Annotated in this window: 57 protein-coding genes, 1 tRNA gene and 5 pseudogenes (1 of these 63 only partly in view); 28 read left to right on the forward strand and 35 right to left on the reverse strand. The window is 71.6% G+C overall.

Annotated elements, in window-relative coordinates; genetic code table 11:
* A protein-coding gene (locus LJ657_RS39660) for a hypothetical protein (RefSeq protein ID WP_232654537.1) crosses the window boundary here: on the reverse strand, positions 1-257 show its 5' portion. Its footprint begins 433 nt before the window's first position; 257 of the gene's 690 nt are visible here — the first part of the coding sequence; it begins with the start codon at positions 255-257; the stop codon falls past the left edge of the window.
* 384 nt (positions 258-641) lie between these two features.
* Here LJ657_RS39660 and LJ657_RS39665 point away from each other — a divergent pair.
* Positions 642-961: pseudogene (locus tag LJ657_RS39665) on the forward strand (site-specific integrase); the annotation flags it as partial.
* A 98-nt stretch (positions 962-1,059) separates the two neighbouring features.
* Here LJ657_RS39665 and LJ657_RS39670 read toward each other — a convergent pair.
* Positions 1,060-1,133, reverse strand: a tRNA-Pro gene (locus tag LJ657_RS39670).
* 99 nt (positions 1,134-1,232) lie between these two features.
* Between LJ657_RS39670 and LJ657_RS39675 the strand changes: the two genes are divergently transcribed.
* Both LJ657_RS39675 and cobF read left to right on the forward strand, forming a co-directional pair.
* On the forward strand, positions 1,233-1,775 hold the full coding sequence (locus tag LJ657_RS39675) for a DUF309 domain-containing protein (RefSeq protein WP_232654538.1): 543 nt from the start codon (positions 1,233-1,235) through the stop codon (positions 1,773-1,775).
* 105 nt (positions 1,776-1,880) lie between these two features.
* Positions 1,881-2,654: a precorrin-6A synthase (deacetylating) gene (cobF, locus tag LJ657_RS39680; RefSeq protein ID WP_232654539.1), complete on the forward strand. Its 774-nt coding sequence runs from the start codon at positions 1,881-1,883 to the stop codon at positions 2,652-2,654.
* A gap of 63 nt (positions 2,655-2,717) precedes the next feature.
* Here the strand turns inward: cobF and LJ657_RS49185 are convergent, their stop codons facing one another.
* From LJ657_RS49185 to rpmG, 5 genes are all read right to left on the reverse strand, one after another.
* Entirely contained in the window at positions 2,718-3,086 is a 369-nt protein-coding gene (locus LJ657_RS49185) for a hypothetical protein (RefSeq protein ID WP_372488035.1), read from the reverse strand.
* Positions 3,083-3,829, reverse strand: a complete 747-nt coding sequence (locus tag LJ657_RS39690) for a cobalt-precorrin-6A reductase (protein WP_232654540.1) — start codon at positions 3,827-3,829, stop codon at positions 3,083-3,085. The genes LJ657_RS49185 and LJ657_RS39690 overlap by 4 nt, the downstream gene beginning before the upstream one ends.
* Before the next feature lie 100 nt (positions 3,830-3,929).
* Complete coding sequence (gene ykgO / locus LJ657_RS39695; protein WP_232654541.1) at positions 3,930-4,052, reverse strand: type B 50S ribosomal protein L36; 123 nt, start codon at positions 4,050-4,052, stop codon at positions 3,930-3,932.
* Between the two features lie 35 nt (positions 4,053-4,087).
* Positions 4,088-4,348, reverse strand: a complete 261-nt coding sequence (locus LJ657_RS39700; RefSeq protein ID WP_232654542.1) for a type B 50S ribosomal protein L31 — start codon at positions 4,346-4,348, stop codon at positions 4,088-4,090.
* Between the two features lie 72 nt (positions 4,349-4,420).
* Complete coding sequence (gene rpmG, locus LJ657_RS39705) at positions 4,421-4,585, reverse strand: 50S ribosomal protein L33 (RefSeq protein ID WP_232654543.1); 165 nt, start codon at positions 4,583-4,585, stop codon at positions 4,421-4,423.
* 152 nt (positions 4,586-4,737) lie between these two features.
* On the opposite strand from rpmG, the gene LJ657_RS39710 reads away from it, so the two are divergent.
* Positions 4,738-5,562 (forward strand): HAD-IIA family hydrolase, encoded by an 825-nt coding sequence (locus LJ657_RS39710; RefSeq protein WP_232654544.1) that lies wholly within the window; start codon positions 4,738-4,740, stop codon positions 5,560-5,562.
* Between the two features lie 4 nt (positions 5,563-5,566).
* Here the strand turns inward: LJ657_RS39710 and LJ657_RS39715 are convergent, their stop codons facing one another.
* Together LJ657_RS39715 and LJ657_RS39720 are read right to left on the reverse strand one after the other, a co-directional pair.
* Positions 5,567-6,340: a sulfite exporter TauE/SafE family protein gene (locus tag LJ657_RS39715; RefSeq protein ID WP_232654545.1), complete on the reverse strand. Its 774-nt coding sequence runs from the start codon at positions 6,338-6,340 to the stop codon at positions 5,567-5,569.
* A 323-nt stretch (positions 6,341-6,663) separates the two neighbouring features.
* Positions 6,664-7,851, reverse strand: coding sequence for a thiolase family protein (locus tag LJ657_RS39720; protein WP_232654546.1), 1,188 nt, complete (start codon positions 7,849-7,851; stop codon positions 6,664-6,666).
* A gap of 123 nt (positions 7,852-7,974) precedes the next feature.
* On the opposite strand from LJ657_RS39720, the gene LJ657_RS39725 reads away from it, so the two are divergent.
* The 5 genes from LJ657_RS39725 to LJ657_RS39745 all read left to right on the forward strand — a co-directional run bounded on the left by LJ657_RS39725 (position 7,975) and on the right by LJ657_RS39745 (position 11,271).
* Positions 7,975-8,784, forward strand: coding sequence for an alpha/beta hydrolase (locus LJ657_RS39725; protein ID WP_232654547.1), 810 nt, complete (start codon positions 7,975-7,977; stop codon positions 8,782-8,784).
* A gap of 100 nt (positions 8,785-8,884) precedes the next feature.
* Positions 8,885-9,367 (forward strand): Dps family protein, encoded by a 483-nt coding sequence (locus LJ657_RS39730; protein ID WP_232654548.1) that lies wholly within the window; start codon positions 8,885-8,887, stop codon positions 9,365-9,367.
* Between the two features lie 56 nt (positions 9,368-9,423).
* A complete protein-coding gene (locus LJ657_RS39735; RefSeq protein ID WP_232654549.1) occupies positions 9,424-9,756 on the forward strand; it encodes a DUF3140 domain-containing protein in 333 nt (110 codons plus the stop codon).
* Positions 9,753-10,400, forward strand: a complete 648-nt coding sequence (locus LJ657_RS39740) for an HhH-GDP family DNA glycosylase (RefSeq protein ID WP_232654550.1) — start codon at positions 9,753-9,755, stop codon at positions 10,398-10,400. Before LJ657_RS39735 ends, LJ657_RS39740 begins: the two co-directional genes overlap by 4 nt.
* 58 nt (positions 10,401-10,458) lie before the next feature.
* The gene (locus LJ657_RS39745) at positions 10,459-11,271 is read left to right on the forward strand and encodes an SAM-dependent methyltransferase (protein WP_232654551.1); all 813 of its coding nucleotides are present in this window, start codon (positions 10,459-10,461) and stop codon (positions 11,269-11,271) included.
* Between the two features lies 1 nt (position 11,272).
* On the opposite strand, the gene LJ657_RS39750 is transcribed toward LJ657_RS39745, so the two are convergent.
* The 9 genes from LJ657_RS39750 to LJ657_RS39790 form a co-directional block, all read right to left on the reverse strand.
* Positions 11,273-12,169: an NAD(P)-dependent oxidoreductase gene (locus LJ657_RS39750; protein WP_232654552.1), complete on the reverse strand. Its 897-nt coding sequence runs from the start codon at positions 12,167-12,169 to the stop codon at positions 11,273-11,275.
* Positions 12,166-12,855, reverse strand: coding sequence for an SDR family NAD(P)-dependent oxidoreductase (locus LJ657_RS39755; RefSeq protein WP_232654553.1), 690 nt, complete (start codon positions 12,853-12,855; stop codon positions 12,166-12,168). The genes LJ657_RS39750 and LJ657_RS39755 overlap by 4 nt, the downstream gene beginning before the upstream one ends.
* Positions 12,852-13,727 (reverse strand): cupin domain-containing protein, encoded by an 876-nt coding sequence (locus LJ657_RS39760; RefSeq protein ID WP_232654554.1) that lies wholly within the window; start codon positions 13,725-13,727, stop codon positions 12,852-12,854. Before LJ657_RS39760 ends, LJ657_RS39755 begins: the two co-directional genes overlap by 4 nt.
* Entirely contained in the window at positions 13,724-15,106 is a 1,383-nt protein-coding gene (locus LJ657_RS39765; protein ID WP_232654555.1) for an amidohydrolase family protein, read from the reverse strand. Before LJ657_RS39765 ends, LJ657_RS39760 begins: the two co-directional genes overlap by 4 nt.
* A 22-nt stretch (positions 15,107-15,128) precedes the next feature.
* Positions 15,129-16,127 carry an alpha-ketoacid dehydrogenase subunit beta gene (locus tag LJ657_RS39770; RefSeq protein WP_232654556.1) on the reverse strand — a complete coding sequence of 333 codons (999 nt, stop codon included), beginning with the start codon at positions 16,125-16,127 and terminating at the stop codon, positions 15,129-15,131.
* Positions 16,115-17,095, reverse strand: a complete 981-nt coding sequence (locus LJ657_RS39775) for a thiamine pyrophosphate-dependent dehydrogenase E1 component subunit alpha (protein ID WP_232654557.1) — start codon at positions 17,093-17,095, stop codon at positions 16,115-16,117. Before LJ657_RS39775 ends, LJ657_RS39770 begins: the two co-directional genes overlap by 13 nt.
* Positions 17,095-18,429, reverse strand: a complete 1,335-nt coding sequence (locus LJ657_RS39780) for a M24 family metallopeptidase (protein ID WP_232654558.1) — start codon at positions 18,427-18,429, stop codon at positions 17,095-17,097. The genes LJ657_RS39775 and LJ657_RS39780 overlap by 1 nt, the downstream gene beginning before the upstream one ends.
* Before the next feature lie 52 nt (positions 18,430-18,481).
* Positions 18,482-19,138, reverse strand: a complete 657-nt coding sequence (locus LJ657_RS39785; RefSeq protein ID WP_232654559.1) for a helix-turn-helix domain-containing protein — start codon at positions 19,136-19,138, stop codon at positions 18,482-18,484.
* Positions 19,139-19,232: 94 nt separating this feature from the next.
* Entirely contained in the window at positions 19,233-20,402 is a 1,170-nt protein-coding gene (locus tag LJ657_RS39790; RefSeq protein ID WP_232654560.1) for a sensor histidine kinase, read from the reverse strand.
* Positions 20,403-20,596: 194 nt separating this feature from the next.
* Here LJ657_RS39790 and LJ657_RS39795 point away from each other — a divergent pair, with 194 nt between their 5' ends.
* From LJ657_RS39795 to LJ657_RS39810, 4 genes are all read left to right on the forward strand, one after another.
* Complete coding sequence (locus tag LJ657_RS39795; RefSeq protein WP_232654561.1) at positions 20,597-20,968, forward strand: DUF4333 domain-containing protein; 372 nt, start codon at positions 20,597-20,599, stop codon at positions 20,966-20,968.
* Positions 20,969-20,996: 28 nt separating this feature from the next.
* Positions 20,997-21,680 (forward strand): ABC transporter ATP-binding protein, encoded by a 684-nt coding sequence (locus LJ657_RS39800; protein ID WP_232654562.1) that lies wholly within the window; start codon positions 20,997-20,999, stop codon positions 21,678-21,680.
* Between the two features lie 32 nt (positions 21,681-21,712).
* Positions 21,713-23,719: an FtsX-like permease family protein gene (locus tag LJ657_RS39805; protein WP_232654563.1), complete on the forward strand. Its 2,007-nt coding sequence runs from the start codon at positions 21,713-21,715 to the stop codon at positions 23,717-23,719.
* A gap of 68 nt (positions 23,720-23,787) precedes the next feature.
* Complete coding sequence (locus LJ657_RS39810; protein ID WP_232654564.1) at positions 23,788-24,492, forward strand: response regulator; 705 nt, start codon at positions 23,788-23,790, stop codon at positions 24,490-24,492.
* On the opposite strand, the gene LJ657_RS39815 is transcribed toward LJ657_RS39810, so the two are convergent.
* The 3 genes and pseudogenes from LJ657_RS39815 to LJ657_RS39825 all read right to left on the reverse strand — a co-directional run bounded on the left by LJ657_RS39815 (position 24,489) and on the right by LJ657_RS39825 (position 27,610).
* A complete protein-coding gene (locus LJ657_RS39815; protein WP_232654565.1) occupies positions 24,489-25,379 on the reverse strand; it encodes a Cof-type HAD-IIB family hydrolase in 891 nt (296 codons plus the stop codon). The two genes, LJ657_RS39810 and LJ657_RS39815, sit on opposite strands and share 4 nt — an antisense overlap.
* 79 nt (positions 25,380-25,458) lie before the next feature.
* Positions 25,459-26,874 carry a cytochrome P450 gene (locus tag LJ657_RS39820; protein WP_232654566.1) on the reverse strand — a complete coding sequence of 472 codons (1,416 nt, stop codon included), beginning with the start codon at positions 26,872-26,874 and terminating at the stop codon, positions 25,459-25,461.
* 268 nt (positions 26,875-27,142) lie between these two features.
* Positions 27,143-27,610 (reverse strand): annotated as a pseudogene (locus tag LJ657_RS39825) (potassium channel family protein).
* Positions 27,611-27,753: 143 nt separating this feature from the next.
* Between LJ657_RS39825 and LJ657_RS39830 the strand changes: the two are divergent.
* From LJ657_RS39830 to LJ657_RS39855, 6 genes and pseudogenes are all read left to right on the forward strand, one after another.
* A complete protein-coding gene (locus tag LJ657_RS39830; RefSeq protein WP_232654567.1) occupies positions 27,754-27,996 on the forward strand; it encodes a hypothetical protein in 243 nt (80 codons plus the stop codon).
* Between the two features lie 97 nt (positions 27,997-28,093).
* Positions 28,094-28,923, forward strand: a pseudogene (locus tag LJ657_RS39835) (hypothetical protein).
* A gap of 112 nt (positions 28,924-29,035) precedes the next feature.
* Positions 29,036-29,845, forward strand: coding sequence for an SAM-dependent methyltransferase (locus LJ657_RS39840; RefSeq protein WP_232654568.1), 810 nt, complete (start codon positions 29,036-29,038; stop codon positions 29,843-29,845).
* Between the two features lie 39 nt (positions 29,846-29,884).
* Positions 29,885-31,288, forward strand: coding sequence for a glutamine synthetase family protein (locus LJ657_RS39845; RefSeq protein ID WP_232654569.1), 1,404 nt, complete (start codon positions 29,885-29,887; stop codon positions 31,286-31,288).
* 2 nt (positions 31,289-31,290) lie between these two features.
* The gene (locus tag LJ657_RS39850) at positions 31,291-32,421 is read left to right on the forward strand and encodes an amidohydrolase family protein (protein WP_232654570.1); all 1,131 of its coding nucleotides are present in this window, start codon (positions 31,291-31,293) and stop codon (positions 32,419-32,421) included.
* Between the two features lie 15 nt (positions 32,422-32,436).
* Positions 32,437-32,973, forward strand: coding sequence for an NUDIX hydrolase family protein (locus LJ657_RS39855; protein ID WP_115910498.1), 537 nt, complete (start codon positions 32,437-32,439; stop codon positions 32,971-32,973).
* Here LJ657_RS39855 and LJ657_RS39860 read toward each other — a convergent pair.
* Positions 32,936-33,766, reverse strand: a complete 831-nt coding sequence (locus LJ657_RS39860; RefSeq protein ID WP_232654571.1) for a DUF427 domain-containing protein — start codon at positions 33,764-33,766, stop codon at positions 32,936-32,938. The two genes, LJ657_RS39855 and LJ657_RS39860, sit on opposite strands and share 38 nt — an antisense overlap.
* Before the next feature lie 34 nt (positions 33,767-33,800).
* Between LJ657_RS39860 and LJ657_RS39865 the strand changes: the two genes are divergently transcribed.
* The 3 genes from LJ657_RS39865 (at position 33,801) to LJ657_RS39875 (ending at position 35,669) form a co-directional block, all read left to right on the forward strand.
* Complete coding sequence (locus LJ657_RS39865; protein WP_232654572.1) at positions 33,801-34,739, forward strand: RNA polymerase subunit sigma-70; 939 nt, start codon at positions 33,801-33,803, stop codon at positions 34,737-34,739.
* Between the two features lie 64 nt (positions 34,740-34,803).
* The gene (locus tag LJ657_RS39870) at positions 34,804-35,361 is read left to right on the forward strand and encodes a dihydrofolate reductase family protein (protein WP_232654573.1); all 558 of its coding nucleotides are present in this window, start codon (positions 34,804-34,806) and stop codon (positions 35,359-35,361) included.
* A complete protein-coding gene (locus LJ657_RS39875) occupies positions 35,358-35,669 on the forward strand; it encodes an EthD family reductase (RefSeq protein ID WP_232654574.1) in 312 nt (103 codons plus the stop codon). The genes LJ657_RS39870 and LJ657_RS39875 overlap by 4 nt, the downstream gene beginning before the upstream one ends.
* Before the next feature lie 21 nt (positions 35,670-35,690).
* Here LJ657_RS39875 and LJ657_RS39880 read toward each other — a convergent pair whose 3' ends face one another.
* Together LJ657_RS39880 and LJ657_RS39885 are read right to left on the reverse strand one after the other, a co-directional pair.
* Positions 35,691-36,023 (reverse strand): DUF2218 domain-containing protein, encoded by a 333-nt coding sequence (locus LJ657_RS39880; RefSeq protein ID WP_232654575.1) that lies wholly within the window; start codon positions 36,021-36,023, stop codon positions 35,691-35,693.
* 49 nt (positions 36,024-36,072) lie between these two features.
* On the reverse strand, positions 36,073-36,804 hold the full coding sequence (locus tag LJ657_RS39885) for a flavodoxin family protein (RefSeq protein WP_232654576.1): 732 nt from the start codon (positions 36,802-36,804) through the stop codon (positions 36,073-36,075).
* 261 nt (positions 36,805-37,065) lie between these two features.
* Between LJ657_RS39885 and LJ657_RS39890 the strand changes: the two genes are divergently transcribed.
* Both LJ657_RS39890 and LJ657_RS39895 read left to right on the forward strand, forming a co-directional pair.
* Complete coding sequence (locus tag LJ657_RS39890; protein WP_372488037.1) at positions 37,066-37,473, forward strand: SRPBCC family protein; 408 nt, start codon at positions 37,066-37,068, stop codon at positions 37,471-37,473.
* A 7-nt stretch (positions 37,474-37,480) separates the two neighbouring features.
* Positions 37,481-37,810, forward strand: a complete 330-nt coding sequence (locus tag LJ657_RS39895) for a TfoX/Sxy family protein (protein ID WP_232654577.1) — start codon at positions 37,481-37,483, stop codon at positions 37,808-37,810.
* 12 nt (positions 37,811-37,822) lie between these two features.
* Here the strand turns inward: LJ657_RS39895 and LJ657_RS39900 are convergent, their stop codons facing one another.
* The 4 genes from LJ657_RS39900 to LJ657_RS39915 form a co-directional block, all read right to left on the reverse strand.
* Positions 37,823-38,806 carry an aldo/keto reductase gene (locus tag LJ657_RS39900; RefSeq protein WP_232654578.1) on the reverse strand — a complete coding sequence of 328 codons (984 nt, stop codon included), beginning with the start codon at positions 38,804-38,806 and terminating at the stop codon, positions 37,823-37,825.
* 90 nt (positions 38,807-38,896) lie between these two features.
* A complete protein-coding gene (locus LJ657_RS39905; RefSeq protein ID WP_232654579.1) occupies positions 38,897-39,559 on the reverse strand; it encodes an NUDIX domain-containing protein in 663 nt (220 codons plus the stop codon).
* 57 nt (positions 39,560-39,616) lie between these two features.
* Positions 39,617-41,065: an alpha-amylase family protein gene (locus tag LJ657_RS39910; protein WP_232654580.1), complete on the reverse strand. Its 1,449-nt coding sequence runs from the start codon at positions 41,063-41,065 to the stop codon at positions 39,617-39,619.
* Positions 41,062-43,842 (reverse strand): MGH1-like glycoside hydrolase domain-containing protein, encoded by a 2,781-nt coding sequence (locus LJ657_RS39915; RefSeq protein WP_232654581.1) that lies wholly within the window; start codon positions 43,840-43,842, stop codon positions 41,062-41,064. The genes LJ657_RS39910 and LJ657_RS39915 overlap by 4 nt, the downstream gene beginning before the upstream one ends.
* 511 nt (positions 43,843-44,353) lie before the next feature.
* Here LJ657_RS39915 and LJ657_RS39920 point away from each other — a divergent pair.
* Positions 44,354-45,094 carry a class I SAM-dependent methyltransferase gene (locus LJ657_RS39920; RefSeq protein WP_232654582.1) on the forward strand — a complete coding sequence of 247 codons (741 nt, stop codon included), beginning with the start codon at positions 44,354-44,356 and terminating at the stop codon, positions 45,092-45,094.
* Between the two features lie 23 nt (positions 45,095-45,117).
* Here the strand turns inward: LJ657_RS39920 and LJ657_RS39925 are convergent.
* Positions 45,118-45,482 (reverse strand): annotated as a pseudogene (locus LJ657_RS39925) (transposase family protein); the annotation flags it as partial.
* A gap of 58 nt (positions 45,483-45,540) precedes the next feature.
* Complete coding sequence (gene solA / locus LJ657_RS39930) at positions 45,541-46,680, reverse strand: N-methyl-L-tryptophan oxidase (protein WP_232654583.1); 1,140 nt, start codon at positions 46,678-46,680, stop codon at positions 45,541-45,543.
* A gap of 147 nt (positions 46,681-46,827) precedes the next feature.
* On the opposite strand from solA, the pseudogene LJ657_RS39935 reads away from it, so the two are divergent.
* Positions 46,828-46,983: pseudogene (locus LJ657_RS39935) on the forward strand (GntR family transcriptional regulator); the annotation flags it as partial.
* Positions 46,984-47,002: 19 nt separating this feature from the next.
* On the opposite strand, the gene LJ657_RS39940 reads toward LJ657_RS39935, so the two are convergent.
* Complete coding sequence (locus LJ657_RS39940; protein WP_232654585.1) at positions 47,003-47,497, reverse strand: PaaI family thioesterase; 495 nt, start codon at positions 47,495-47,497, stop codon at positions 47,003-47,005.
* Between the two features lie 100 nt (positions 47,498-47,597).
* Here LJ657_RS39940 and LJ657_RS39945 point away from each other — a divergent pair, with 100 nt between their 5' ends.
* A complete protein-coding gene (locus LJ657_RS39945; RefSeq protein ID WP_232654586.1) occupies positions 47,598-48,065 on the forward strand; it encodes a winged helix-turn-helix transcriptional regulator in 468 nt (155 codons plus the stop codon).
* A gap of 47 nt (positions 48,066-48,112) precedes the next feature.
* Here the strand turns inward: LJ657_RS39945 and LJ657_RS39950 are convergent, their stop codons facing one another.
* Both LJ657_RS39950 and LJ657_RS39955 read right to left on the reverse strand, forming a co-directional pair.
* Positions 48,113-48,661: a DUF1062 domain-containing protein gene (locus LJ657_RS39950; protein WP_232654587.1), complete on the reverse strand. Its 549-nt coding sequence runs from the start codon at positions 48,659-48,661 to the stop codon at positions 48,113-48,115.
* A 225-nt stretch (positions 48,662-48,886) separates the two neighbouring features.
* Positions 48,887-50,866, reverse strand: coding sequence for a heavy metal translocating P-type ATPase (locus LJ657_RS39955; RefSeq protein WP_269787473.1), 1,980 nt, complete (start codon positions 50,864-50,866; stop codon positions 48,887-48,889).
* 120 nt (positions 50,867-50,986) lie between these two features.
* Here LJ657_RS39955 and LJ657_RS39960 point away from each other — a divergent pair, with 120 nt between their 5' ends.
* On the forward strand, positions 50,987-51,349 hold the full coding sequence (locus LJ657_RS39960) for an ArsR/SmtB family transcription factor (protein ID WP_232654588.1): 363 nt from the start codon (positions 50,987-50,989) through the stop codon (positions 51,347-51,349).
* Here LJ657_RS39960 and LJ657_RS39965 read toward each other — a convergent pair.
* Positions 51,346-52,515, reverse strand: coding sequence for an acyltransferase family protein (locus tag LJ657_RS39965; RefSeq protein ID WP_232654589.1), 1,170 nt, complete (start codon positions 52,513-52,515; stop codon positions 51,346-51,348). The two genes, LJ657_RS39960 and LJ657_RS39965, sit on opposite strands and share 4 nt — an antisense overlap.
* A 134-nt stretch (positions 52,516-52,649) precedes the next feature.
* Complete coding sequence (locus LJ657_RS39970) at positions 52,650-53,567, reverse strand: SGNH/GDSL hydrolase family protein (RefSeq protein ID WP_232654590.1); 918 nt, start codon at positions 53,565-53,567, stop codon at positions 52,650-52,652.
* Positions 53,568-53,706 lie beyond the last annotated feature (139 nt).

Below are 53,706 nucleotides of genomic sequence, written 5' to 3' on the forward strand. Positions count from 1 at the left end.
CTGACGTAGATGCCGGCGCTCTTGTCCTGGAGGCCGAACCCCTTGTCGCCGAAGCTGGATTCGAAGGCTCCGGAGGGAGTCGTCACCGCGCCCTTCACGGTGACCACGGTCCCCACCGGCAGGCTGCGGGCCTGGGCGATCGAGACCGTCTTCGTCTGCGGCACGGCAAACGCCGAACCGGCCCCCAGCGCGGGCGCCGCCATCAGGGCGAGCAGGGGTGCGAAGAGCAGCGTGAGAAGCCGACGAGTCAGGCCCATGAACGCACGGTCCTTTCCGAAAACTGACAACAGCCGTCGAACGATCCTACGAGTCCTGAGAGACAGGCGAGGCGCCCGTGGCCCATCCCAGGTCACTCCACACCGGACGGCAAGGTCACGTTCCCGCCGAACGCACCACGGTTGTCGGCCCGTACCTCCTGACTCACCGTGATGTCCCCGCCTTCGAAGGGCACAAGGAAGGTGAACGCGTACCGGTGTACCGGCGTACCGCGACCCGGTACTCCTGCGCCCCGCCGACCAGATCCCATGTCTCGCTGAAGCTCTTGAGCGCGATCCGACCGTCGGTCGCCGTCACCCCAGCCTTGCGCAACTGAGCCAGCGTGGGCATCCGGACGCGCTGACGTGAAGTACTGGTAGCGCAGTACGGCAGTCGGCGGCGGACGCATCTCAACCGCCGTCCTGCGCGATGCCGCACACTGGGACGACGTGGTCACCAAGCTCGGCTACGGGCACCCGCGCCGCCACGACCTCCGGCACACCGGACTGACGTGGTCCGCCGACACGGGCGTGCAGGTACACGTCCTGCGCAGGATCGCCGACCACGGCTCCCTGACCACCACCACAGCGCTAACCTGCACCCCGACGTAGGCAAGATCACGACCGCCGGGGCGGCGCTCTCCGCACACCTCAGCGTGCTGCGCGCACCTCGCTCACTGCCGAGCCCGATCGCCGTGACCCGCTGACCTGGGTCAAGGACGCCGGTCCCCAACTGGTCCCCAAGAATGATCAAGGGCCGGTTTCGGATGCTCCGAAACCGGCCCTGACCCGCGACCGTCTCCAGTCGGGACGACAGGATTTGAACCTGCGACCCCTTGACCCCCAGTCAAGTGCGCTACCAAGCTGCGCCACGTCCCGGTGCGCTTCCCGCGGTGAACCGCGTGATCGCGCGGACAGCACTTTACCCCACGTGCGGGGTGGCACCGAAGCGGGCGGGGGCGCGCGACAATCGGGCGTATGGGCAGTACGGAACGCAGGGGCAGCGCGTCGTCGGGCCAGGTGGCCGGGGCGCGGGACCGGGACGGTGAAGGTCGGGCACGCAACGCGCGGCCGCGGGACGGGCTCGGACGGCCGCTGCCGTACGACGCGGACGGGGTGGCCCGGCAGCCCGAGGGCGTGGTGCGTGCCCCGGAGCAGAGTGTCGCCGAGGCGCAGGAGCTGCTGGACGCCGGTAAGCCCTTCCATGCGCATGAGGTGTTCGAGGATGCGTGGAAGTCGGGGCCGGAGGAGGAGCGGGAGCTGTGGCGGGGTCTGGCCCAGGTCGCCGTGGGGCTCACCCATGCCGCCCGGGGGAACGTCACCGGCGGCGCCCGGCTGCTGCGGCGGGGCGCCGGGGCCATGGAGCAGTGGGCGACGGAATCGGGGCGGCAGCGGCCGTACGGGATGGATCTGGTGGGCTTGATCGGCTGGGGGCGTGAGCTGGCGGACGACGTGGAGGGCGGGGGCGGGGCCGTCGATGCCGGGGCCCGGGCGCCGCGGCTGCGCGGGCGGACGCCGTAGACCTGGTGTTGCACGGGCGGGCCGCCGTCGGGCATGCGGCCGCCCGTACCCGCTCGGTAGGGACGCGGTGTACGGACTGTCAGTGGTGTGCGGCAGACTCGGGGTGTGCGAAAGATTCATGTCATCGGTATCGGCGCGGGCGACCCCGACCAGCTCACCCTGCAGGCGGTCAGGGCGCTGCGGAGTACGGACGTGTTCTTCATTCTCGAGAAGGGCGAGGTGAAGGACGACCTCACCCGCCTGCGCCGGGACATGCTCGACGCACACATACCGGCCGGGGCGTCGTACCGGGTGGTCGAGGCGCGGGACCCGGAGCGGGACCGTAAGGCGGGTGGTGCGGCCTACTCCCCCGCCGTCGGTGACTGGCGCACGGCCCGCGCCGACATCTACGAGCGGCTGATCGCCGAGGAACTGGGCGAGGACGAGAGCGGCGCGTTCCTGGTGTGGGGAGACCCGGCGTTGTACGACAGCACGATCGGGATTCTGGAGGAGGTGCGGGATCGGGGTGCCGTCGAGTTCGAGTACGACGTGGTGCCCGGCATCAGCAGTGTCTCCGCGCTCGTCGCCCGGCATCGTACGGGGCTGAACCGGGTGGCCCGGCCGGTCCAGATCACCACCGGGCGGCGGCTCGCCGAGGGCTTCCCGGAGGGCGTGGACGACGTGGTCGTGATGCTGGACGCCCACCAGACCTTCCGCCAATACGCCGACGAGGACATCGACATCTACTGGGGCGCGTACATCGGTACCCCGGACGAGATCCTCGCCTCCGGGCCGATCGGTGAGGCCGCGCCGCGGATCGAGCGGCTGCGGGCCGAGGCCCGGGAGCGCAAGGGGTGGATCATGGATACGTACCTGCTGCGCCGCAACCCCGGGGAGTGACCGGCGGGAGCCGTGGCAACTGCGCCACCGGGCCGGACCGGTGCCACATGCGGCGGTAGCCACTCAGAGCAGCGCCCGGCCCGGACGGCGGGCGCCCGGGGCCGGACCTACCCGGAACGGCGTCTGGTCTGCCGCTCCTGCGGCCGCATCGGCATCGGCCCGCGCGATGCGGCGGTCCGGCCAGAGATGCTGCCGGCCGACCACGGCCCTGTGGCTGCGGGTGGAGACCAGGCACGGTGAGCTGTGGGCGTACAACCTCGAACACCTCGACCTGATCAGGCGGTTCGTCGCCACCGAGCTGCGGGAGCGGGCGCCCTGGTACGACATCGGGCAGAGGATGACGCTCGTCGCGAGGCTGCCCGCCTGGATCGAGAGCGCCGAGAACCGCGGCGAGGTACCGCGCGCGATCGACCGGCTGCGAGCGTCGGTCACGACGGGCCGAACCCCAGCCGGGCGAGGGCCTGCGGCACGTCGGGGACGGCGGTCACGCCCTCCGGCAACGATGGCCTTCGTACGACCACGACCGGCAGCCGGAGCCCTCGGGCGGCCGTGAGCTTGGCGGCTGTCGCCGCTCCCCCGCTGTCCTTCGTCACCAGCACGTCGACCAGGTACTCGCGCAGCAGCGCCGTCTCGTCGTCCACCGTGAACGGCCCGCGCGCCAGCAGCACTTCGGTGTGCGCCGGCATCGGTGGTTCGGGAGGTTCCACGGACCGTACGACGAAGTGGCGGTCCGTCAGGTGGGCGAAGGCGGCCAGGCCAATGCGTCCCGTGGTCAGGAAGACACGGGGGCCGAAGCGCGGCAGCAGGTCCGCCGCCGCGGCGAGGGACGGGACCAGGTGCCAACGGTCCTCGGGGCCGGGCTGCCAGCCGGGCCGGCGCATGACGACCGCCGGGACGCCGGTCGCCGACGCGGCCTGCGCCGCGTTCGCCGTGATCGCCTCGGCGAAGGGGTGAGTCGCGTCGACGAGGGCGTCCACGCGCTGCTCGCGCAGCCATGCGGCCAGCCCTGCCGCGCCGCCGAAGCCTCCGACGCGTACGTCGCCCGACAGCGCGCCCGGCCGTGTCACCCGCCCCGCGAGCGAGGTCGTGACGCGTACGCCGGGGAGCGCCGCGAGCGCGGCGGCCAGTTCGCGGCCCTCGGTGGTGCCGCCGAGGATCAGGACGTGGGGGGACATGGGTGCGAGCGTACGAGGTCGTCGACGGACGTGAGTTTGGGGGATGCGGGACGGCCGCCCGGCGCCGGCACCGGGCGGCCGTCCTGTGTACGTGCCGTCGTCAGCCCTGGCGGGCCTTGAAGCGGGGGGCTTTCTTGTTGATCACGTACACCACGCCCCGTCGGCGGACCACCTGGGCGCCGGGCTTGGACTTCAGTGAGCGCAGGGACTTGCGTACCTTCATGGTTCTGCTCTCCTCGGGCAGGGCGCGGGACCGCGTCAGTGACGGGTCGCCGTGGAGCGGCCGTAGCGGCGCTCGAAGCGCTCCACCCGGCCTGCCGTGTCCAGGACCCGCGACCTGCCCGTGTAGAAGGGGTGGGACGCCGAGGAGATCTCGACATCGATCACGGGGTAGGTGTTGCCGTCCTCCCACTCGACCGTCTTCGACGAGTCGGCGGTGGAGCGGGTCAGGAACGTGACGTCCGCGGTGCGGTCGCGGAAGACCACGAACCGGGAGTCGGGATGAATGCGGGGCTTCATGGGGTTTCCTTTCCGGGGCCGCGGCCCGGAGGTTGGTTCCTCGGGGCCTCGGCCTGGTCGTCGCGTGCTGCTTCAGCGCTCCTCGCGGAACTCGACGTGCGCGCCGGCCACCGGGTCGTACTTGCGCAGGACGAGTCGGTCGGGGTCGTTGAGGCGGTTCTTGCGGGTCACGTAGGTGACGCCGGTTCCGGCCGTCGACGTCAGTTTGACGACGGGGCGCGCGGTGCTGCGTGCCATGAGGTTCTCCCTTCGCCCACGCCACGGATCCTTGATCCGAGCATGTCAATCACAGCTCGTCAAACAACGCCTTCGGCCGTCGCATTCCCGGGTGGCGCATCACGGGATGGCGCACCATGGGATGGCGTCGCGTGCGCGGTTATCGTCCAGGCATGGCGTCAGTACCTGAGTCCGTGCATGAGTCCGTGCGTGCTGTCCTGATCGACATCGACGGGGTGCTCACCGTGTCGTGGAAGCCGTTGCCGGGGGCGGTGGAGGCGTTGCGGGAGATCCGGGAGGCGGGGTTCGGGGTCGCGCTGGTCACCAACACGACGTCGCGGACCCGGGCGTCGATCGCCGGGACCCTGCGGGAGGCGGGGTTCGCGGTCGACGCGGAGGACATCCTCACCGCGCCCGTCGCCACCGCCGCGTATCTCGCCGAACACTGTCCGGGGGCACGGTGTGTGCTGCTGAACAGCGGGGACATCCGGGAGGACCTCGACGGGGTCGCGCTGCTCGACCCCGATGATGCGGAGAGCGTGCCGGATGTCGTGATCGTCGGGGGCGCGGGGCCCGAGTTCGACTACGCGGCGCTCAACGGGGCCTTCGGGTATCTGCAGCGCGGGGCCCGGCTGATCGCCGTACACCGGAATCTGTACTGGCGTACCGACGCCGGGCTGCAGCTCGACTCCGGGGCGTTTCTCGTCGGGCTGGAGCTGGCGGCCCGGACGGAGGCCGAGGTGACCGGAAAGCCGTCGGCGGCGTTCTTCGAGGCGGCGCTGGCCCGGCTCGGGGTCGCGGCGGGTGAGGCGCTGATGGTCGGGGACGACATCGAGTCCGATGTGCTGGCGGCACAGCGCGCCGGGATCACCGGAGTGCTGGTGAAGACCGGGAAGTATCTGCCCGAGACTCATCGGGAGGCGAGCCATGCGCCTGATCACGTCATCGAGTCGTTCGCGGATCTGCCGGGGCTGCTGCGGGGCTCTGCGGAGCAGTGATCGGCTAGCGCAACAGCAGCTGCAAGCCGCCCACGATCGTCGCGGCGATCACGAGTTGTTCGAAGAGGCGCTGGTTGATTCGGTTCACAGCCCATTTGCCGAACAACGCACCGGGCACGACGAACGCCGCGAGTGCGGCGTCAAGGAACAGCGAGCGGCCGTCGATCAGGCCGAGGCCGGCGCTGAAGGGCACCTTCGACACGTTCACGATCAGGAAGAAGAACGCCGAGGTGCCCAGGAAGCCGAGCTTCCGGAAACCCGCCGACAGCAGGTACATCGACATCACCGGGCCGCCCGCGTTGGCGACCATCGTGGTGAAACCACCGAGCACGCCGTACGAGCGCGCCTTGGCCCTGCCGGACCTCGTGGCCACCGAGTCCGGTTCCTCGTCGGCCTCCGCCGTGCGCCGCCGCCACACCGCCACGGCCGCCATCAGCAGCAGGATCGCGCCGATCGACGTCCGTACGATCCCGTCGTCGGCCCACATCAGGAACACGGTCCCGACGACCACTCCTGCCGCGACCGCGGGGAACAGCCGCCACAGCGTGGGCCAGTGGGCGTGCCGCCGGTACGTGAGGACGGCGAGGACGTCGCCCACGATCAGGATGGGCAGGAGTACGCCGGTGGAGGCGCGGGCGGGCAGTACCGCCGCGAAGATGGCGAGGCTCACCGTGTTGGCCCCGCTCACGGCGGTCTTGGAGAAGCCGACGAGGAGGGCGGCGAAGGCGAGGGCGGCGAACTCCCAGCCGGTTATGTGCCAGAGCGTCATCGTGTTCATGCGGGAACCGATGCTATGTGCAGCCAACGGGGCGTGTAAGTACCGTCTCGCTGGTTGGCCCCGGGGTTGGTGCGGCCGCCGCTGGGGGGCTGCCGCCCCCAGACCCCCGCTTCGGCCCTCAAGGGGCCTCGTCCTCGAACGCCGGACGGGCTGAAGTGCACGGGCCGGCGTCCGGAGGTGCCGCCCAGCGGGCCTCGCGAAATCCCCTGCGGTTCCGCCAGGTCCCTTCAGGGGCGCGGGGCTGTGACATCAGCGGCTCCGCCGCGGGGCGCGACCAGCCACAACGATGCCGCAGACAAAAGTCAGCACATATGGCAGGCGGCTCAATGCCGTTCCACCAGCACCGCACTCCCCTGTCCCACCCCCACGCACATCGTCGCCAGCCCTCGCTCCGCCCCCGTCCGCCGCATCCGATGCAGCAGCGTCGTGAGGATCCGGGCTCCCGAGCACCCCAGCGGATGCCCCAGGGCGATCGCGCCGCCGCTCGGGTTGACCAGGTCGGGGTCGATGCCGAGTTGGTCGACGCAGGCGAGGGCCTGGGCCGCGAAAGCCTCGTTGAACTCGGCCTCCTGGATGTCGGCGATCGTCCAGTCGGCGCGGGTGAGGGCCTTGCGGGTGGCGGGGACCGGGCCGATGCCCATCACGTCGGGGTGGACGCCCGCCGAGGCGCCGGCGACGTAGCGGCCCAGGGATTCCAGGCCCAGGTCGTTGAGGGCTTCCTCGCTGACCAGGAGGAGGCCGGAGGCGCCGTCGTTCATCGGGGAGGCGTTGCCCGCGGTGACCGTGCCTCCGGCGCGGAAGACCGGCTTGAGGCGGGAGAGTTTCTCGTAGGACGTGTCCTGGCGGATGCATTCGTCGGCGTCGACGAGCACGCCGTCGGGGCGTTCCACCGGCAGGAGTTCGTCGTCGAAGTGTCCGTTCTTGCGGGCGTCCGCGGCCCGTTGGTGGCTGCGCAGGGCGAACTCGTCCTGGCGTTCGCGGGTGATGCCGTAGCGGTCGGCGACCTCCTCCGCGGTCTCGCCCATGGAGAGGAGGCCGTGGAGGTCCTTCATCGCCGGGTTGACCAGGCGCCAGCCGAGGCGGGTGTCGACGGTCTCGATGCGGTGCGGGAGGGCCTGGTCGGGGCGGGGCAGGACGAAGGGAGCGCGGCTCATCGACTCGGAGCCGCCCGCGAGCATGATGTCGGCCTCTCCGGCGGCGATGGTGCGGGCGGCCGTCGTCACCGCCTCCAGGCCGGAGGCGCACAGACGGTTGACCGTGGCGCCGGGGACGGATTCCGGGAGGCCGGCGAGCAGGGCGGCCATGCGGGCGATGTTGCGGTTGTCCTCGCCCGCCTGGTTGGCGGCGCCCCAGTAGACGTCGTCGATGCGCGCCGGGTCGAGGGCGGGGACGTCCGCGACGAGGGAGCGGATCACGTGTGCCGCGAGGTCGTCGGGGCGCACGGAGGACAGGGCCCCGCGCAGCTTTCCGATGGGGGTGCGGCGGGCGGCCGCGAAGTGGACGGGACGCACGACAGGACTCCTGACCGACGGAACACTTAATTAGCGCTGCTAGTTTTGGAGTGTAGACCGCTGCCGCACCCACTGGGAAGATCCCCCAAAGGCAGCACCTTCACCGATGCAGTTGGAGGAGACATGGGCGACACCCGCGAGCACGTCCTCACCGGGAGCCACGGCCCGATCACCGTACGCGAGCGGCCTCGGGAGCGGCCCCGGTATCTGGCGCTGGTCGTGCACGGCTACGGGGAGCACGCCGGGCGGTACGAGGAACCGGCCGGGGTGCTGGTCGAGCACGGGGCGGCGGTCTTCGCGCCGGATCACATGGGGCACGGCAGGTCGGCGGGAGAGCGGGTGCTGGTCGAGGACTTCGAGGAGGTGGTCGGTGACGTCCATCTCGTGGCGGAGCTGGCACGGTCCGTCCACCCGGGCGTGCCGGTCGCGCTGATCGGGCACTCCATGGGCGGGCTGATCTCGGCCCGCTACGCCCAGCGGTACGGCGACGAACTCGCCGCGCTCGTGCTGTCGGGGCCCGTGATCGGCGCATGGGAGCTGCCGGGGATGCTGCTCTCGCTCGACGAGATCCCCGACACGCCCATCAGCCCGGCCGCGCTCTCCCGGGACCCGGCGGTCGGGGCGGCGTACATGGCTGATCCGCTGGTCTGGCACGGCCCGATGAAGCGGCCGACCGTGGAGGCGTTCGCCCGGACGCTGGAGACGGTCGCCAAGGGCGGTGACGTCGGCCGGCTCCCGCTGCTGTGGCTGCACGGCGACGACGACCGGCTGGTCCCGCTCGCCGGGAGCCGCGTCGGCGTCGAACAGCTCAGCGGAGGCAACCTCACCGAGCGGATCTATCCCGGCGCCCGGCACGAGGTGTTCAACGAGACGAACAGCGCCGAGGTCTTCGCGGATCTGATCCGCTTCCTGGACGGCGTGCTCACGGGCTGAGCGGCCGGCCGGGGGCCCTCGTGCCGCGTTTGCACCACTTGGCCCTGGGCACCCGGGCCCGCGTGGAGTGATCGCAAACCGTTGGAAGGAGACGCGCCCCATGACTGCGGTGAAGAGCACGCTTCCGGAACCGGCCCGCAAGGTCGCCGGTGACGCGCTGCAGAGCACCCTCGTGGATCTTCTCGGGCTCTCACTGATCGCGAAGCAGATGCACTGGAACATCGTGGGCCCGCGGTTCCGCTCGATCCACCTCCAGCTCGACGAGGTGGTGGCCACGGCCCGTACGTACGCCGACACGGTGGCGGAGCGCTCCTCCGCGCTCGGCCTGCCGCCCGACGGCCGGCCCGAGACGATCGCCGCGGCCTGCACGCTGCCGGGCCCGAAGGACGGCTGGGTGCGGGACACGGACGTCGTCCAGCTGATCGTCGACGTGCTGGAGGCTGCGATCGGACGGCTGCGCGAGCGTATCGCCGCGACCGCGGAGCCGGATCCCGTCACCCAGGACCTGCTGATCTCCCTCACCGCCGAGCTCGAGAAGCAGCGGTGGATGTTCGACGCGGAGAACTGGCCCCGCAACGACTGACGCGCCGACGGCCGGACCATGCACGTACGGAAGAACAGGTAGGGAAGGGGCACTCGATGGCCGACGCCCTCGAACTCGACGCGCTGTGGGAGGACTTCCACCGCGTGGTGAACATGACCTCCCAGGAGCTGGCCGCGTGGCTGCGGGTGAGTGACGCCGAGGAGGAGACGGAGCCCCTGCCGGATCAGGCGGGCCCGCTCACCGGGCAGCACGTCCTCGCCATCCTGCAGAAGCGGCGCACGGACCTCACCGACGACGACATCCGTGTGATGTACGAGGTCGTGGACACGGTCTCGGAGCAGGCGGACCTGGAGAGCGAGCCCGAGGCCGAGGAGACCGACCGCCGGCACCGGCTGATGACGATCGGCCATGACCCGCTGAAGCCATGAGCGGCCAGAAGGACGTCGTGCGCGAACTCGTGCGGGCACATGGGCAGACGTTCGCCGAGGAGGCGGGCATCACTCTCAAGGACACCCCGCAGCCGCTGTACCGGCTGCTGGTGCTCGCGCTGCTGCTCAGCGCCAGAATCCGCGGATCGATCGCCATCGACACCGCCCGCGAACTGTACCGGGCGGGGCTGCGCGACCCGCGCCGGACGGCCGAGGCCGGCCGGCAGCGGCGGGTGGACGCGCTGGGCCGCGGCGGCTACCGGCGCTACGACGAGCGCACCGCCACTCAACTCGGTGACGGAGCCCAGCTGTTGATCGAGCGGTGGGGCGGGGATCTGCGTCGGCTGCGGAAGGAGGCGGACGGCGATGTCGGCGAACTGCGCCGTCTGCTCCAGGAGGTCCCGGGGCTGGGTCCGGCCGGCGCCGACATCTTCCTGCGCGAGGCCCAGCGGGTCTGGCCGGAAGCGGCACCCTATGTGGACCGCAAGGCGCTCGACGGAGCGGAGCGGCTGGGCCTGCCGAAGGACCCGGACCAGCTGGTGAAGCTCGCCGGGAACACCGAACCAGCCCTGCTCGCCGCGGCGTTGGTGCGGGCAGCGCTCGCCAAGGAGGTGGCCGAAGACAGTCTCCGCCGTGCTGCATGATCGTGTAAGACTGCTCGCACGCAGGCCCTTCCGGGCCCGTCGAGCAGAGGAGCGTCACGTGACGGGGACCGAGCCGGCCGCACAGCGGATCGACACGACCAGGCCGCACCCGGCCCGCGTCTACGACTGGTATCTCGGCGGCAAGGACAACTACCCCGTCGACGAGCAGCTGGGCCGGCAGATCGCGTCGATGCAGGGGGATGCGCCGCGGGCCGCCCGCGCCAACCGCCGCTTCATGCAACGCGCCACGCGCAGGCTCGTCGAGCAGTCGGGAATCCGCCAGTTCCTCGACATCGGCACGGGCATCCCCACGGAGCCCAACCTGCACCAGATCGCCCAGCGCGTCGCACCGGACGCGCGCGTCGTCTACGTCGACAACGACCCGATCGTCCTCGCCCACGCGGGCGCCCTGCTGCGCGGCACCCCGGCGGGCGTCACCGAGTATCTGCAGGCCGACGCCCGGGACCCGGCCGCGATCCTCGAACAGGCGGGCCGCATCCTCGACTTCGACCGCCCGATCGCCCTGTCCCTGATCGCCCTGCTGCACTTCATCGCGGACGAGGACGGCGCCTACGACCTGGTGGGCACCCTCGTGGACGCCCTCGCACCCGGCAGTTGTCTGGTCCTGTCGGCGATGACGGCCGACTTCGAGCCGGAGAACGTACGGCGGGGCATCGAGGCCTACGCGGCGGGCGGAGTGACCCTGGTGGCTCGCACAAAGTCCGAGATGGGCGGCTTCTTCAAGGGACTCGACCTGATCGAGCCGGGGATCGTGTCCGTGGTGGACTGGCATCCCGAGCTGGGTGTGGACGAGACACCGGACGGTGAGGGACCCGTCTCGCTGTACGGGGGTGTCGGCGCCAAGGGCTGACTCAGGGCCGTCGGTCACCGCGGAGGAAGTCCGCCAGCGCGCTCAGGTCCCGCTGCCCCAGTCCCTGTTCCACGGCTTCGCCCACCAACCGTCTGTTGGCGGCCGCCTGTTGCATGGGTGCCCCCACCCGCTCGGCGAGAGCGAGGGCCAGGTCGAGGTCCTTGGCGACGAGTTCGAGAGTGAAGGCGACCGTGGCGCTCTCCGGGTGCAGATACGCCTCCTTCTTGTACTGCACGAACGGCGCCCCCGCGGCACCGGCCGCGAACACCTCGTACGCCGACTCCCGGGACACCCCGGCGCGTTCGGCGAGGACGAGGGCCTCGGAGAGGGCCTGGTTGAGGCCGAGGAGCAAGGAGTTGACGGCCAGCTTCATCGCCGCGCCGGTGCCGGCGGAGCCGACATGGACGACATGGGCGGCCAGGACGTCCAGCACGGGGCGAGCCCGTTCCAGGGCCGATGCCTCCCCTCCCGCCATCACGGTGAGCCTGCCCTGCTCGACGAAGACGACGCTGCCGGAGACCGGGGCGTCCAGCAGTGCCGCGCCCGCCTTCTCGACCCGGGGCGCCAGGGCGGTCACCGTCTCGGGGGCGATGGTGCTGGTCTCCACGACCACCGCGCCGGCCCGCAGACCGGCGGCGACGCCGTCCTCCCCGCCGTACGCCTGCCGGGCGGCCTTGTCGTCGGCGAGGGAGACGAGGACGACGTCCGCCGCCGCGGCTGCCTCGCGGGGCGTGGCGGCGACGGCGGCCCCGGTCGCCTCGGCCTTGGCTCGGGTGCGGTTGTACGCCGTCACCGCGAAGCCGGCCTCGCGCAGCCGTACCGCCATGGCCGCGCCCATCCGGCCGGTGCCGATCACCGCGACGCGCAGTCGCCCGTCGCTCGTCCCGGTGTGGCTCATCCCAGCAGCCATCCGCCGTCCACGTTCAGCTCCATCGCGTTGACGGACCTGTTGCGCAGCAGGAAGTCCACGGCGTCCACGACGTCCGTCGTGGTGGCGAGGCGTCCGGTCGGGGTTCTGGCGATCAGGGCGGCCAGCACCTCCTCCGGTTTGGACCGCCAGTAGGGGCTGTCGCCCACGACTCCGGGGTGGACGGCGTTGACGCGGACCGGCGCGAGTTCGACCGCGAGGGTGTTGACCAGGCCCCGTACGCCCGCGTTCACCGTGGCCACCGTGGTCGCGCCGGGGTAGGGGCGCTCCTTGGCCTGGCCGCCGAAGACGACGATCGCGCTGTCGTCGGTCATGCGCGGCCGCAGCACGTGCACGACCTCGGTGTAGCCGACCAGCTTGAGCGTCACCAGGCGCAGGGCGGCGGCGATGTCGTAGTCGGTCACCCGGTTCTCGTCGCGGGAGACGCCCGCGAGGACCAGGTGGTCGACGCGGCCGACGTCCGCCAGCGCGGCTGCGATCTCGCGCGGCCGGGACAGGTCGAGGGCGAGTCCGCGGGCGCCGACCTCCTTGGCGACGGTGTCGGCGCGGTCCGGGTCCCGGCCGGTGAGGACGACCTCGTCGCCGCGCTCGGCCCGGACCCGGGCGAACTCGCGGCCGGTGCCCGACGTCCCACCGACGACAACCACGCTGCTCATGACTCCAGGGCCTCCCTCAGGTACTCCCAGTCCCGCGTGAACCGGTACGAGTGGCGCGGCGGCGGCTGCGGTGCCTGGGTCTCCAGCCAACGCAGCGGCCCCGTACCGGCGTTGGCGAAGCCGTGCACGCAACCGGCGCCCGCCCAGGCGCAGTCGCCGGGTCCGAGCCGGTACCGCTCGCCGTCGAACGTCGCGTCCGCCTCGCCTTCGAGGAAGTAGTACGTCTCCTCGAAGGGGTGGTCGTGCGTGCCGGCGACGCCGTCCGGCGCGTACTGGACCATGAACATCGTCGAGGCGACCGCGCCGAGGTCGCTGTCGACCATCATCTTGACCGTGATGCCGCTGTAGACGAGCAGCGCGGTGCGCATGCTCGCCGAGACGGCGAGGAGCTCCTGGGACTGCTTGCCGGGGTCCATCTGGGCGGGCTCGAAGTGGCCGAAGCAGCGGGTGCGCGGGTCGCGGACGTCGATGCGGGCGGGGTTGTGCTCGGGCAGGTCGCGCACGGCCTGGGTGTCGTGTCCGTATCGCGCCCGGGGCACCGGCGCCAGCATGTCCGCCCAGCGTGCGGGGGTGTCCCCGGTGCCGCGCCAGGCGTGTGGGACGCCGGTCGGAAGGATGCCGTAGTCGCCCTCCTCCAGGAGGTACGAGCCGTCGGGCACGTCAAGGATCACGGCCCCGTCGAGGATGTGGAAGCTCTCCTCGTAGGAGTGCACATGCGCCGACACGCCGCCGCCCGGCCGCAGTTCGCAGAGGCCGAAGCCGGTGTGCACGCTGCCGTCGTCCTCGCCGACCAGCGTGCGGCGCCGGTGGCCGTGTGCGTCGTACGGCGGCTCGGCCGTGTCGGCGGCCCGCCGCACCAGATGCCGGGTCATGCGGTCGGCTTCACCTCCTTGACCTTGGCTTCCCGCGCCTTCGCTTCCTTGGCCGCGAGGAGCCGGTCGCGGGACTCCTCGACGAGTTGCCGGGCCCGTGCGACATCGGCCGTCAGCCTGCCGTCGCGCTTGCGGATCACTCCGTCGACGAGGACCGTCTCGACGTTGGAGACGTCCGCGCACAGCGTGACCGCGGAGGCCGCGTCGTGTACCGGCGCGATGTTCAGGGCGGTGGCGTCGAGGGCGACCACGTCGGCACGCTTGCCGGGGGTCAGGGAACCCGTGCGGTGCTCCAGTCCCGCGACATGCGCGCCGTTGCTCGTCGCGATCTCCAGCATCTGACGTGCCGTCAACATGGTCCGCGGAACAGGCATGTTGGCCTGCCAGCAGTCCGCGTTGAGCCGGCCGCGCTCGGCGCCGAAGGCCGCGCGGATCTGGGTGAACATGTCGCCGGGCACGGTGGTGACGACGTCGATGCTCAGGGACGGCCTCAGGCCGTGCTCGATCGCCGCCATCACGGGCGGCCAGCCGTGCCCCATCTGGGTCTCCACCTGGGGTGCGACCGAGACCGTACCGCCGCTGTCGGCGACCATCTGCCACTCGTCCTCGTGCAGATAGCAGCAGTGGATGTAGGTGGTGTCCGGACCGAGGAGGCCGAGGTCGTTGAGCTGCTTGACCATGCCGAAGCGGCCGGCGAGCCGGCCCATCGCCACGTGCACGGTGATCGGGATGTCCAGTTCCCGGGCGAGGGCCCATTCGGAGGTGACGACGTCGCTGACGCAGAAGCCGGGGCCCCGGGTGGCGAGCGCCATGGTCAGCAGGCCGTCGTCGGAGGAGAAGTACTTGGCGCGGATACGGCGTACGTCGTCGCCCGGAATCGCGATCTTGCTCTCGAACCAGTAGTCGGCGAGGGAGGTGTTGGCGCTGCCGTACGCGTACTGGGCGCGGATGCCGGTCTCCGCGAGCGCCTGGATCGCGGCGTCCGGGTGCTCGGGCGTGTTGTTGATGTGGGACCAGTCGACGAGGGTGGTGATGCCGGCGTTGAGGCACTCCAGGGCGCCTGCGAGGTTGGCCGCGTACACGTCCTCGGGGGTGTACAGCGGGGCGAAGGTGTCGAGGATGTCGACGAAGTAGTCGTCGAGGGTGGCGTCGGGGGCGACTCCGCGGATCGAGGCCTCCCAGGTGTGGCGGTGGGTGTCGACGAAGCCCGGGATCACGATGCGGCCGCTCATGTCGAGGACCTCGGCGTCGGCGCTGATCTCCGGCTGTACCGCCGCGATCCTGCCGTCCTCGATGAGGACGTCACCCTTCGGCAGATCCCCGACGGCAGGGTCCATCGAGAGCACATGCCCCGCGCGAAGCAGTATCCGATCGGTCATCGCGCTTCCTCCTCAGGGGTGTTCAGTACGCGGCGAGACTCCGCACGGCCGCCACGACCTTGTCCACGGTGGGAATGACTTGCTCCTCCAGCGCGTCGGCGAACGGCAGCGGCACGCACTCCCCCGCCACCCTGCGCACCGGCGCGTCCAGCAGCCCGAAGCCCTCGTCGGCGACGACCGAGACGAGGGTGGCGCCCCAGCCGCCCTGGTAGGGGTTCTCCTCGACGGTCACCAGCCGCGAGGTCCTCGCGAGGGAGGCGAGGACGGTGGCGACGTCGAGCGGGACGAGGCAGCGCAGGTCGACGACCTCCACGTCGATGCCCTCTTCCGACAGTTGCGAGGCGGCCCGCAGCGCCACCGGGACCATGGAGGCGAGCCCGACCAGCGTCACGTCGACACCCTCACGCACGACCGCGGCGCGGCCCAGCTCGACCACGTGACCCGGCGGCGCGGGGGCGCCCTTGCTCGCCAGCAGCCCCTTGTGCTCGAAGAAGACCACCGGGTCGTCGCTGCGGATCGCCGCCGCCATCATGCCGATGACGTCGGCAGGTGTGGCGGGGACCGCGATCTTCAGCCCTGGGACCGTCAGTGCCCAGTTCTCGGTGGCCTGTGAGTGCTGGGCGCCGAAGCCCAGGCCGCCGCCGTTGGCGGTGCGCACCACGAGCGGCACGGTGACCTGACCGCCCGTCATGTACCGCACCTTCGGTATCTCGTTGGCAAGGTAGTCCCAGCAGCAGGCCAGAAAGTCGGAGAACATGATCTCGGCGACCGGCCGCATGCCGGTCATGGCGGCGCCCATCGCGGCGCCCACGATGGCCTGTTCGGAGATCGGCGTGTCCCACACCCGCTGGGGGCCGAACTCCTTGAGCAGCCCGACGGTCGTCTTGAACACCCCGCCGGCCTCGCCGATGTCCTCACCGAGGCAGACGACGGCCGGGTCGCGGCGCATCTCCCGCGCGATGCCCTCGGCGACCGCCTCGCGGTAGGTGATGACGTCACGGTCCGTGCTCACGTCCGCCATGCCGCACCTCCGTCCGCCCATACGTCGGTCAGGGCGTCGCCCGGATCGGGCGGCGGCGCGTTCTTGGCCGCCTCGACCGCCTGCTGTACGAGGTCACGGGCGCGCTCGTCGGCCGCGGTGACCGTCGCCTCGTCCACCCCCAGCTCGACCAGGCGTCCGCGGGCGAGGTCCAAGGGGTCGTGCTTGAGCCAGCGTTCGACCTCCTCGGCCGGGCGGTAGGTGGCCGGATCGGCGCGGCTGTGCCCGAAGTGGCGGTAGGTCTCGGCCTCCAGCAGGGCGGGCCCGTCTCCTGCCCGGGCCCGCCGCGCGAGGCGGGACACCGCCTCCTTCACGGCGACGACGTCGTTGCCGTCGACGACCTCGCCGGGGATGCCGTACGCGGGCGCCCGGTCGGCCGCCGGGCGGGCGACTGCCGTGACGTCGGCGATCGGCGTGTACTCCATGTACAGGTTGTTCTCGCAGACGAACAGCACCGGCAGCTTCCATACGGCGGCCAGGTTGAGCGCCTCGTGGAAGGCGCCGATGTTGGTGGCGCCGTCGCCGAAGAAGGCGACGGCCAGCCGTTGCGTCCCGCGCAGCCGGGCCGACCAGGCCGCGCCGACCGCCATCGGCAGGTGGGCGCCGACGATGGCGTACGAGCCGAGCATGAACGCGTCCGCCTTGGTGAGGTGCATGGAGCCGCCCTTGCCCCCGCACAACCCCGTGGCCCTCTGCATGAGTTCGGCGAGGCACTCCTCGGGGGTGGCGCCGCGGGCCATCGCATGATGGTGGCCGCGGTAGGTGGCGAAGACGTAGTCGTCGGGGCGCAGGGCGGCGCTCGCCCCGACGGCGATCGCCTCGTGCCCGGCGGCGAGGTGGGTGGTGCCTTTGACCAGGCCGGACAGGAACAGGTCGTGGGCGGCCTTCTCCGTACGGCGGATGACGGCCATCTGCTCGTACAGGGCGAGGAGTTCGTCGCGGTCTTCCATCAAGTTCCCCCGTTGGCAGGGGTGTTGAGGTGGGACTGGGCCTCGCGGCGGGTGTTGAGCTCGCCGCCGACCGTCCAGTACTTGCGGCCCGCGACCAGTAGCTCCTCGGCGGGGAACTTGGTGATGACCTCGCAGCCGTCGGCGGTGACGACCAGCTCCTCCTCGATCCGGGCCGCGGACCAGCCGTCGGCGGCCGGCCAGTAGGTCTCCAGGGCGAACACCATGCCCTCTTCGAGGACTTCGGGGTGGGCGAGGGAGACCAGGCGGCTGAAGATGGGCTTCTCCCAGATGGACAGGCCGACCCCGTGGCCGTACTGGAGGGCGAAGGCGGCGGTCTCGTCGGCGAAGCCGAACTCCTCGGCGCGTGGCCACACTTGGACGATGTCGGCGGTGGTGGCGCCGGGCCGGACGAGGGCGATGGCCTCGTCCATGTACTCGCGGCAGCGGACGTAGGCGTCGCGCTGGGCCCCGGAGGCGCTGCCGACGGCGAAGGTGCGGTAGTAGCAGGTGCGGTAGCCGAGGTGGCTGTGCAGGATGTCGAAGAAGGCGGGGTCGCCGGGGCGGATCAGGCGGTCGCTGTAGACGTGCGGGTGGGGTGAACAGCGTTCGCCGGAGATGGCGTTGACGCCTTCGACGTACTCGCTGCCGAGGTCGTAGAGGACCTTGCTGACCAGGCCCACGCACTCGTTCTCGCGGACACCCGGGCGCAGGTAGCCGTAGAGCTCCTCGTAGGCCGCGTCGACCATCGCGCAGGCCTGGGCGAGCAGGGAGATCTCGTCGCGGGTCTTGGTGCGGCGGGCCTCCAGGAAGACCTGCTGGCCGTCGACGACGTCGATGCCCTCGGCGCGCAGGGCGGCGAGGACGGGCATCTCGGCGACGTCGATGCCGAGGGGTTCGCCCGCGAGGCCGTGTTCGCGCAGCTCGCCGGCTATCTTGCGGGCGACGTCCTCGGCGATGCCCGCCTGCGGGTGGAAGGCGCCGCGCAGGGTGGAGATGCCGGCGCGGGCGCCGGTGGGCGGGCCGCCCTTGCCGTCGCTGTAGTCCAGCCACGGGTTGTGGAGCTGGTGGTGGCGGGCCGCGGAGCCGAAGTCCCAGACGACCGGTTCGCCGCCGCGCACCAGCAGGGCGAAGCGGATCAGCTTGTCCATCGCCCAGGTGCCGATGTGTGTGGCGGTCATGTAGCGGATGTTGGCGAAGTCGAAGCTGAGCACCGCGCCCAGCGAGGAGCGGTCCAAGGTCTCGTTGAGCCGGGCCAGGCGCTGTCTGCGCAGCCGGTCCAGGTCGACGCGCTCTTCCCAGTCGACGGCGTTGGGTCCATATGTGCGGATCGCCATGGCGACCACCCCCACTCCGGAGTGAACGACCGTGCCGGGCAGGTGTCAAGTCCTACTGAACACTCTGGCTGAACACGAACCAGACCCCGACGGCCGGCTCAGTTCCATCATTCCGGTAGCGGTGCGGGGTCGTCGACTCGAAGCAGACGGCGTCGCCGGGGCGGAGGGTGTGCTCGTCGAAGCCGAGGGTGAGGACGAGCTCGCCGGAGGTCAGACAGCCGTACTCGGTGCCCGTGTGCCGCATCAGGCCGCCGGAGCTGGAGGAGGAGCCGCCGGGCCGGTAGGTCACCAGCAGGAAGTCGACGGGCGTGCCCGGCACACGCCCGAGCCGCTCCCACACGACCCCCGAGTCCAGCTCCAGCAGCTCCCGCTCACCCGGTGTGACCAGCGGTCCGATGCGTCGGCCGGGATCGGCGGCGAAGGCGGCGAGGGCGTGCAGCACCGTGGCGGGGGCGGCGGTCGCGGCCACGACCGGCGATGCGGCGGCCTCCTCCTCGTAGGCGTCGAAGAGCGACTCCACGGAGATCGACAGTGCGGTGGTGATGGCGTACAGCGTGCTCACCGAGGGCTGGCTCTTGCCGGTCTCGATCTGGGAGACCAGGCTCGCGGAGACGCCGATCTCGCGGGCGAGGGCGCGCAGGCTCACGCCTTTGGCGAGGCGTGCCCGCCGGATGCGTGCGCCGACGGCAGGCACGGCGGCAGAAGACACGGCGGCTCCCCTCTCGGGCGGACATGTTCAGCACCATTGAACAGCTGGGGTCGGCCGCGACGCCAGCGCCTCGGACGAGGGCTGCCCAGGTACGTCAGCGCACGCCCGGCGGGAAGACCGCCCGTACCTCCCACCCGGCTCCGGCGCGCGGGCCCGCGTGCAGGTCGCCGCCGAGTGCGGTCACCCGCTCCTTCAGACCGATCAGGCCGAAGCCGCCGCCGTGGGCCGCGGCGGGGAGCTGGGTGCCGCCGTGGCCGTCGTCCGTCACCGAGACGCGGAGGTGGCCTGCGTCGTAGCGCACCTGGACGGTGATCTCGTCGGCGTCGGCCGCGTGGCGCCGCACGTTGGTCAGTGCTTCCTGGACGACCCGGAAGGCCGCCGCCTGCACCTCGTGCGGGAGGTCGTAGGGGACGGCGGGGTCGTGGTGCAGGGTGGCCTTCTGGACGGGGCTCGCGAAGCCCTCCGTCAGGCCGGCGATGCCCGCCAGGTCGCCCACCGGACGGCGGTCGGCCTCCTCGCCGGTGTCGCGCAGCACACCGACCGTGCGGCGCATGGAGGCGAGCGCCTCGGTCGCGGCGCGTTCGATGCCTTCGAGGACGGGGTCGAGGTCATCGGGCCGGCTGGTCGCCATCATGCGGGCCACCTGGGTCTGCACCAGGATGCCGGTGACGTGGTGGGCGACGAAGTCGTGCAGGTCGGCGGCGATCGCCACGCGCTCTTCGCGGCGCGTGTCGGCGACGGCGACGGTACGGCGGTAGTCGAGGGAGCGAAGGTAGGCGGCGAGCCCCGCGACCAGACCGGCGAGGGCCAGGCCCACCACCATGAAGGCGAGCGTTTCGCCGCCGTCCGCACCGCCCAGGGAGTGGGAGTGGCGGACCGGAGTGGCCAGCAGGGCGACCAGGTCGAGCAGGCCGCACGCCACGGCCGAGCGCGGTGGGCAGTCCCGTGCGGCGATGAACAGCAGGCACAGCAGGATCGCCGTCTCGCCCGGGCCGAACAGGTCCGCCCGGCCGGACACCAGGGCGCCCACGGTGTAGAGCGCGGACAGCAGCGCGGGCACGGCGGTGCGCAGTTGCGGGGTGAACCAGGTGGGGCGGAGCCGGGGCGGCCACAGGACGGCGGTCAGTCCGACCAGGAGCAGCACGGCCGTCGGCCACAGGCTCTGGCCGACGGCGCCCGCGTTCGCGAGGTCGGCGAGCGACGCCGCGATCAGGAAGCCGACGCCGAATCCCTGGGCACAGCCCCGGCCGGAGATGGGGGTCATGCGGCTCACCGTAGGCGGGGCCCGGCGGCGCCCGGATCGGCCGAATGGTCGAGGCACCACACCGCCGACGATGGCCGTATGACCGAGGCGCGCGCACGTGTCCACGGGCGAGGGTGAAGCCACCTCGTCGGAGGGCCACCACGTCGGAGCACCGTCTCGACGAAGGCTTCCTCCCCCAACATCAGGAGTGCGTGATGCAGCTCGGCAAGTTCCTCGTCGGCGCCGTCGGCGGGGCGACCGCACTGGTCGCTCTCGGCGGTCTCGGCACCTATCTGCTGTCCGGGACCGAGTCGACGACCCACCTGGACGACTACACCACCGCGCAGGTCGACGGGCACAGGGCACTGTCCGCCAACATCGTCGCGGGCCGCACCCAGAGCAAGTACCACCCGCTGCCCTGGGTCGGCAAGGACGTCTCCGGCGTCACCTGCCCGACCGGTCTCAAGGCCGTCGCGGGTGCCTCCATCACTTGCACCGGCAAGACCGGCGGCGGCAAGAGCGTCGGCATCCGGGTCTCCGTGGTCAAGGCCACGAGCACGTCCCTGACCTGGAAGTTCGAGCGCTGACAAGAACTGGCGAACTGGGGAAACCATCGTGAACACCGTTCTGGCCGGACGCGGCCTGACCAAGAAGTACGGCTCGACCACCGCCCTGGACGGCGTCGACGTGGAGGTCCGCGAGCGGGACTCGCTGGCCGTCATGGGCCCCTCCGGCTCCGGCAAGTCGACCCTGCTGCACACCCTCGCCGGGATCATCCGCCCCGACGGCGGAACCGTGCTGCTGCGCGGGCAGGCCATCGACGGTCTGAGCGAGAACAGGCTCAGTACTCTGCGCCGCAAGCGCTTCGGCTTCGTCTTCCAGTTCGGCCAGCTGCTGCCGGAGCTGCCGGCCGAGGAGAACGTCGCGCTGCCGCTGATGCTGGAGGGCATGCCCCGCAGGCAGGCGGTCCGGCAGGCCCGCCGCTGGTTCGCGCCGCTCGGCCTCGACGGTCTGGAGCACCGCCGGCCCGGTCAGCTCTCCGGGGGTCAGGCCCAGCGCGTCGCCATCGCCCGCGCCCTGGTAGTCGAACCCGACGTGGTCTTCGCCGACGAGCCGACCGGCGCCCTCGACCAGGCCACCAGCACCGAGGTCGTACGCCTGCTCACCTCCGTCGCCCGCGAGCAGGGCGCCGCCCTGGTCATGGTCACGCACGACGCGGACGTCGCCGCCCACTGCGACCGGATCCTCCAGGTCCGCGACGGCCGGATCAGCCACCACAGCCAGTACACGGTCGCCTGAGCCGGCCGCGCACCCAAGACCGGAGAACCGATATGCGCTCCCCCGTCCTGTCCCTGACCTGGCATCTGGCCCGGTCCTCCGGCCGCCGAGGCCTGCAGAGCCAGTTGCTGGCGGCGGGGGCCGCCGCCGCCGGCGCGTTCGTCCTGCTGGTGATGCTCGCCGCCGGCCTCGGCTCCGGCGCCCGCGCCGACCGAACGGCCTGGCGCACCCCCGAGCCCGCCCGGCACGCCACCGCCGTCCAGGCGCTCGCCACGACCTACGTCCGCCACGAGCCCGTCACCGTCGTGAACCTGGCCCGGCTGCCCGACCGCAGGGCCACCCCACCGCCGCCCGGCCTGAGCGCCTTCCCGAAGCAGGGCGAGGTGTACGTCTCCCCCGCCCTGGCCGAGCTGCTGCACAAGCTGCCGGCGGGCCAACTCGCCGACCGCTTCCCGAAGGTGACGACGTACGGCACCATCGGCGCCGCCGGTCTCGCCTCTCCGGACGAGCTGGTCGCCGTCGTGGGGCGGTCGCCCGGCGATCCGGCGGTCTCCAGGGCTGCTGGTGACAGCGGGATGTACGACATGTACCAGGCCGCGCGCGCCGAGGTCAGCGGCTTCCAGGGCAGCAAGCAGAGCCTGTTCACGTACACCGACCAGTCGACGGCGCTGCTGGGCGTGGCGCTGCTGGTGATGCCGGTGGCCGTGCTGGCCGCCGCCGCGGGACGGCTGGGCGCGGCCCGGCGCGAGGCGCGGCTCGCCGCACTGCGGCTGGCGGGCGCGACCCCGCGGCAGATCATCGGCATGACCGCCGCCGAGGCCGCGGCCGTCGGCGCGGCCGGAGCGCTGGCGGGTGCCGCGCTGTACGCGGCGCTGCTGCCCGCCCTCGCCGAGATCCCGTATGGCGTCGGCAGCTGGTACACGGGACAGCTGTGGGTGGGCCTGCCCTGGTTCGCCGCGGTCGTCCTGGCGGTCACGGCACTCATCACCGTCAGCGCGGTGTCGATGCTCCGCCAGGTGGCGACCTCCCCGCTGGGCGTCGCCCAGCAGGCCGACCCGCGGCGCACCCGTGTCATCCGGCTCGTGGTGTTCGTGGCGGTCGCGCTGTACGTCTTCTCCCAGTCCCAGGGCGGCGGCCTGAGCACCCGGCAGGTGGTGGGGCTCCTGCTGCTGTTCTACGGCGCGTTCTGGCTGTTCGGCCCGTGGGTCGTGGACCGGCTGGGCCGGATCGCGGGCCGCTTCGCCCGCCGCCCGGCCACCCTGCTGGCCGCGCGCCGGCTCAGCGACGACCCGCGCGGCGCCTGGCGCACCGTCAGCGGGCTGGTGCTGGCCGGCTTCGCGGCCGGGTTCTTCGCCGTCAGCATGGTCGGCACCGACGGCTCCCACTTCCGGGACCAGGTCGCGGTGGTCACGTCGAACGCCGCCGAGGCCCGGCACGCCACCGCCGAGGCGCGGACGCTGCTGCGGGAGGCGGGTGTCACTGCGACCGTCACCACCATGAAGGAGGACGACTACGACAGCCTGACCGGCGGCTCACCGGGCCTGGTGGCCCGCGTCCTCGGCGGCTCCGAGCGCATCGACGCCGCCGTCACCGCCCTCGCTCCCCTCGGCACCTCCCGGATGCCGTACACCCAGGACTATGCCACCGCGGGCGACCGCTCTGCCGTCGACCGCTTCGCCGAGGTCAGTACCGCCACCCTGGCCCTGAGCTTCCTGGTGGCCACCGCCTCCGCGGGGCTGACCGCCGCCGCGGGCGTCCTGGACCGGCGCCGCGTGTACGGTCTGCTGCGGCTGGCCGGCACCCCGCTGAAGGTGCTGGACCGGGCCCGGGTGCGCGAGACGGTCCTCCCGCTGGTCGTGCTGGCCGGCGGCACCACCGCCATCGGTGTCTGCGCCTCCTATCGGCTGAACAAGGTGTTCGGCGCCTCCCTCGACCTCACCGGCGCCCTGCAACTGGCCGCCTGCACGGCCCTGGGCGCGCTGGCCATGTTCGCGGCGATCGGCTGCAGCAGACCGCTGCTGCGCCGGGTGACGGCCGATCCCGCCCCGACCGCGGACTGACACGGACGCCGGAGCGGCCACCGACCGGTGGCCGCTCGGCCACTACTCCACTGAGGCATGATCGAGCCATGACGAGCCCCGCCCCCGCCACCCCGTCCGGTGCGCCCATCCGTGTCCTGATCGCCGACGACCAGGACATGGTCCGCACCGGCTTCCGGTTCTTCCTGGACGCCCAGCCGGACATCACCGTGGTCGCGGAGGCGGCCGACGGCGAGGAGGCCGTCGCGCTGGCCCGGCGGGTGCGGCCGGACGTGTGCCTGCTGGACATCCGGATGCCGAAGCTGGACGGCCTGGAGGCCACCCGGATGCTGGCGGGGCCGGACGTCTCCGACCCGATGCGGGTGGTCGTGGTGACGACCTTCGACCTGGACGAGTACGTGTACGGGGCGCTGCGCGGCGGCGCCTGCGGGTTCCTGCTGAAGGACTCCGGGCCGACGCTCCTCGCGGAGGCGGTGCGCGCCGCAGCGGCCGGTGACTCGCTGGTCTCCCCCTCGGTCACGGTCCGCCTGCTCAAGCACGTCACCGCCGCCCCTGGGACCGGCGCCCCCGTGCGGACCGCACCGCCGACCGAGTCCCTCACCGACCGTGAGCTGGACGTGGTCCGCCTGGTCGCCCTCGGCCGCACCAACGCCGAGATCGCCGCCGAGCTGTACGTCTCCCTCTCCACGGTCAAGACCCACCTCTCCAGCGTCCAGCTCAAACTGGACGCCCGGAACCGGGTCGAGATCGCGGCCTGGGCGTGGCAGAACGGGTATGCGCAGCCGACCGCCTAGAGGTTCAGCACGCGGGCCACGGTGCGCAGCACTCCGTTGTCGTTGTTGGACGGGGCCAGGTGGCGGGCCCGTGCGATGACGTCCGGGTGGGCGTTGGCCATGGCGAAGGACCAGTCGGCGGCGTCGAGCATCTCCAGGTCGTTGAGGTAGTCGCCGAAGACCATGGTCTGGGCGGGCGTGATGCCCAGTTCGCGCTGGAGGCGGCGCAGGGCCGCGCCCTTGTTGGCGGTGCGGTTCATGACGTCGACCCAGTGCTCGCCGGAGACGACGACCCTGGGGGTCCCCCCGCTCGAGCGAAGTCGAGAGTGGGGGAGGGTGGCGGTGACGGCCTCCAGCGCGGGCGCGGTGGTGCGCGCGGCCGAGCCGAAGTCGAAGAGGGCCACCTTGAGGATGTCGTCGTCGACCGCGGCGGCGTCCTCGACGACGCGGTTCTCGACGTAGTACCTGCACGCCTCGGCCAGGAACGCCTCATCGCTGCGCTCGACGTACGCGGACCGCTTGCCGCAGACGACGGCGCCCACGTCCACGCCGTCGGCCACCAGCCGCCGTACGGCCTGCACGACACAGGCCACGACCTCGGGCTCCAGCGGGTCCGAGCTCAGCTCCACACCGTCGCGCACCACATACGTGCCGTTCTCCGCGATGAACACCATGCCCTCGGCGACCTCGGCGAACTCCCGTGCCAGCGTGGCGTACTGGCGCCCGCTCGCCGGGCTGAACAGCACGCCGCGCCGGCGCAGCTCGGCCAGCGTCTCCCACAGGCCGGGCGGGATCCGCTTGGCGTCGTCCAGCAGTGTGCCGTCCATGTCGGTGACGACGAGGCGAATGTCGGCGGAGCCGACGGGCAGGCCGGAGGCGGTGCGCAGGGGCGAGGCGGCGGAGGACATGACCTGCTTCCGGTGGGGCGCGACGGGGCGCCGGGCGGCTTACGGCGGTCCCGTCACCCTACGCGAGCTGCGCAGACGATCAGCTTCCGGACCGGATCAGGCCCGTCAGATAGCGCCACAGCGACGAGCGCCGCTTGGCGCCCTGGTCCGGCACGACGGCCGCATCCGATCCCCGTCCTGTGTCCGCCATGGGCGCCGGCGCGACCGGCAGCGGCGGCCCGGAGAGTTCGTAGCGCACCGGCAGCGAGCGCAGCCCCCGCATGAACGGCGAGGAACGCCAGGGCAGTTGGTCGACGGGGAGGGCGAGCTCCAGGTGCCCGAACCGTTCGAAGACACGGCTCACTCCTGCTGCCGCGATCGTCGACGCCAGCTCGCGGGCCGGGCACTGGCGGGGCCCCGCGCCCCACGACAGGTGGGCTCGGCTGCTGATGCTCGAGCCCGGTTCCAGCCGGCCGGCGAACAGGGGGTCGGCGTGTGCCGCGGCGGCGGAGACCCACACGGGGTCGCCGGCGTGAATGGTGTAGTTGCCGAGTGAAGTGTCCGCGGCCGCGAACCTCGGCACGAAGTTGACCAGCGGCGGCTTGCGCATGACCACGCGGTTCATGGTCTCGCGCACCATCCCCGCGGACAGGGTGGTACGGACCCCGCCCTCGCTCTCGCCCGCGATCACCTCGACGACCGTGTTGGAGATGAGGATGCCGACGTGGTCGGAGGTCATCCCGAGCAGCATGAACAGCTCCCGGGCCAGTGCGTCGACGGAGAGGTCCGGGTGGGCGGCGAGCAGGTGGGAGGGGAAGTCGTCGCCCGGCTTCTCGATCTTGGCGGCGGCGAGTTCGGAGAGTGTGACCAGCAGGCGGGCCAGGGCGGGTTCGGCGTCCGGGCCCGCGTCCAGCACCCGCCACATGTCCATCAGGGCGTCGTCGCCCTGCGAGCCGGGGAAGCCGAGCAGATGGCTCGCCGCCATCAGCGGGAGCGGGCGGGAGAACTGCGCCGAGAGGTCGGCCACGCCTGTGCCGCCGCCCCGTGCGAGCAGGGAGATCAGTTCGTCGGCGTAGCCGGTGACGGCCGCCCTGAGCCGCTTGGCCTGCGGGTTGCGCGGGTCCTGGAAGGGGCGCAGGGCCGTGTCCCAGGCGCCGCGCAGCGTGCGGTGGCCGGGGCCGCCCTGGATCAGTACGTGGTTGACCTCCAGCGAGGGGCCGAGCGGCCAGTCGGCCGGCACGCGGCCCTCCGAGCGGGCCCGCCAGTTCTCCAGGCCCTTGGGCCAGCCGGCGTCGTCCTGGAGCACCTGGAGCGACTCACGGTAGCCGAGCACGAGCCACGCGGGCACGCCCAGCAGGTCGACCGGCGCGACCGGGCCGTGGCGCTCCCGCAGCCGCTCGTAGACGAGCGCGGGACGGGTCTCGTAGTCCCGGGTAAGCAGGGGTTCCGGAGCCAGGGCCTCCAGCCGCGTGCGGCTCCGCTCCGCGCTGCCTTCGTCGACCAAGTGGATCTCCATGCTTCCGTCGCCCCCTTCGACACCGCCTGTATCCGCCCGCGGCCGAGCGCTCCGCGGGATGCGCCGTTGATCACCTGCGCGCCGTCGTGGCTGGTCGCGCCCACGCGGCGGAGCCGCGTGTCGATACGGCCACGCACCCCTTCGGGGGCGCTGCCGCACCGGCGCGGACCTCTCCCGACCTGCTGGGCGGACCCGCAGGGACCGTACCTCAGGCGTCACTCAGGTCACACGGCGGGGTACTGACCGGTAGCAAGCGGCCCGCCCGCCCTCATTCGCGCTCGCTGCTCCCGGCGGCCGTCCGCTCCAGCCGGTCGAGGCGATCGTGCAGGGCGTGCACGGTCTCCTCGCCCAACTCGTGGGCGTGCAGGGCGAGATGGTGGCGGCGCTTCTGCTCCCGTCCGGCGAACCAGGTCGTCAGGGCCGCGGTGACCATGCCCTACGTGGTGATGCCGACGACCATCACGACGGCGCCGATGACACGGCCGCCGAGGGTCACGGGGTGGAAGTTGCGGTGGCCGACGGTGGTCGCGGTCTCGATCGCCCACCACAGCGCCTGCGGGTACGTCCGCAGATCGGCGCGCGCCGCGTCGTGTTCGGCGGCGACGACGGCCCACGAGCCGATCGGCATCACCACCGCCGGGACGGCCGTCGCCCCTCCCGCAGCCTTCAGGTGCAGCGAGCGGCCCTGGCGGCCGAGCAGCAACTCGACCGCCCTGGCGAGGAATCCGGGCAGCATGGTCACTCCCCGGGACGCGTCGGCATGGGGTCAGCGTCGCCGGGGGCGGGCATGCCGGGCGGGGCGTTCGAGTTGCCGTAGGAGGTGGGGTGTTGTGCGCTGGAGGGCATGCGCTTCTCGTCACCGGGCGAAGGACCGGGGTCATGACGCCGGATCCCCCCTCCGTGCCGGAGACCTACGGATTCGACTGCACGGACTGCGGTCACGCCTGGAGGGCCGTCTTCCAGCTGATGTTCTTCACCGACCCGATGGACCCCTGGGCACTGACCACCCAGGAGTACGTCGACGAGGCGGGCCGGGCCGTGCGGTCGCCGCTCGCGGACGCGGTCTGCCCGGAGTGCGGCGGGCGCAGGGTGCGCGTGCACGCGGAGCGGGGGACGCCTTGACCGCCCGCTCACCCGAACGGGCCGTTGTGCCTGGTGGGGCGGTAGGGCCGGTGGTGCGCTGAGGGGAGGTCCGCCAGCTGCTCCGGAGGCATCCGCAATGAGCCGTCGCCAGTCCCCTCTCGTCCATGTGTTCGCCTCGGCCGTGGCCGTGAGTGCGCTGCCGGCCACCGCGTCCTGCTCGGGCGACGGCGAAGGTTCCCGGGCCTCCGACGCCGCCGCCACACCCCTCGGGGCCCGTACGTCGGCCCCGGTCCCGACCCGTACGTCGGCCCCGCCCCGTCTCACCCAGGCCGGAGCACAGGCCGCGCTCATCACCGAGAACGACCTGGAGGGGAACTGGAACCAGGTCAAGGGCGCCGCCGCCTGGGGTGACACCCTGCTCATCGGCAAGGTCGACGTCGCCCAGTTCCTGACCGCGAAGGCGAACGCCGCCGACTGCCAGCGGCTCCTGGACGCGCTCTACGACGACGACCTGCTGGGCAAGCCGACCGGCGCGTCCGCGCTGACGGGCTTCGAGCAGGGCGACTCCCGTCTCCTCTACCAGGTCGCCGCCTACCACCCCGTCCGGCTGAGCGCCGCGCTGGCCTGGCTGAAGACCCTGCCGGTCAGATGCGACCAGTTCACCGCGACCGACGCCAAGGCGGCAAGCGGACGGTCCAGGTGACGTCCGCCTCGGTACCGAAGCAGGGCGACGCCCGGCAGGGCCTGCACGTGACGGTGCAGGGCAACGCGAACGGCGAACCGGCCACGCTCACCCTGGACGTGGCCGCGGTGCGCGTGGGCAGCGACGCGATCACCGTCACCGCCGGCGGCCTGGCCGGAGGCGCGCGCCCCTCGCTGGAGCTGGCGGTGCGCAAGGGCGCCCAGCGACTCAAGGACATCCAGGCCGGCAAGACACCCGCCCCCGGCCCCGGCCGGACCCCTTGACGGGCGGCAACCGGCCCGTTCCGCACACCTGATCGGCCGATTCCCGGGACAGCGTGATCACCGGGCGGCACAATGGCGGCGACAGCCAAAGGTGTTGAGAAGGAGCAGAGTTGTGAGTGAGAGCCACACCCCGGGCGGGTCGGCGAGGCTGAACACCGGTGTGGCGCACAACGCGCGCGTGTGGAACTACTGGATCGGCGGCAAGGACAACTACGAGGTCGACCAGCAGGTCGGCGAGCACGTCGCCGGGATGTTCCCGATCATCCGGGAGATCGCCCGGGCGGACCGCTGGTTCCTGGGCCGTGCGGTGCGGTTCCTGGCCGAGGAGCGCGGGGTGCGGCAGTTCCTGGACATCGGCACCGGGCTGCCGACCGCGGACAACACCCACCAGATCGCCCAGCGGATCGCACCCGACGCCCGGATCGTCTACGTCGACAACGACCCGATCGTGCTCGCCCACGCCCGCACCCTGCTGACGGGCACGCACCAGGGCGTCACCGACTACATCGACGCCGACGTCCACGACCCCGACGCCATCCTCGAACGTGCTTCCGGGACCCTCGACCTGACCCAGCCGGTCGCGGTGATGATGCTGGGCATCCTCAACTTCGTGCTGGACGCGGAGAAGGCACGGGAGATCGTACGGAAGGTCGTGGCCGCGGTGCCGTCCGGCAGCTTCCTGGTCCTCACCCACCCCACCTTCGACGACGAACTGGGCGGCGCGGGCCAGATCCCGGCCATGAAGTTCTGGAACGAGAACGCCACCCCGCCGATCACCGCCCGCAGCGGCGAGGACATCGCCGCGTTCTTCGACGGGCTGGACCTCCTGGAGCCGGGCCTGGTGTCGTGCTCGCAGTGGCGTGCCGAGCCCGGATCGCCCGCCGTGGTACCGCAGTTCGGCGCCGTGGCCGTGAAACCCTGACGGAGCAGCCCTGACGGACGTGCCGACCGCGGAGGACGTATGACCACTCTTGCCGACCCCGTCCCCGGCGGGCGCCCAGGTGACGTCGAGCGGGCGAAGGCGCTCAGCGAAGAGCTGTCCGAGCGGGGCGTGCACGGCATCGTCCTGGCCTACGTCGACACCGCGGGCGTCGGCCGGGTGAAGACCGTGCCCACGGCCAGGCTCGCTTCGGCGGCGGCCTGGGGCGTCGGCATGTCGCCGGTGTTCGACACGTTCCTGGCAAACGACTCCATCGTCTCCACCGACGTCCTGGGTTCCCCGGACGGCGACCTGCGCCTCTACCCCGACCTCGGCCGACTCGTCGTCCTGGCCGGGCAGCCCGGCTGGGCGTGGGCGCCGGTCGACCGGATCACACAGGAGGGCGAGCCGCATCCCGGCTGCAGCCGCACGGTCCTGCGCCGTATCGTCTCCGCGGCCGCCGAACGGCACGGCCTCACCTTCAAGGCCGGCATCGAGATCGAGTGGGCCGTCGGCCAGGGCCCGGCGGAGGGCGGCGACTTCGTGCCCGCGACCTCGGGTCCCGCCTACAGCGCCACCCGCCAGGTCGAACTCAGCGACTACACGGCCGACCTGCTCGCCGCGTTCGCCGCGCAGGGCGTGGACGTCGAGCAGATCCATCCCGAGTACGCGCCCGGCCAGTTCGAGATCTCGGTGGGCGCCCTCGATCCGGTCGCGGCGGCCGACCGGAGCGTGCTGGTACGGCAGACGATCCGGGCGGTGGCCGGGCGCCACGGGCTGGTGGTGTCGTTCGCACCGGCCGTCTTCGCGCAGGGCGTCGGCAACGGCGGCCACGTCCACCTCTCCGCCTGGCGCGACGGAGTCAACCTGCACTCCGGCGGCGAGGGCCGGTACGGCATGACCGCCGACGCGGAGTCGTTCGCGGCCGGAGTACTCGCCCGTCTCCCGGCCCTCACGGCGGTGACCGCGCCCAGCCCGGCGAGCTGTCTGCGGCTCAAACCCTCCCAGTGGGCAGGGGTGTTCACCGCGTGGGGCCGTGAGACCCGCGAGGCCGCGGTGCGGGTCGTCACCGGCACGGCGGGCCTGCGCGACCAGGCCGCGAACCTGGAGGTCAAGCCAGTCGACCTGGCCGCCAACCCCTATCTCGCCCTCACCTGCCTGATCGCAGCCGGACTGGACGGCCTGACCTCGTCCGCACCCCTGCCCGAGGAGATCACCGGCGATCCGGCCCGCCTGGACCCCGCGGACGCGGCGGCCCGGGGCATCCGCCGCCTGCCGACCTCGCTCGCCGAATCCGTGGAGGAGTTCCGCAAGGACGAACGGCTGCGGGCCGCGCTCGGCCCGGTCCTCGCGGATGCCGTGATCGCCGTACGACAAGGGGAGATCGCGGCGGCGCACGGGCTGGACGACGAGCGGCTGGCGGCGGCGTACCGCTGGAAGTACTGACCATGGGCGGCCCGGTCCAGGAGGCGCTGGAGGCACTGGAGCTGGTGGATCACCACTGCCACGGCGTCGTCACCGCCGATCTGACCCGGGAGGGCTTCGAAAACCTGATCACCGAGGGCGCGGCCTGGCCCGGGATCTCGCCCTTCGACTCCCCCGTCGGCGTGGCGATCCGCCGCCACTGCGCTCCCCTCCTGGACCTGCCGCGCCACGCCCCGCCCGATGAATACCTGTCCCGGCGGGCCGAGTTGGGCCCGCGCGAGGTGCACCGCCGCTTCCTCACCGCCGCACGGACGAGCACGTTCTGCGTGGACACCGGGTACGCCCCGGAGCGCCTCACCACGCCCGCGGAACTGGCCGGGACCGCGGGCGGGACGGCGTACGAGGTGGTACGGCTGGAGGGCGTCGCCGAGGCGGTGGCGGCGAAGGGCGTCGAGCCCGACGACTACGGCGACGCCTTTCAGGCGGCCGCGCTGGACGCCGTGCAGCGGCCGGGCGTGGTGGCGGTGAAGTCCGTGGCCGCCTACCGCACCGGCTTCGACCTCGACCCGGCCCGCCCATCCGTCGCGGAGGTCACCGAGGCGGCCCGGCACTGGTCGGCGCGCGGCGGCCGGCTGGACGATCCGGTTCTCGTACGACACCTGCTGTGGACCGCGGTCGACCTCGGCCTCCCCCTCCAGCTCCACACGGGCTTCGGCGACAACGACATCCGCCTGCACCGGGTCGACCCCGCCCGTCTCACCGACTGGCTGCACCTGACCACCGGCACCATCCCGGTGCTGCTCCTGCACTGCTGGCCCTACCAGCGCCAGGCCGCCTATCTGGCGGCGGTGTTCGAGCACGTCTACCTGGACGTGGGCCTCACGCTCCACCACGTCGGCCCGGCGCGCGCCCGGGCGGTCCTGGAGGAGGCCATGGAGATCACCCCGTTCCGCAAGCTGCTGTACAGCTCCGACGCGTACGGTGTGGCCGAGTTCTACTGTCTGGGCGCGCTCGCCTTCCGCCGCGGGCTGGCCGGTCTGTTGCAGGACCGGGTGGACGCGGACGAGCTGGGTCTGCCCGACGCGCTGCGGTTCGCCGAGTGGGCGGGAGCACACAATGCCAGCCGGGTCTACGGCCTTTCCGGCCCCTCCTGAAAGTATGATCAAGCAATGTCTGACATGACCGAAACCACGCCGGGCTGGCTCAGCTCCGACGACCTCGAGCTGGCACGCGCCCGTATGCCGATCCTGTACGTCGAGGCCGTGCCCGTGCGCGTCGACGACAGCGGCGAGGTGACCAGCGTCGGCCTGCTGCTGCGCATCGGCCCGGACGGGACGGTCAGCCGGACCCTGGTCTCCGGTCGCGTCCTGCACCACGAGCGGGTCCGTGACGCCCTGCTGCGCCACCTGGAGAAGGACCTCGGCCCGGTGGCGCTCCCCCGGATCCCGGCCTCGCTGCAGCCCTTCACGGTCGCGGAGTACTTCCCGACGCTGGGCGTCACGCCGTACCACGACCCGCGCCAGCACGCGGTGTCCCTGGCCTACGTCGTCCCGGTCACCGGCGACTGCCGGCCCCGGCAGGACGCCCTGGACCTGGTGTGGTTCAGCCCGCAGGAGGCCGTCTCGGAAGCGGTCCAGAGCGAGATGCCGGGCGGGCACGGGGTGCTGCTCAGGCAGGCCCTCGCCCATGTCGGCTGCTCGGTTTGAGCATGGCGCTGAAGGGTGTGACGGGGCGCTCCACGCGCTCCCCGTCCACGGTGATGTCGACCACCTCGTTGTAGAACGCGAGCAGCCCCTTGACCGTGCCCACGGCGGGCAGCGGGTCCGGATAGCTCCAGACGATGTCCGGCGGCACGTCGTCCTCGCCGCGCAACGACCAGTACTGTGCCGTGCCCTTGTACGGGCAGCCGGTGTGGTGCCCGGTGGGTTCGAGGAGGTCCAGGCGGACGTCCTCGCGCGGAATGTAGTAGCGGGTCGGCAGACCGGTCTCGAACAGCAGCACGGGCCGGCGGGTGTCGGCGACGAGCCTGCCGTCGACCGAGACCTGGACATGCCGGCTGCTCGGGATGGCGTCCACCCGCTTGTGCGGGTCACGGGGGTGGATGAAGATCTCTTCCTCCTCCTCGTACCAGTGGTCGAGGCCCCTCCCGCTGCGCCGGAACCACTCGAAGGCGATGTGTCCGGCCAGGTCGGCGGCCGGAAACGTCCAGGCGGCGTTCTCCAGCAGCTCACCGTCGACTTCGAGGTCGTAGAAGATCCTTGATCCGGTGTGGGCGCCCGTCCGCGGGTTCTTCGCGGGGCGCAGGAGGTCCTCACGCACGTCCGCACGCGGGAAGGCGTACTGCGGTACCGGCAGCGAGGGCTCCCAGACGAGGACGGGCTGCCGGCTGTCGACGACGGTGACCTCGCCCTTGCGCCCGCGCACCCAGCGTTCGCTGGGCTCCCACAGGAGGCCTTCGGGGGTGGTGCGGAGGGATCGTTCGGTGGGGAGTGCACTCATGAAGCTCTCCTTTCCTTGCTCCATGATGAGCCCCATGGACTTTGAGCCGTACCGGGGCGAGTTGGTGGCGTACTGCTATCGGATGGTGGGCTCGTTCCACGAGGCCGAGGATCTGGTGCAGGACACCATGCTGCGCGCCTGGAAGGCCCGGGAGCGGTACGACGCCTCGCGTGCGGCGGTGCGGACGTGGCTGTACCGGATCGCGACCAACGTCTGCCTGACCGCGTTGGAGGGGCGGGCGCGTCGGCCGTTGCCGTCCGGGCTCGGTGCACCGAGCGACGACCCGGGGGCGCCGCTCACCCCTGCTCTCGACATCCCGTGGCTGCAGCCGTTCCCCGACGCCCGGTACGACGTCGAGAGGCGGGCCGATCTGCGGCTGGCGCTGGTGGCGGCGATGCAGTTGCTGCCGGCCCGGCAGCGGGCGGTGCTGGTGCTGCGGGAGGTGCTGGAGTTCAGTGCCGCCGAGGTGGCGGAGCAGCTCGGGACGACGGTCGCCGCCGTCAACAGCTCACTGCAGCGGGCCCGGGCCGCGATCGCCGACGTGGGCGACCCCGGCGAGGTGCCCGAACCGGACGACGCCGAGGCGCGGGAGGTCGTCCAGCGGTACGCGCGCGCCTTCGAGGCGGCCGACGTCCCCGCACTGGTGCGGCTGCTGACCGACGCCGCCGTCCTGGAGATGCCGCCGGTGCCGCTGTGGTACCGGGGCCGGCGCGACTACGGCCTGTTCATGGAGCGGGTCTTCGAGATGCGCGGGACCGGGTGGGCCACGCGGCAGCTCACCGCGGGCGGACAGCCCGCGCTCGCGGCGTACGCGCCCGCCGCGGACGGTGGGCACCGGCTGCACACGCTCCAGGTCTTCACGGTGACCGGACGGCGGGTCGCGCGGAACGTGGTGTTCACGGACCCGCGCGTCTTCGAGGCGTTCGACCTGCCCGGAGAGATTTCCCAGGACGAGTTCGGCCGCGGGCGATGAGTCCGGGCGGTGGCGCCGGTACATACCGGTGACCACCGATCGAGACATCCGAGAGGACAACGCCATGAGCGTCATCGTCATCGCCTTCACCACTTTGGACGGCATCGTCTCCGACCCGGACGGCCGCGGCGGCACACCCGGCGGCGGCTGGATGTTCCGGCACGGCCCCGAGGCGGTGGCCGGGGACAAGTTCCGCCTCGGGGCCACCCTGGACGAGGGGGTCATGCTGCTGGGCCGCACCACCTGGGAGCTGTTCTCCCAGCTGTGGCCGCACCGCGACGACCCGTTCTCGGCGCGCATGAACGCCGCCCGGAAACTCGTCGCGACCCGCACCCTCACCGACGTCTCCGCCTGGGCGAACTCGCAGATCCTCACGGGCGAACTGGTGGACGCCGTCAAGCAGGAGAACCGCGACGTGGTCGTCACCGGCAGCCTCAGCGTCGTCCACGCGCTGATGGCCGAGGACCTGATCGACGAATACCGCCTGGTCACCCTCCCCACGGTTCTCGGCACGGGCGACCGGCTCTTCCCCACGGACACGCCACCCATCCACCTCGAGTGCGAGTCGTCGCAGCAGACGGGGCCTGCCGTCCTCACCCGCTACCGGAGGAGCGGGCGATGACAGCACGCTTCCTGGTCCTCTACGAGACCCCGCCCGACCCGGCGGCGTTCGACCGGCACTACCGCGAGGTCCACCTCCCGCTCGCCCGCAAGCTGCCGGGGCTGCGGCGGTACACCATCGGGGGCGAGGTCACCGCCGTGCGCGGGGGCGAACCGTGCCACCTGGTCGCCGAGCTGGAGTGGGACACGATGGAGGAGCTGCGCGCCGCGTTCGCCTCCCCGCAGGGCCGCGCCTGCGCCGAGGACGCGGAGCGCCTGCAGGAGTTCGCGCCGGTGCGCGGCATGGTGTTCACCGTGGGTGAGGCCTGACGCCGTCCCCGGTCATGGGGGTCAGGCCGGGTCCTCCGCCTTGCGCTGGGTGGTGCCGGGGGCGCCGGTGTCGCGGTGCCATTCGACGACCAGTTCGTCCTTGGTCCCGAACCGGACCAGGTGGCGGCCGACGACGTCCTCAAGCAGGTCGAGGTGCTCGGCGTCGGTCTCCACCGAGAGCAGGAGGGCTCCCTCGGTCGCGGTGAGGGAGCCCGTCCCGTTCTGGAAGACGAGGCTGCCCTGCCCGCTCTCCTCGTCCCAACTGGTCTGGCTGCGGCGGCCGAGGTGGGAGGCGAGCTGCTTGGCGTAGCGGTGCGGGCGGTCGGTGGTGACGCGGGCTTCTGAACGGGGCACTGGCGGACTCCCGGGTTCGCGTGGGGTGGCTGGAGTCGATGATATGGATTCAGCGGTGTTCGGGGTTCTCGGCGTCGAAGCGGCAGCCGGCGTCCCACGCGGAGCGCTGGTTGCCGTGGGCGGGGATGCCCTTGGCGCGCTTCAGCATGGCGGCCAGATGCATCAGGTTCCAGGTCATGAACGTGGTGTTGCGGTTGGTGAAGTCGTTCTCCGGGCCACCCGAGCCGGGGTCCAGATACGAGGGTCCGGGCCCCGCCGCTCCGATCCAGCCGGCGTCGGCCTGCGGCGGGATCGTGTAGCCCAGGTGCTGGAGGCTGTAGAGGACGTTCATCGCGCAGTGCTTCACGCCGTCCTCGTTGCCTGTGATCAGACAGCCACCGACCCGGCCGTAATAGGCGTACTGCCCTTCGGGGTTGAGCAGCGACGAACAGCTGTAGAGCCGCTCGATCACCTTCTTCGTCACCGAGCTGTTGTCTCCGAGCCAGATCGGCCCGGCGATGACCAGGATGTCCGCGGCCATCACCCGCTGGTACAGCGCGGGCCACTCGTCCGTCGCGAAGCCGTGCTCGGTCATGTCCGGGTAGACGCCAGGGGCGAGATCGTGGTCGACGGCGCGGACCTCGGACGTGGTGACCCCGCGCGACATCATGATCTCCGCGCTCTTGTCGATCAGTCCCTGGGTGTGGCTCTGCTGGGGCGAGGGCTTGAGGGTGCAGTTGATGAACAGGGCGCTCAGGTCGTCGAAGCGGTACGCGTCGTCGGTCTGGGGCGATGCGGTCATGGACGCACTCCTTCGCACGGGACCGCCGGGGCGGATGCCGGGGCCGGTCCGAGCCGCGGCTCAGCAGCAGCGTCTCGCCCGGGCGGCGTTTTGTCCTGCTCTGGCGCACCGGCGTAAGACACCCGTCATATCGGGACGACGTACGCCGCGCGCCCGCAGCCCGGCACGGGGATCCTGGGAAGGTGACGATCGACGTGTCCGTGACGCGCGTGATCCCCCTGTCACCCGAGCGGGTGGCGGAGTACGCCATGGACTGGCGCCATGACGCATGGGGGCACCTCCCATGCCCGTTCAGGGCTATGGGGGAGGACCCAGGGCATTCGTACGGCCGAGCTGACCCGGGCGGCGGACGGGGGCGGCTTCGGTGTCGGTGCCCAGGTCACCCGGACGGCGTTCTTCCTCGGCCGGCGCATCGACTACGTGCTGCGCGTGGCCGCGCACGACTTCCCGCGGCTGCTCGACATGGTGTCGGTGGCGGGCCCGATGCCCATGCACGTCACCTACACCTTCGAGCCGGACCCGGCAGGCACCCTGGCCCGCATCCGGGTCCAGGGCGGCTCCGGAGGCTTCTACCGGCTGGCGGCACCGCTCCTCGCCCGCCAGGTCCGCTCGTCCCTGCGCAAGGACCTCCGCGACCTCGAACGCAGACTCACGCACCGCACGGATTGAGGCCCTCATGGCGTACGACGAAGGACTCGCCGAAAGGATCCGGCAGCACCTGGGCGGCGATCCCGACGTCGCCGAGAAGCGCATGTTCGGCGGAATCGCCTTCCTGCTGCACGGCAACATGGCCGTCGGTGTGACCGGCGACGACCTGATGGTCCGCGTCGGCCCCGACGCGACGGACGCCGCACTGGCCCGGCCGGGTGCCCGTCTGTTCGACATGACGGGCCGCCCGATGCGCGGCTGGGTCGTCGTGGACTCCTCCGCCCTCGCCGAGGACGCGACGCTCGGCGAGTGGATCGACGAGGGGTACGGCTTCGCCGCGGGCCTGCCGCCCAAGTGAAGGGGAGCGGTCTCAGTGTGCGGCGTCCAGCCGGGCCCGCTGCTCCGCCGTCAGTTCCAGGTCGACCGCGGCCAGGTTCTCCTCCAGCTGGGCGAGTGTCGAGGCCCCTGCCAGCGGAATGATCGGGAGGTCTCCGCCCAGCTGCCAGGCCAGGACGACCTGGTTGGAGGTGGCGCCGGTCTCGCGGGCGATCTCGTGCAGGACGGTGAGGCGGGCCGGGGTGCCGGGGTGGTCGTAGTCCGCGGGCAGCCGGTCGGGGTGGGTGTAGCTGCCCTTCAGGAGCGGTGAGTACGCGACCAGGGTCAGGGCGGGCTCGGCCCGCAGGTACGTCAGCAGATCAGGTCCCGCATGGCCGAGGCTGCCGTCCGGGAACAGGTCGTCGGGTACGTCGGAACGCGGGCGCAGGTAGCTGTGCGCGTACTGCAGGACCTCGTACCCCGGCAGCCCGGCCGCGGCGGCGATCGCACGGGCCCGCTCCACCCGCCAGGCTGCCTGGTTGCTCACGCCGAGCAGTCCCACCGTGCCCTCGGCGACCAGTTCAGCGAAGCCCTCGACCGTCTCGCGCTGCGGCACCGTGGGGTCGTCGATGTGGGCGTAGAGCAGGTCCAGCTTGTCGACGCCGAGGCGTTCGCGGCTGCGTTCGGCGGACTCGCGGATCACCTTCGCCGACAGGCCCTCCGGGTTGTCGATGTAGCTGGTGCCGGGCGCCAGCGGGCGGGCACCGAGCTTGGTGGCGATGAAGATCTCGCCGCCGATGCCACGGCTGCGCCGCCACCGCCCGAGCAGTTCCTCGCTCTGGCCGCCCTGGCCGCCGTCGACCCAGAAGGCGTAGTTGTCGGAGGTGTCGATGAAGTTGCCGCCGGCCTCGACGTACCGGTCGAGCAGGGCGAAGGACGTCTCCTCGTCCGTCCGCGAGCCGAACAGCATCGCGCCGAGCGCGAGCACGCTCACCTCGCGACGGTTGTGCGGGTCTGTTCCGATGGTGCGGTACTTCATGTCGGGTCCTCCCGTTCGCGCCCGCGGTTTCGGGTACGAACGGGAGTCTTCAGCTTGAAGCGCACACGAAGTCAAGGGGCTCCGCGCGCACTACTTGCTGAACGGGCCCTCCAGCGCCGCCCACTGCAACAGCATGATCGTCTTGGCGTCGGCGATCTCGCCGGTGCGGATCATCTCCAGGGCCCGGCGGAAGGGCAGTTCGACGATCTCGATGTCCTCGCCCTCCTCGTGGAGGCCGCCGCCCTCATGGGTACGGGTCGAGGGTCCGTAGGCGGCGGCGTAGAAGCTGACGCGTTCGGTGACCGAGCCGGGGCTCATGTACACGTCGAAGACGTGCTGGACCTCGCCGATGGTGTGCCCGGTCTCCTCCACCACCTCGCGCCGCACGGCGAGTTCCGGGTGCTCGTCATCGTCGTCGAGGAGTCCGCCGGGCGTCTCGACGAGCATGCCGTCGGGGTGTCCGTTGACGTACACGGGGAAGCGGAACTGCCGCGTGAGCAGGACGGTTTCGCGTTCGACGTCGTACAGCAGCATGGTGGCGCCGTTGCCGCGGTCGTGTGTCTCGCGCTGCTGGGTGGACCAGGTGCCGTCACCGTGCCGGAAGTCGAAGGTGGTGGCGCGCTCGACGTACCAGTGGCTGGAGAGCAGTTTCACCTCCCGCACCTTCACGCGGGGGTTGCCGGTCAGGTCCAGGCCGGTGCGGTCCAGGCCGGTGCGGCCGCGGCCGTCCGGGGTGTCGATGCCGGCGGTCATCGGGGACCGCCGGCCGTGCGTGCGTTGGTCATGGTCGCTGTCTACCACGGCCACCGGTCAGGTCAGGCGCAGGACGTGGGAGTGCCAGGCGGGCAGGTCGACGAAGAGGCCGGAGGTGAGAAGTCGGTCGCCGTCGCGGTCGTACGTCTGGTTCGTGAGCGGGTCGGTCAGTCGGCAGGGGCGGCCGGCCAGGTCGTGCCAGGGCAGCGGTACTTGTCCCTGGGACGGGGTGTCGGAGTAGTTGACGATCACGAGGTGGCGGCTGTCGGGGCCGGTCCAGCTCCAGGCGAGCAGGTTGCGTGCGGTGTCGTTGTCCGGCCAGCCGGTGGTGGTGAGCAGACGCCAGTCGCCTTGGCGTACGGCGGCCGCAGCGGGGAGCAACTGGTCGTAGAAGGTGTGGAGTTGATCGTCGACCGGCTCCTGTGGGCGGCGGGAGAGGAAGACGGGTGGGCGGACCTTGCGGCCCTCGAACTGGCCCTCGTGCCAGAGCGTCGCGCCGGGCAGGGTGGCGACGGTGACGGCTGCGGCGAGCTCCCGCGCGCCCGGAACGGTGGCGGCGGCCCGCGGCTCGTCGTGGTTCTCCAGGAAGCGGACCAGGCCACGCTGGTAGGTGAGGCCGGCCTGGAGATGGGTGCGGGTCGACTCGGCGTCCTCGTGGAGGAGGCGGTCGTAGAGCCGCTTGTCGTAGCAGTGGTCGAAGCCCTGTTGCTGCAGGGACCGTTCGAGGTCCCAGTACGCCTCGGCGACGAAGAGGAGGTCGGGGTGGTGCGCCCGGACCCGGGGGACGACGTACGGCCAGAAGTCGTCCGCGGGAGCCGGGCCCGCGCGGTCTCCCCAGGTCTTGGCGAAGACGTCGTTCATCAGCAGCATCGCCATGTCGCAGCGGACGCCGTCCGCCTGGTCGCCGATGGAGACGAGGGTGTCGACGGCCGCCGTACGAAGGCCGTCACTGAACGCGTCGAGCTGGACCACGTCCGGCCAGGGGGCGAAGTACGGGTCGCGGCCGTTGGCGTAGATGTGTCCGCCGACGTCGAGGAAGGCCTCGGGTGACCGGGCCAGGTCTTCGCGGGTGCCCTGGATCAGACGTTCGGGGTGTTCGGTGAGCCAGGGGTGGTCGGGTGCCACGTGGTTGGGCACGTAGTCGAGGATCAACCGCAGGCCCCTGGCGGCCAGTTGGGCTCGCGCCTCGGCCAGGCCGTCCGGGCCGCCGAGGGAGGCGTCGACCACGTAGTTCCGTACGCAGTACGCGGATCCGGCGATGTCCGCCTCGGTAAGGTCGGGCAGCGCCTGGCGGAACGACGCGAGCAGGGAGTCGTCGCGCAGAGCGATCGCGAGGCCGGCCGGGCTGCGCTCCCAGACACCCATCAGCCAGACGGTGTCGATGCCGGGGCGCGCGACCTCGTCCCAGACCTCGGCGGGTACGTCGCCAAGAGTGACGGGGCGGTCGTGGCGGCGGCTCAACTCGCCAAGCCAGACAAGGGTGTTGATCTCGTAGATGACGGTCATGAGAGTGGCTCCTCGTCTCCCGAGCCCATGAACCGTTCGTCCTCTTCGTCGCGGTCGTGCACGGAGCGCAGCGACTCCCGGCCGCCACGGTGCCAGTCGTCGGCGCTGATGGCGTGGAACAGGGTCGCCGTGGCGGCCACCAGGCCGGTCCAGCCGGTCTGGTGGGAGGCGCCGAGGCCGGCGCCGTTGTCGCCGTGGAAGTACTCGTAGAAGAGGATGAGGTCCTTCCAGTGGGGGTCCTTGGCGAACTTGGGCTGTGCGCCGTGGACCGGGCGGTGGCCGTCCTCGCCGGTCAGGAAGGTGGCGGTGAGACGGTTCGAGATCTCGCGGGCGACCTCGTAGAGGTTCAGCTGCCGTCCGGAGCCGGTCGGGCACTCCACGGTGAAGCCGGGGCCGTGGTATCCGTGCAGGTTGAGCAGGGCGCGGATCAGGAGGAGGTTCATCGGGAACCAGACCGGGCCGCGCCAGTTGGAGTTGCCGCCGAACATGGCGGAGTCGGACTCGGCGGGCAGATAGCCGACGCCGTACGTCTGCCCGTTGACGTCGAAGTGGTACGGGTGCTCGGCGTGGTAGCGGGAGAGGGACCGGATGCCGTGCGGGCCGAGGAACTCGTCCTCGTCGAGCATGCGGGCGAGGATACGGCGCAGCCGGTCCTCGCCGAAGAGGGCGAAGAGGTAGCGGCCGTTCTCGTCGGCCGTTCCCAGGTCGTGCTGTTGGACGACGGCTTCGACGGCCGGGTGTCGCCTGATGAACTCCCTTGCTCCTTCGACCAGTTCGGGGAAGGTACGGTCGGCCCGGCCGCCGATCACGCTGGTCGCCGCCAGCGGTATCAAGCCGACCAGGGACCGCACCTTCAACCGGGTGGCGCTGCCGTCGGGCAGGCGCAGCACGTCGTAGAAGAAGCCGTCCTCGTCGTCCCAGAGGCTGGCGTTGTCCTTGCCGATGCGGTTCATGGCGACCGCGATCCACGCGAAGTGCTCGAACAGCATCTGCGCCTGCTCGACGTAGACGGGGTTGTCCACGGCGAGTTCGATCGCGATGTCGAGGAGGTTCTGGCAGTACAGCGCCATCCAGGCGGTGCCGTCGGCCTGGTCGATGTGGCCGCCGGTGGGCAGCGGGGCGCTGCGGTCGAAGACTCCGATGTTGTCGAGGCCGAGGAAGCCGCCCTGGAAGACGTTGTTGCCGTCGACGTCCTTGCGGTTGAGCCACCAGGTGAAGTTCTTCGTCAGCTTCTGGAAGGCGTTCTCGAGGAAGGCCCGGTCGGCGTGTCCGGTGCGGTGCTTCTCGAGTTCGTAGACGAAGAGGACCGCCCAGGCGTGGACGGGCGGGTTGACGTCGCCGAAGTTCCATTCGTAGGCGGGGATCTGACCGTTGGGGTGGAGGTAGAGGCGGCGCAGGAGCAGTTCCAGCTGGCCCTTGGCGAAGCCGATGTCGACCATGGACAGGGCGAGGGTGTGGAAGGCGAGGTCCCAGGCCGCGAACCAGGGGTACTCCCAGGTGTCGGGCATTGACATGACCTCGTCGTTGACCATGTGGTACCAGGCGCTGTTGCGGATGGCGGGGTCGGCGGCGAGCGGGTCGACGCCGTGCTCGGCCAGCCAGCGCTCGACGTCGAGGTAGTAGTACTGCTTGCTCCACAGCATCCCTGCAAGGGCTTGGCGCACCAGCCGGCGCTCGTCCTCACCCATGCCGTCGGGGACGACGTCCTCGTAGAAGGCGTCGGCCTCCGTCCGGCGGATGTCCATGGTCGACGCGAAATCTGCCCAGGGATCGGCGAGTTCGGTGTCGGACAGACGAAGCCGGAGGGTGGCGCAGTCACCGGCGGGGACGGTCAGGGCGTGGTGGAGGGAGGCCTTGGTGCCGGTCTGTGCGGGGTTGACGGCCGTGGTGTCGCCGTGGACGACGTAGCGGTCGATGCCGTCCTTGACGTAGGGCGTGCTGTTCGGGCTGCCGAAGATGCGCTGGTTGTCGGTCTCGTTCTCGGTGAACAGGGCGGGGGCTTCGGTGTCGCAGTACAGCCATCGCGGGCCGAGTTCGTCGTGGTCGGCGCGGATGGCGTTCTGGGACCGGTGCAGGCTCGGGACGGCGGTGCCGCCGGCCCAGGACCAGGTGTGCCGGAACCACAGGGTCGGCAGGAGGTGGAGGGAGGCCTCGTCGGGGCCGCGGTTGTGGGCGGTGATCTCGATCAGCAGGTCCTCGGGGCCGGCTTTGGCGTACTCGACGAAGACGTCGAAGTAGCGGTCCTCGTCGAAGATGCCGGTGTCGAGCAGCTCGTACTCGAAGTCGCGGCGGCCGCGGGCCTTGTTGGTGTCGACGAGGTCGGCGTAGGGGAACTCGCCCTGCGGGTACTTGTAGAGGTACTTCATGTACGAGTGGGTGGGCGTGCTGTCGAGGTGGAAGTAGTACTCCTTGACGTCCTCGCCGTGGTTGCCCTCGGCGTTGGTCAGGCCGAACATCCGTTCCTTCAGGATCGGGTCGCGGCCGTTCCACAGGGCCGGCGCGAAGCACAGCCGCTGTTTGTCGTCGCTGATGCCGGCGATTCCGTCCTCGCCCCACCGGTAGGCGCGGGAGCGTGCCTGGTCGTGGGTGAAGTACGACCAGGCCTCGCCGTCGGGGCTGTAGTCCTCGCGGACGGTGCCCCACTGGCGCTCGCTGAGGTAGGGGCCCCAGCGGCGCCAGGGCGCCCGGGACGCGTCGGCCTCCTGGAGCCGCTGCCGCTCGGCGCCCACCGCGCCGCCGTCCTCCGCCATCGCCGCCTCCTCCGCCCAGCCCGGCATTGTTCCCAGACTCGGGCGTCCCGGAGGGGTCCGCAATGGGTGGGCGGCGGAGGGGGGACTTCCCTGTACGGCGGTGACGGCTGCGGCGGGCACGGGACGTCGGCTCAACCCGGCCGGACAATGCTGCGCACTCGGCCGGATGGGGGAGAGGGTGGTGGAGTGAATCAGGTTCAGGAAACCGCGGGGCCGGCCGGTGGTGTGCTGGGCCGCGACGTCATCGGCACCGACCTGCACGGCTCCTCCGCACTCGGTGGACTCAGGCCGGCCGGCGACGGTGACCAGCAGGGCGTCCATCCGCTCGTGGGCGCCCCGGGGGAACCGACCTGGGCGTTACTCGTGGCCGGCCTTGGTGCCCCGCCGGACGATGCGGGCGCCGTCGGGGACGAGGACCGCCTCGCGTCAGGGCTCGTCCGGCGGATCATGGGCGGGGCCAGGGCCGGACCGAGGCGAGGGCCCGGCCAGTGCCCTAATCGTGTTGACCGCCCCCGGCAGGCAGTGCTGGAGTCGGCACGTGGACAGCATCCCCGCCAACCGGCGGCTCTGGAACCGGATCAGCAGCGCCTACCAGCACGAGCACGACCCGCACATCGGCGCCACACCCCGGCTGTGGGGCATGTACTCCATCTCCGACGCGCATCTGCACGCCCTGGGCGACGTCACCGGCAAGCGCGTCCTCGAACTCGGCTGCGGCGCCGGCCAGTGGTCCCGGGCGCTCGCCGCCGAGGGCGCCACCGTGGTCGGGCTCGACCTGTCCGAAGCCCAACTCGCAGCAGCGCACCGCGCGATGGGAGCGGCCCGCTACCCGCTGGTGCAAGGCGCCGCCGAACAACTCCCCTTCGCCGCCGACAGCTTCGACCTGGTGTTCTGCGACTTCGGTGGGCTCAGCTGGGCGCCCCCGCACCTGGCCGTCCCGCAGGCTGCACGCGTCCTGGGCCGAGGCGGGCGCCTGGTGTTCAACGTCGCCAGCCCATGGTTCGAAGCTTGCTACGACGAAGCCGCCGGCCGCGTGACCACGACGCTGCAGCAGGACTACTTCGGGCTGAACACCATCGCCGAAGACGACGGCGCGACCAGCTATCAGCTCACCTACGGCGACTGGGTCAGGGTCCTGCGCGGCGCGGGTCTCATCATCGACGACCTCATCGAACCGCGGCCCGAACTCGGAACACCCAACGGCTACAACGAAACCGACCCACCCGACTGGGCACACCGCTGGCCGGCGGAACTGCTCTGGGTAACCCACAAGCCGTGAGTTCCGCCGCGCCGAGACGCTGATCATGGGCGGAGCCAGAGCCGGATCGAGGCGAGGGTGACGGTCCCGTGGTAGACGTAGGAGCGTTTGTCGAAGCGTGTGGCCACGGCCCGGACGTTATTCAACGCGTTGATCGTCCGCTCCACTTCGTCCCTGCGTTTGCGGGTCCCTTTGTCGAAGCCGGCGGACCGTCCGCCCCTGCGGGCGCGTCCTTTGCGATGGGCCCGCTGGTCTCGGGGCTCGGGAACGGTGTGCTTGATCTGGCGGCGCCCGCCTTCACCGGCCAGGTGGATCTTGCAGCGTGCTTCTTTCCCGGCGCCCGCGGAGGTCTCCTGCGCGCTCCCGCCGCATGCTGCTGACTCCGGCAGGACGTGGAGTCCACGCTCACTGCCCCAGTCGTCCATGCCACGGAACATGGCGGTGACCGGGACGTCGAGACGCGCGTCCTATGCCGTGCGCCCCAGCCGGAAGCGGGGGTGGGGCTCGGCCCGGCCGGTCGCGAGGTCGGCGGCCATCGCGCCGATGAGCGGGGTGAACTTCGCACCGTGTCCGGAGCACGGGGAGACGATGACGAAGGGGCCGTGACGGTCGAGGACGAAGTCCTCGTCGGGGGTGGTGGTGTAGAGGCAGGTGGCCTCGGCGACCGGGGCGGGGTCGAGGCCCGGGAGCCGGTCGCGGACGAAGCCGCTGACGCGCGTCCGCGACGACGGGTCGACGACCCCGCTGCGGGTGTTGGCGGTGGTCAGGGTTCCGCGGTCGTGTTCGGCGATCTTGACCGTGGGGAGCGGGCCGCCGTCGCTTCCCGACGGCAGGCCGTAGAGGTGCAGCGCCCCGTCCCAGATCAGGGTCGGCCACTGCACGGATGGATCCCGTTGCGGGAAGTGGAAGACCTGCTGCTGGGTCACCTCCAACGGCGGCAGCGGGACGGGCAGTTCGAGCTCGGGCAGCCAGGCCCCGGCGGCGATCACCACGGTGTCCGCGACGACCTCGCGGCCGTCCTCGGTGCGCAGGAGCACCCGCTCGCCGCCCTGGACGTCGATGCCCGTGACGCGGGCACCGATGATCACTTCCGCGCCGTGGGCGATCGCCTGCCGGACGCAGGCCGCCACGGTCTGGTCGGCGTCGACGACGCCCGCGTCCGGGTGGTGGAGCACCGGGCCCGTGATGCGGATGTACGGCCAGCGCTCGGAGGCCTCCTCCGCGCCGAGGAGTTCATGGGGCACACCGGCCGCGGTGAGGAGATCGGCGATCGTCTCCAGGTCCCGGTCCTCCCCCATGTCGAGACCACCGGTCGTTCGCAGCAGGGGAGTTGAGCTGTCCGCCTCCAGTGCCCGCCACTGCTCGTACGCCTGCCCGGTCAGCCGTACGTAGAAGGGGTCGGCGTACGCCCGCCGGATGATCCGTGAGCTGCCGTGCGAGCTGCCGTGCTGGTGGCCGATGTCGTATGCCTCGATGAGCGTGACCTCGTGGCCGCGCCGGGCCAGTTGCCAGGCGGTGGCCGCGCCCATCAGTCCGGCACCTACGACGGCGATCACAGGCCCTCCCCCGGGGATCCGGTCCGTGCCCACGAGCGGGACGCGGGCCATGGCGGCGGATTCGATGGTAAGCGCAACCAGGTCCTCGGGCTCGATCGAGATGCAGGAGGTGGGCGTTGCCGCAGGTGCGGGCGCGGGTCCGGGTCCGGGTCCGGGTCTCCATAGTCACCACCCGGAGATGGTTCGCTCCCCCAGCCGGGCCGGTTCAGCGAGTCCGACCACGAGCACCACCGCGTCCTCTACATGATCCTCGCCAAGGACGGCGACGGCGCGGAGCGCGTGACGCGCGAGCACGTCCGCCGCAGCCACCAGGCCCTGCTGTCCGGCATGGACAAACGGCAGCAACAGGGCTGAGCAGTACGGGAGTTGGGCCTCAGACGGCCGGCACCGGGAACAGCATGCAGCTGCTGGTGGCGTGTGCGAGCAGGCGGTCCGCCGAGTCGAAGAGTTGTGCCTCGGCGAGTGCGGTGCGCCGGCCGCCGCTGAGGACGCTGCCGACGGCGCGGACCTTGCCCGTGTCGGCCGTGACCGGGCGCAGGAACTTGACGGTCAGATCGAGCGAGGTGTAGCCCATGCCCGGCGGCAGGGTGGACTGCACCGCGCAGCCGGCCGCCGAGTCGAGCATCGTGGCGTAGATGCCGCCGTGGACGCTGCCGATGGGGTTGTAGTGCTCCTCGCCGGGCTCCAGGGAGAACACCGCGTGCCCGTGGTCGACCTCTTCGAGCGACATGCCCAGCGTGGCGGCGATCGGCGGCGCGGGCAGGCGGCCGGCGAGGATCTCGCGGAGGAAGTGCAGGCCGGAGCCCTGCCCGACGGCGGCCGCGGAGATCGCGGGGTCGTCCCACTCGTACGTACGAGAGCGTTCCATGCGCCTGCGCTTCCTCCCTGCCAACTGACTTTGTTTCTCGAAGCTAGCTCTGCGCTCCGCTGACTGTCAATGTCGAAGTCAGGTGTCCTACGATGGTGGCATGAAGTGGCTCGAGATGAGCACCGAGAACTGCACGGTCCAGCGCACCCTCGACCTGGTCGGCGAGAAGTGGACGCTGCTGCTCCTGCGCGACGCCTTCAACGGGGTGCGTCGCTTCGACGACTTCCGCCGCCATGTGGGGCTGTCGGAGGCTGTCCTCGCCGACCGGCTGCGGAAGCTGGTCGCGGCCGGGATCCTGCGGACGGTCCCCTATCAGGAGCACGGCAGCCGGACCCGCTACGAGTACCGCCTCACGCCCAAGGGCCGCGATCTGTGGCCGGTCATCGTGGCCTTGCGGCAGTGGGGCGAGACTTACGTCGGCGATCCCGAGGGCCCGGTCCTGGAGATCCGGCACCGCGACTGCGGCGCCCCGGTGCGCGTCGTCGTCGAGTGCCCCGACGATCACACCTCGCTCTCCCCGAGGGACGTCACGGCGTTGCCGGGACCCGCGGCGCGCCCGCGGTCCTGAGGCCTGTCCGGCGGATCAGGCCGGACACGCCGCTGTCCCCAGGAGGCTCAGCGCTTGAGCGTGAAGGTGAAGTCGCCTGAGAGCTTGCCGCTCAGCCGGACTGCCGACACGAGCTTCCCCTCGGTGAGCGGTCGCTCGCCCTCGGCCCGCGAAAGACCGCAACCGTGAGCGATCAGTCGCACCGGCCGGACCGGGATCCGCGCCGCGAAGCGGACCGAGACGTCGATCGCCTCGCGGTTCAGGTGATCCGAACCGCCCGTGTCGAGATGCCAGGCGTCGTCCCAGTCGAGGGCGACGCGATTGCGGCGCCGTACCACCGGATCCTGGAGCAACTCAGCTGCCAGACCGCGGTCGTTGTCGTGCATCCGGTCCAGCAGCTCAGGTCGTACGGAGCGCACGCTCGCCCGCTCCAGGACCGTGAGCTTTGCCGTGTCCCCGCAGGCGGTGCAGAGCACGAGGAGCCAGGCGTCGAGGAGCTTGTGGTGGGCGTTGACGCGGAACTTGCCGTTCGCCCGGAAGCACTCGGACGCACAGACGTGGCAGCGGCGCAGGACGGTCGGCAGGCAGGTGGGCATGACCACCCAGGTGTTGAGCACAGCAGTACACCGGTTTCAGTGAGAAGTCCGCAGCAGGAAGCAGCGCGTCGCGGATGCGCGACGCGCGACAGATCAGCGCTCGGGAGGTCTCACACGGTGTACAACGGCACGTCCTTGCCTGGGCGGCTTGGTTCGGCAGCACGGTAGGGCAGCGCAGCGGCGCTGATCCACTGGTTTTCGGGCTCCTCGCAGCGGGTCATCTCGCCTGCCGGGGTCTGCCTGCCGTCACCCGGCCTCGGCGACCGCCCGCCGCCAGGCCCTTTCCCCCAACAACCGCAGCCCGTTGAGGCCGACGAGGACGGTGGAGCCCTCGTGGCCGGCCACCCCGAGCGGCAGCGGCAGCGTGCCCGCGAGGTCCCAGACAACGAGGCCCGCGATGAAGATGCCGGCGATCACCAGGTTCTCTACCACCAGGCGCCGGGCCCGGCGGGAGAGGGCGATCACGGTGGGCACTGTGGCGAGTTCGTCGCGCACGATCACCGCGTCCGCGGTCTCCAGCGCCAGGTCGGAGCCGGCCCGGCCCATGGCGACTCCGGTGTGGGCGGCTGCCAGGGCCGGTGCGTCGTTGACGCCGTCCCCGACGACCAGCACCGTGCGTCCCGCGCGCTTCACTTCCGTCACCGCGCTCACCTTGTCCTGCGGCAGCAGTCCCGCCCGGACGTCGGCGATGCCGACCTCGGCGGCCAGCTGTGCGGCCGCGCGAGGGTTGTCGCCGGTCAGCAGTGTCGGGGCGGTCCCGGTGAGTTGCGCGAGGGAGGCAACCGTGGCGGCGGCGTCCGGGCGCAGCCGGTCGGCGAGGCCCAGGAGTCCGACGGGGACGCCGTCGGCCATGACGAGCACGGCGGTACGGCCGGACTCCTCCAAGCCGGCCGCATGAACCGCCGCGTGCGCCGCCACCGAGTCGGCCGCGCCGCTGAGAAGCCGGGCAGGTGCGCCGACCGTCACCCGCCGCCCCTCGACCGTCGCCGTCACGCCCACGCCGGGCGTCGAGTCGAAGTCCCGCGCGGACGGCAGTGGCAGCTCCCACTCGCGCGCCGCGTCCACGACGGCCCGCGCCAGCGGATGCTCGCTGGGGTGCTCGGCGGCGGCCGAGAGCGCCAGCAACTCCCGCTCCCCCAGCCCGGCTCCGGGCAGCGGGCGTACGTCCGTCACCCGTGGCACGCCCTCGGTCAGGGTGCCGGTCTTGTCCAGGGCGACCGCGTCGACCTGTCCGAGCCGTTCCATGACCACCGCCGACTTGACCAGCACGCCGTGCCGTCCGGCGTTGGCGATGGCGGACAGCAGGGGCGGCATGGTGGCCAGGACGACCGCGCAGGGCGAGGCCACGATCATGAAGGTCATGGCCCGCAGCAGCGCCCCGGTCGGCTCGGCGCCGAAGGCGAGCGGCACGAGGAAGACGGCGAGGGTCGCCGCCACCATGCCGAGCGAGTAGCGCTGTTCGACCTTCTCGATGAACAGCTGAGTGGGCGCCTTGGTGCCGGACGCCTCCTCGACCATGCGGACGATCCGCGCCAACACCGAGTCGGTGGCGTCGCGTTCGACGCGGACGCGCAGCGCACCCGTGCCATTGACGGTCCCGGCGAACACCTCGTCACCGGGCTCCTTGAGGACGGGGAGCGGTTCTCCTGTGATGGTCGCCTGATCGACCTCGCTCGCCCCGTCCAGTACGCGGCCGTCGGCGCCGACGCGCTCACCCGGCCGTACGAGAATCGTGTCCCCGATCGCCAACTCGACGACGGATACGGCCTGTTCGGAGCCGTTCGAAGTGATCCGGGTCGCCGTGGCCGGCGCCAGGGCCAGCAGTCCGCGCACCGAGTCGGCGGTCCGGGCCGTGGCCAGTGCCTCCAGGGCGCCCGAGGTCGCGAAGATCACGATCAGCAGGGCACCGTCCATGACCTGCCCGATCGCGGCCGCGCCCAGTGCGGCCACGACCATCAGCAGATCGACGTCGAGGGTCTTCTCGCGGAGCGCCTTGAGCCCTTCCCAGCCCGGCTCCCACCCGCCGGTGACGTACGCCGCCGCGTACAGCGGCCCCCAGATCCAGGCCGGCGTGCCGGTCAGCTGCAGCGGCAGCGCGAGCAGGAAGCAGACGGTGGCGGCGACGGCCCAGCGCACCTCGGGCAGCGCGAGCATCCGAGGGCGCCGCCGGGGCACCGGCGCGGACGTGACCTGGCCGGCCTGGGGCGGAGTGAGCGTGGAGGTCATGACTCGACCATACAGGAACACATGAAGACCCATTCATTTCTTCATGAGTGCATGAGTGCATGGGCACATGGCTACATGCGTATGGGGTCAGGGCCGCTCACCCTCCGTAGGATGAGCGGCATGGGCCACGGAGCTGACACCACCACCACCGCCGCCACGGCACGCGAGCGCCTGGAGGCAGTGGGCGCGGCCGACGTGGCAGCCACCCTCCAGGCCCTGGCGACCCCGTCCCGGCTGCGCATCCTGGCCCACCTGCAGGAGGGCCCGTGCGCGGCGACCGAACTCGCCGACGCCGTGGGCATGGAACAGTCCGCCTGCTCCCACCAGCTGCGCCTGCTGCGCAACCTCGGCCTGGTCACCGGCGAGCGCCGCGGCCGCTCGGTCATCTACGCGCTCTACGACAACCACGTCGCCGAACTCCTCGAGCAGGCCCTTTACCACGTGGAACATCTGCGGCTGGGCCTGCGCGACAGTACGTCCTAGGCTTCCTGGCCGTCCGGCTGCCGGACGACCGGCCGTGGCTCGGCGGCGCCGCGGCGGCGCAGCAGCAGGCGTCTCGCCGGGCGCTCGACCGCCTCGTACAGGACCCAGGACAGGCCGAGGGACACGGCGAACGCGGTGGCCGTGACGGCCAGCCCCGCAGTCGGGCCGAAGAGGGGTTTCGTGCCGAGCAGGTTGGTTCCGGCCCGCAGCACGAGCAGGTGGACCATGTAGAAGGCGAAGGAGAGCTCCCCCAGCCGTACCAGCCGCCGGTGGCGCCACATCGAGGGCAGACCGTGCAGGTCCGCGACGGCCGCCGCCGGGATGAGCAGGGCGAAGCCGATGACGGTGCAGACGGTGGCCGGGTAGCCGTCGGTGACCCGCGGGAGGTGCGGGACGAAGAAGTAGCCGATGATCGCGACGGCGAGGGAGGCCTCCAGGCCGGGTCCGCGCCACCGGTCGAGCAGCACCAGCCTGGCGACGGCGACACCGAGGACGAACTCGGGCAGCCGCGCGGCGGGGAAGGAATAGATCTGCTGGCCCAGCCAGTGGTGCGCGTCCACCCACGCCAGCCCCAGCACCGCCAGCACCGATGCTCCAGCCAGCGCCGCCGACCCGCGGGCACCGAGACGGCGCAGGAGCAGCGCCAGCAGGGGGAAGACGGCATAGAAGAAGGCCTCGCAGGCCAGTGACCAGCTGACCGGGTCCAGCGTCTGCCACCAGGGGCGCCACCAGGAATGGACCAGCAGGACGTTGGCCAGCCCCTGGCTCAGGGTCGGCCTGGACTGATGGGCCAGCGTGTACGCCATGAGCAGCGCGATCGCGGCGGTGACCAGGTGCACCGGCAGAATGCGGGCGATGCGCCGCCACCAGAAGGCGGGCGCGCGGTCGCCGGGCCGGGCCGACCAGGTCAGGACGAACCCGGACAGCACGAAGAAGAACGACACCCCCGTCGCGCCGGCTCCGAACGCCCAGGTGACAAGGGAGCCGGCGGTGCCGTCGAAGTAGTGGAAGTTGTGGACGTGCAGCCCGAAGACCAGCAGTGCGGCCATCCACCGCAGGCCGGTGAGGGACGGCAGTGAGAGCGCCGGAGCGGGCGGGGAACTCCTCGTGGTGGTCGTGGTCGCGGTGGTGGATGGCGTCCGGGGCGCCCTGGTCGCCATCGTCATCGAATCACCTGCTGGGGACTTTTCGTGCTGTGCATGAAGCGGGGCATGGAGGGGAACGTTGCCCGTTCAGCACCTTTCATTCATTCCCGTACCCGACGTCACACCAATGGGGCCGAACCTCGGCGCCCTGGCGCTCAGTCGCGGCCGTGCCCCTTGGCCAGACGTTCGAGAACGGCACGGGCCATCGCTTCCTCACCCTTGGCGTTGGGGTGCGCGGGGGCGGCGGGCGAGGACGGCTGGAGCGGTTCGATCCAGCGGACGTCGGGCGCCTTGCACATGTCGTGCCCCACCGTGGGCCCGTAGGTGTCGACGTACTCCGCGCGGTCCCACTCGGCCACCAGGCGCAGCATCAGGTTCAGCCGCTTGCCGGTGTCCCGAAGATAGGCGAAGTCCTTGGCCGCGAACGGCACCGAGGGGTAGCACCCGCTGCCGTCGTCGGGCAGCAGGTCGGGGTAGCCGACGACGAGCACGCGGGCGTGCGGCGCCCTGGCGCGCACGGCGCGCAGCACCGCGTCGATCTTGGGCGCGGTGCGCGCGATGTCGACCGCCAGCTGGTCGATCCCGGACGAGGCGTAGTAGCGCCGGCACGGGTCTCCCGTCGGATCCTGGGAGCTGAGGCGGGCGCAGGTGCCGATGATGGAGCTGAAACCGACGTCGTTGCCGCCGATCTGGACCGTCACCAGGTCGGTGGCGCGGTTCAGCGCGTTCAGCTGGGGCTCGTTGGTGCCCTGCGCCTTCCACATGTTGTCGGTCGTGGCTCCGCTGCAGCTCACGTCCTTGAACGCGGTCAGCTTTCGCTCCGCCGCCACGATCGAGGGGTAATTGTGGTCGGAGCGGGCGCAGTTGGCGTCCACCTGCGTCGGGATGAGGGGGCCCGCCGTATAGGAGTCCCCGAGAGACACATAGCGTGTGTCCCGGCCGTGTCCTCCGCCGTACGCCGCGGCAGGCGTCGTGGACGCCGCGACGAGGGCACAGCCCCCGAGCGCCGCCCCCACCGCGATCCCCCGCCGCCGACGTCTCGCCGCTGAGCCCGAACGCGTGTCGTCCGCCATGCGATTCCTCCCCCTGAGACCCGGACGTCGCGCGGAGCCGGCACCGAGGCGCGGGCATCACACACGACGCAGCCTGTATACCGCCCGGTATGTGTCGGGGGCCAGAGGCAGGAAGCAGGCAACTGGCCTTCCGGCAAAG

It is taken from the genome of Streptomyces guryensis (genome assembly GCF_021261325.1).
GTDB classification, from domain to species: Bacteria; Actinomycetota; Actinomycetes; order Streptomycetales; family Streptomycetaceae; genus Streptomyces; species Streptomyces guryensis.

Excerpts from the sequence above, each read along its gene's own strand:
- LJ657_RS39735 (WP_232654549.1), top strand. The coding sequence starts at position 9,424 with ATGGCCGACGCCCTCGAACTCGACGCGCTGTGGGAGGACTTCCACCGC.
- LJ657_RS39700 (WP_232654542.1), bottom strand. The coding sequence starts at position 4,348 with ATGAAGCCCCGCATTCATCCCGACTCCCGGTTCGTGGTCTTCCGCGAC.
- LJ657_RS39690 (WP_232654540.1), bottom strand. The coding sequence starts at position 3,829 with ATGTCCCCCCACGTCCTGATCCTCGGCGGCACCACCGAGGGCCGCGAA.
- LJ657_RS39820 (WP_232654566.1), bottom strand. The coding sequence starts at position 26,874 with ATGGAGATCCACTTGGTCGACGAAGGCAGCGCGGAGCGGAGCCGCACG.
- LJ657_RS39945 (WP_232654586.1), top strand. The coding sequence starts at position 47,598 with ATGAAGTGGCTCGAGATGAGCACCGAGAACTGCACGGTCCAGCGCACC.
- LJ657_RS39865 (WP_232654572.1), top strand. The coding sequence starts at position 33,801 with ATGGACTTTGAGCCGTACCGGGGCGAGTTGGTGGCGTACTGCTATCGG.
- LJ657_RS39810 (WP_232654564.1), top strand. The coding sequence starts at position 23,788 with ATGACGAGCCCCGCCCCCGCCACCCCGTCCGGTGCGCCCATCCGTGTC.
- LJ657_RS39960 (WP_232654588.1), top strand. The coding sequence starts at position 50,987 with ATGGGCCACGGAGCTGACACCACCACCACCGCCGCCACGGCACGCGAG.
- LJ657_RS39895 (WP_232654577.1), top strand. The coding sequence starts at position 37,481 with ATGGCGTACGACGAAGGACTCGCCGAAAGGATCCGGCAGCACCTGGGC.
- LJ657_RS39845 (WP_232654569.1), top strand. The coding sequence starts at position 29,885 with ATGACCACTCTTGCCGACCCCGTCCCCGGCGGGCGCCCAGGTGACGTC.
- LJ657_RS39760 (WP_232654554.1), bottom strand. The coding sequence starts at position 13,727 with ATGACCCGGCATCTGGTGCGGCGGGCCGCCGACACGGCCGAGCCGCCG.
- solA (WP_232654583.1), bottom strand. The coding sequence starts at position 46,680 with ATGGCCCGCGTCCCGCTCGTGGGCACGGACCGGATCCCCGGGGGAGGG.
- LJ657_RS39955 (WP_269787473.1), bottom strand. The coding sequence starts at position 50,866 with ATGACCTCCACGCTCACTCCGCCCCAGGCCGGCCAGGTCACGTCCGCG.
- ykgO (WP_232654541.1), bottom strand. The coding sequence starts at position 4,052 with ATGAAGGTACGCAAGTCCCTGCGCTCACTGAAGTCCAAGCCCGGCGCC.
- LJ657_RS39795 (WP_232654561.1), top strand. The coding sequence starts at position 20,597 with ATGCAGCTCGGCAAGTTCCTCGTCGGCGCCGTCGGCGGGGCGACCGCA.
- LJ657_RS39855 (WP_115910498.1), top strand. The coding sequence starts at position 32,437 with ATGTCTGACATGACCGAAACCACGCCGGGCTGGCTCAGCTCCGACGAC.
- LJ657_RS39915 (WP_232654581.1), bottom strand. The coding sequence starts at position 43,842 with ATGCCGGGCTGGGCGGAGGAGGCGGCGATGGCGGAGGACGGCGGCGCG.
- LJ657_RS39905 (WP_232654579.1), bottom strand. The coding sequence starts at position 39,559 with ATGACCGCCGGCATCGACACCCCGGACGGCCGCGGCCGCACCGGCCTG.
- LJ657_RS39870 (WP_232654573.1), top strand. The coding sequence starts at position 34,804 with ATGAGCGTCATCGTCATCGCCTTCACCACTTTGGACGGCATCGTCTCC.
- LJ657_RS39770 (WP_232654556.1), bottom strand. The coding sequence starts at position 16,127 with ATGGCGGACGTGAGCACGGACCGTGACGTCATCACCTACCGCGAGGCG.
- LJ657_RS39885 (WP_232654576.1), bottom strand. The coding sequence starts at position 36,804 with ATGACCGCATCGCCCCAGACCGACGACGCGTACCGCTTCGACGACCTG.
- LJ657_RS39860 (WP_232654571.1), bottom strand. The coding sequence starts at position 33,766 with ATGAGTGCACTCCCCACCGAACGATCCCTCCGCACCACCCCCGAAGGC.
- LJ657_RS39765 (WP_232654555.1), bottom strand. The coding sequence starts at position 15,106 with ATGACCGATCGGATACTGCTTCGCGCGGGGCATGTGCTCTCGATGGAC.
- LJ657_RS39725 (WP_232654547.1), top strand. The coding sequence starts at position 7,975 with ATGGGCGACACCCGCGAGCACGTCCTCACCGGGAGCCACGGCCCGATC.
- LJ657_RS39805 (WP_232654563.1), top strand. The coding sequence starts at position 21,713 with ATGCGCTCCCCCGTCCTGTCCCTGACCTGGCATCTGGCCCGGTCCTCC.
- LJ657_RS39755 (WP_232654553.1), bottom strand. The coding sequence starts at position 12,855 with ATGAGCAGCGTGGTTGTCGTCGGTGGGACGTCGGGCACCGGCCGCGAG.
- LJ657_RS39715 (WP_232654545.1), bottom strand. The coding sequence starts at position 6,340 with ATGAACACGATGACGCTCTGGCACATAACCGGCTGGGAGTTCGCCGCC.
- LJ657_RS39780 (WP_232654558.1), bottom strand. The coding sequence starts at position 18,429 with ATGGCGATCCGCACATATGGACCCAACGCCGTCGACTGGGAAGAGCGC.
- LJ657_RS39710 (WP_232654544.1), top strand. The coding sequence starts at position 4,738 with ATGGCGTCAGTACCTGAGTCCGTGCATGAGTCCGTGCGTGCTGTCCTG.
- rpmG (WP_232654543.1), bottom strand. The coding sequence starts at position 4,585 with ATGGCACGCAGCACCGCGCGCCCCGTCGTCAAACTGACGTCGACGGCC.
- LJ657_RS39740 (WP_232654550.1), top strand. The coding sequence starts at position 9,753 with ATGAGCGGCCAGAAGGACGTCGTGCGCGAACTCGTGCGGGCACATGGG.
- LJ657_RS39965 (WP_232654589.1), bottom strand. The coding sequence starts at position 52,515 with ATGACGATGGCGACCAGGGCGCCCCGGACGCCATCCACCACCGCGACC.
- LJ657_RS39815 (WP_232654565.1), bottom strand. The coding sequence starts at position 25,379 with ATGTCCTCCGCCGCCTCGCCCCTGCGCACCGCCTCCGGCCTGCCCGTC.
- LJ657_RS39775 (WP_232654557.1), bottom strand. The coding sequence starts at position 17,095 with ATGGAAGACCGCGACGAACTCCTCGCCCTGTACGAGCAGATGGCCGTC.
- LJ657_RS39875 (WP_232654574.1), top strand. The coding sequence starts at position 35,358 with ATGACAGCACGCTTCCTGGTCCTCTACGAGACCCCGCCCGACCCGGCG.
- LJ657_RS39830 (WP_232654567.1), top strand. The coding sequence starts at position 27,754 with ATGACGCCGGATCCCCCCTCCGTGCCGGAGACCTACGGATTCGACTGC.
- LJ657_RS39675 (WP_232654538.1), top strand. The coding sequence starts at position 1,233 with ATGGGCAGTACGGAACGCAGGGGCAGCGCGTCGTCGGGCCAGGTGGCC.
- LJ657_RS39970 (WP_232654590.1), bottom strand. The coding sequence starts at position 53,567 with ATGGCGGACGACACGCGTTCGGGCTCAGCGGCGAGACGTCGGCGGCGG.
- LJ657_RS39730 (WP_232654548.1), top strand. The coding sequence starts at position 8,885 with ATGACTGCGGTGAAGAGCACGCTTCCGGAACCGGCCCGCAAGGTCGCC.
- LJ657_RS39890 (WP_372488037.1), top strand. The coding sequence starts at position 37,066 with ATGACGCATGGGGGCACCTCCCATGCCCGTTCAGGGCTATGGGGGAGG.
- LJ657_RS39910 (WP_232654580.1), bottom strand. The coding sequence starts at position 41,065 with ATGACCGTCATCTACGAGATCAACACCCTTGTCTGGCTTGGCGAGTTG.
- LJ657_RS39750 (WP_232654552.1), bottom strand. The coding sequence starts at position 12,169 with ATGAGCCACACCGGGACGAGCGACGGGCGACTGCGCGTCGCGGTGATC.
- LJ657_RS39850 (WP_232654570.1), top strand. The coding sequence starts at position 31,291 with ATGGGCGGCCCGGTCCAGGAGGCGCTGGAGGCACTGGAGCTGGTGGAT.
- LJ657_RS39900 (WP_232654578.1), bottom strand. The coding sequence starts at position 38,806 with ATGAAGTACCGCACCATCGGAACAGACCCGCACAACCGTCGCGAGGTG.
- LJ657_RS39790 (WP_232654560.1), bottom strand. The coding sequence starts at position 20,402 with ATGACCCCCATCTCCGGCCGGGGCTGTGCCCAGGGATTCGGCGTCGGC.
- LJ657_RS39940 (WP_232654585.1), bottom strand. The coding sequence starts at position 47,497 with ATGGAACGCTCTCGTACGTACGAGTGGGACGACCCCGCGATCTCCGCG.